Here is a 57671-nt window from a genome sequence, read left to right on the forward strand (position 1 = left end):
AAAAATCGAATGGTGATGGTTCGTATCAGGAGGTAAAACTAATCGCGTTTGATTCGCTTTAGAATAACTCATTGGATAGGTCGTTTTCATAATCTTCCACCTTTCTTGTCTACACTCCATGTTACTATTTTTGAGCAATGATATACTAGTATAAAAATTAGTAATTTCGCTTCATTGTAATCAACTTTAAGTCCGTCATTTCTTCCACCGCATATTTAATCCCCTCTTTGCCATAACCGCTCATTTTCACACCACCATAGGGCATATTATCCGTTCGGAATGTTGGGATGTCATTAATAATAACCGCACCTGCTTGCAGTTCATCTGCTGCCTTTAATGCATCCATCAAATGATTTGTATAAATTCCGGCATTGAGTGCCAGATCGGTATTATTGACAAATGCGATGGCCTCATCAAGTGTGTCATACGGAACAATCGAGACAATCGGTGCAAATGTTTCCTCACAAACAATTTTCATATCTGGCTTTACATTCACCATCACAGTCGGTGTACAGGTACGTTCTGTAAATTCACCCCCTGTTGCTACTTGTGCCCCTTGTGCCTTTGCTTCATCAATCCAACGTTTAATACGTGCTACCTCATTAGGGTGAATCATCGCACTAATATCAGTGTTGGCATTAAACGGGTCACCTAACACTAATTTTTTCGTCTCTGTTACGAATTTCTGAGTAAACGTCTCATAAATCGCGCGGTGTACATAAATACGTTGAAGGGAAATACAAACTTGGCCAGCAAAGCCAAACGCACCTCCAACACAGCGTTTCATCATTTGATCGAGTTCGGTTGACGGCTCAACAATGACCGCTGCATTCGAGCCAAGCTCTAAAGTGATTTTACGTAAGCCGACTTTTTCCTTTATTTTTAATCCGACTGCACCACTGCCTGTAAACGTCACCTTCTTTACAAGTGGATGCGTTACTAATGTATCGCTTAATTGGCCACCACTGCCCGTAACGATTTGTAGTGCACCATCGGGTAAGCCAGCTTCTTTAAAAATTTCTGCCATTACGAGTGCACTTAATGGCGTTTGTGATGCCGGTTTTAATACGACGGTATTCCCAACCGCAAATGCTGGACCTAATTTATGTGCCACTAAATTAAATGGGAAGTTAAACGGTGTAATCGCGGATATCACGCCTAATGGCACACGTTTCGTAAAGCCGATATAATCTGCCGCGCCTGGAGCTGCATCCATCGGCACCGTTTCACCCGTTAAGTTTTTTGCGGCCTCTGCAGCAAATTGATAGGTCGCAATAGTACGATCTAATTCTCCCAGCCCTGCTGACAATGGCTTGGCCGCTTCCTTTGCTAAAATTTCTGCTAGCTCTTGTTTTCGCTCACGCATAATGGCTACTACTCTATATAAAATTTCTGCGCGCTCATAAGCAGATACCTTTTGGAAGGTTTGAAACGCTTGATGTGCGCCTTCAATGGCACGTTCTACATCTGAAATCGTCGCCTTTGCTATCTGTGCAATGACCTCTCCTGTATAAGGTGCCACAAGTTCTGTCGTTTCCGCTGTTTGTTCCCATATACCATTAATCCATAATTTTGTTTGTTGCATCATTTACACTCCTTTTAAATGAATAAATCAAAAATATCAAATGCGATTGTAAAGCCTGCATCATATAAGAAATCACTCATATTTAAAGCCTGTAAAAATAATAAGCTGTCGTTGAATTGTTGAAGCTGATTGTTGTCAATCAATTGCTGTAGCACAAATTGTGTGGCTGTCATTAAAGCGAGCGAGGGCTCTAACGTAAACATGTTCAATTGCTTCAGTTCATTATTCATTTCCACAATATCACCAAGCACCGCCTTATCCGAGCGTGCCAGTGCAAGCATCGCAATAAATGGATAAAAATTACGTCGCACCTTTATGTTTTCCCTTTTTAAATGTGCTCGAATCGCAACAACATAATCCAGTAGTAATGGCTCAAAATGGACATCATACAATGATAGTAGCTGTGTCATCGCCTGTAGCGCATCCCCGCGCTTAAAGTCATGTTGGACAAGTGCGTCATAATAGCGACGCATCGTCTGACCTTGTAACTGGACATCTGCTTGCTCTCTCGTTAATAAAACCGCATACGGAATATCATCTTTACCTGTCAAAAATTGATGCTGCTTTTTCATCTCATGATACAAAAGCTTGGCACGCTTAGCATGTGCTTCATCAAGTAAAAATAGCGCGGCAATGGATTGATAGCTGCTCCTTGCAAAATCGGCTGCTTCCAAATAACGCTCGTTTTGCGCTACACGCTGGATTTCTTGCTCGGGCTGCTCATGTAAAATCAGATGTGCCGCTACTTTATAGCTGAGAACCGATTTAGTTGATACTGTAGAAAAATACTCTACTAATGTTTGTTTAACAGCCTTTCGTTGCAAGCTTTTCATTTGTGCTTCAAATTGCGTACCGTGAAACGTTTCACGTGAAAACGAATATTGTACGGCTAGTGGCACTTTTATGGCAGCTGTCATGTCTGCACTAAAAAATAGTGATATACTTTCATAGTTTTGCTGAAGTCTGGTAATAAATTGGGTCTTATCCATAGCTTTACACCCCCTAACATTCATTATACGCCTATTTTTTTGCCATGAAAAAAGACTATGCAAAATCGCATAGTCTTTTCATAATTTACAATGAAAGTTGCTCTAGCTCTCCTTTAGTAAATGCCCGAGACCTCGATAAAAAACGCTTTCCTTCCACACCTTCAAGTGAAAACATCCCACCCCGTCCATCTACAACATCAATAATAATTTGGGTATGCTTCCAATATTCATATTGATTTTTGTGCATGTAAAAAGGGCTGCCACCAAGATAACCTAATAAAATATCTTGATTGCCAACAATTAAATCTCCATCAGGATAACACATCGGTGACGAGCCATCACAGCAGCCACCTGATTGATGGAACATAACGGGACCATGACGCGCCTTTAACTTGTCAATTAGCTGCAATGCTTCTTCGGTTGCGACAACACGTTCAACCAAATGGAGCACCTCCTCTTTCTTAGAAGAAGCCTAAGCGGTTTTCATCATAACTTACTAATAGGTTTTTCGTTTGTTGATAATGACCTAACATCATTTTATGTGTTTCACGACCAATACCACTCATTTTGTAGCCGCCAAACGCTGCGTGTGCTGGGTAGGCATGGTAGCAGTTTGTCCATACACGCCCCGCTTCAATACCACGTCCGAAGCGATACGCTGTATTCATATCACGCGTCCAAACACCCGAGCCTAAGCCATATAATGTATCGTTGGCAATTTCAAGTGCTTCTTCTTTTGTTTTAAATGTTGTAACCGCGACAACTGGACCAAAAATCTCTTCTTGGAAAATGCGCATTTTGTTATGACCTTTAAATACTGTTGGCTTAATATAATAGCCTTCTGCTAAATCGCCGCCAAGCTCATTTTTCTCGCCACCAATTAAGCATTCTGCGCCCTCTTCTTTACCAATTTGTAAATAGGATAGGATTTTTTCCATTTGCTCCGATGAAGCTTGTGCACCCATCATTGTATTTGGATCAAGTGGATTTCCTACTTGAATCGCCTCTACACGCTTTAAGACGCGCTCCATAAATTTATCGTAAATGGATTCTTGAATAAGCGCACGCGATGGGCATGTACATACTTCACCTTGGTTCAGAGCAAATAAGACAAAACCTTCTACTGCCTTATCTAAAAAGGCATCGTCTGCATCCATAATATCCTCAAAGAATATATTAGGCGATTTTCCACCAAGCTCTAATGTTACAGGAATTAAATTTTGGGATGCGTATTGCATAATTAAGCGACCTGTTGTCGTTTCACCTGTAAAGGCAATTTTACCGATACGTGGGCTCGATGCTAATGGCTTTCCTGCTTCTAAGCCGAAACCGTTTACAATATTTAAGACACCCGGAGGTAATAAATCACCAATTAACTCAGCTAATACTAAAATGGACGCGGGTGTTTGCTCAGCCGGTTTAAGAACAACACAGTTTCCAGCAGCAAGAGCAGGGGCTAGTTTCCATACCGCCATTAAGAGCGGGAAATTCCAAGGAATAATTTGTCCAACTACGCCAATTGGTTCGTGGAAGTGATAGGCAACTGTATTTTCATCCACTTGGCTTAATGAACCTTCTTGTGCTCTTAATGCACCCGCAAAATAACGGAAATGATCAATCGCAAGTGGCAAATCGGCATTTAATGTTTCACGGATGGCTTTACCATTGTCCCAAGTTTCTGCAACAGCTAACAGTTCTAAATTTTGTTCAATACGGTCTGCAATTTTTAGCAAGATATTACTTCGGACGGTTACCGATGTTGTTCCCCAAGCATCCTTCGCCGCATGAGCCGCATCTAAAGCTAATTCAATATCTGCTTCTGTAGAACGAGCAACCTGTGTAAATACTTTACCTGTTACAGGTGTAATATTATCGAAGTACTCACCATTTACCGGTGCAACCCATTCGCCACCAATAAAATTGTCATAGCGTTCCTTAAAATGTACAAGCGCACCCTCCGTATTTGGATTAGCATAAACTCCTGTTAATACATTAACCTCTGCCATTGAAAATTCTCCCCTTTGCTTTAATAATGTTGATCATACCTACTTACTCTAATTGCCCCTTTACTCATGCTGAAATGAATTCTATTAAAGTAGATATCTTCAACTCTTATATTGTCAGAAAAGTTATATAATTTCAAATATTAAATTGCAATTTACTGAATTTTAAAATTGTTTACAAGTACTCTTCCAAAAATCTAGACACAATTACGGCAAAACATAATGGATATCACTCATATCAATTAACCTCCGAGATGAATTATTGTATACTGAAGATATTCTATTAGTAGGTGGAAAAAATTATGCGTATCAATAAATTTTTAGCAGAAACAGGAATCATCTCTCGTCGTGGTGCAGATAAATGGGTAGAAGACGGGCGCGTAACGATCAACGGTGAGCTCGCAACAAATGGTAGCCAAGTAGAGACAGGTGATAGCGTTTGTGTAGATGGCAAACCCGTGCAACGTGAAGACCAGCTTGTTTACATCGTACTCAATAAACCTGTAGGCATTACAAGTACAACAGAACAACATATTAAAGGAAATGTCGTGGATTTTGTCAATCACCCATTACGTATTTTCCATATCGGGCGTTTAGACAAAGATTCAGAGGGGTTATTATTATTAACGAATGATGGGGACATCGTAAATGAAATTTTACGTGCCGAAAACCATCACGAAAAAGAATATGTCGTACAGGTCGATAAACCGATTACCGATAAGTTTTTACAGGGGATGCGTAGCGGGGTAGAAATATTAGATACTAAAACCCTACCATGTCGTGTTGAAAAAATATCCTCAAATGTATTTAAAATTATTTTAGAACAAGGCCTAAACCGCCAAATTCGTCGTATGTGCTCGGCCCTTGGCTATTCCGTAAAGCGTCTACAGCGCATTCGTATTATGAATATCCGAATCGGCAATTTAAAAGTCGGGCAATGGCGTGATTTAACAGACAAAGAACGAAATGAACTCTTTACACTACTCAACTATACACCCAAGCAATAAGTAAGGCCTCCTAACTGTAGCTTACTTATTGCTATTAGGAGGACAGACCATGCTTACAATACAGCCAACAGAAAACCTAACAGGACTTACAGTAAGTGGGGACTATTGGGATTTAGACGATATCGTCCAAGCCATCCAGGAAATTGTAGGCGAAAAACATCATTATTTTCAATATGAGGGCGCGCGCAAACGACTATTAAAAGTGGGTGCTAAAATACGTGAAGCCTCAAAAGGGGAACATGAAATTCAAGCGGTCGCAAACGGGATTAGTCGAAACGCCATGAAAAAAACACAGACCATTATTCCTGAGCGGAGTGTCTATTATGCGGTCAATCTCCTGTTACCGGAGATGATCTTTGCCGCACTTGCATTTAATGACTTTATCGCACTTTACAAGGAAACCGTGGATGATTCTGAATGGAGCACAGTCACAACATCCATTCGAAAATTCCAAGCACTTATTTCAGAGGCGATTATGCCCTTTATGTCAGAGGAGCATTATCTATTATTTTTAACAACACTTCATACGAAAGCGCCATTGTTCCATCAGTATGCTACACAGTATGTGGATCTGTTAAATCTAGAATATTTGGCACTCACAAAAGAGGTTCGTAGTGAGCAATTAACATCGTTTGCGTTACGTCTATTAGCAGAAGATGAAGCTTATAAAATACTAATGACTCAGTTATTAGGGGTTACCAGTGTATCGAAACAATCGCTCTATGAAGTCGAGCTTACATTAAAATACCCGAATGATGAGGTCATTATTTGGTGATAACGCGAATAAAAGCGAGCCGAACATAAAAGTTCGACTCGCTTTTTAAAGTTGTTCAATCGGTTGTATAATCCGTTAAACCTATAGACCTCCCAGATAAGCTGCCTTTACTTCGTCACTTTCCTGTAGCTCTTTTGCATCCCCTGACAATACAATTTTGCCTGTCTCCAATACGTATGCGCGATGTGCTACTGATAGCGCCATATTGGCATTTTGCTCAACTAGTAAAACGGTTACGCCTTCCTTATTGACCATTTGGATAATATTAAAAATATTTTTTACCATTAAAGGCGCAAGTCCCATTGACGGCTCATCCAAAATAATGAGCTTTGGTTTGGCCATTAAGGCGCGTCCCATAGCTAGCATTTGCTGCTCGCCGCCCGATAGTGTTCCCGATAGCTGCTTGCGACGCTCTAGTAAGCGAGGAAATAGCTCATACACATGCTCTAAATCCTTTTTAATGCCGTCCTTATCTTTACGTAAATACGCACCAAGCTCTAGATTTTCTTCTACCGTCATATTCGAAAAGACGCGACGCCCTTCCGGAACATGTGAAATACCCGCCTTTACAATCGACTGTGCCGCCTTACCATCAATCGCTGAACCTAAATATTCAATCGAACCACGCTTTGGCTTGAGTAAACCCGAAATCGTTTTTAGCAGCGTACTTTTACCAGCACCATTCGCTCCAATTAGCGTTACAATTTCACCTTCATTTACTTCAAGTGAGATTCCTTTTAAGGCTTGAATATTGCCATAGTATACATCGATGTCATTAATTTTTAGCATATTATTCTGTAACCTCCTCACCTAAATAGGCTTCAATCACTTTTGGATTCGAACGAATTTCCTCAGGTGTACCATCCGCAATTAATTGCCCGTGGTCTAGCACATAAATACGCTCACAAATCCCCATTACTAGGTGCATATCATGCTCGATTAAAAGAATGGTTAAATCAAATTCCTTACGAATAAATGCGATTAACTCCATAAGCTCCCGTGTTTCCTGCGGGTTCATGCCAGCAGCGGGCTCATCTAGTAAAAGTAACTTCGGCTTTGCTGCAAGTGCACGCGCAATTTCTAAGCGACGCTGCATTCCATACGGTAAGTTTTTGGCTAACTCATCACGGTAAACGTCTAAACCAAAGATTTTTAAAAAGGCCAGAGACTCCTCTTCCATTTTCATTTCACCTTTAAAGTGACTTGGCAAACGGAAAATGCTCGACATTAAATTATGCTTTGCTAAGCCATGGTTCGCTACCTTTACATTGTCTAACACCGATAGCTCTTTAAACAGACGGATATTTTGGAATGTACGACTAATCCCTTGACGTGTTACTTTATACGGATCAAGTCCGCCAATTGATTTACCGTCAAATGTAATCGTTCCTTCTGTGGGCGCATAAACACCCGTCAACATATTGAATGTTGTTGTTTTCCCAGCACCATTGGGCCCGATCAGTCCGATTAGCTCGCCGTGATTCATGTGAAGGTCTACATTTTGTACAGCCTTTAATCCACCAAATTGAATGCCTAATTGATCTACTTTAAGAAGTGGACTGCTCATACACGAGTACCTCCTTTTTTACCGAACTTGAAGAATTCTGTAATCTCCTTCGTACCAAGCAACCCCGTTGGACGATACAGCATCACTAAAATTAACACTAACGAGTAAATAATCATACGTGTCTCTGGGAAGCCCTGTAAGTAAGTGGACACGATTGTTAATAAAATGGCAGCGATGACAGAGCCAGAAAGACTTCCTAAACCACCTAATACAACAAAGATTAAAATATCAAATGATTTTAAAAATCCAAATGCAGTAGGCTGAATTAAATAATAATTATGCGCATAAATCGCACCAGCAACCCCTGCAAAGAACGAACCAATCGCAAACGCCACTACCTTGTAATACGTTGTGTTAATCCCCATTGCATCGGCTGCGATCTCGTCTTCACGAATTGAAATACAAGCGCGCCCATGACGTGATTTCGTAAAATTCGCAATCACTAAAATCGTTATGAACGTCCCGAAGAACGCATAAGTCCATGTCGATTGGTGTGTAACCGACATCCCCGCTGCACCACCAACATAATCAATGTTTAAAAATACAATACGAATAATTTCAGCAAATCCTAGTGTTGCAATGGCTAAATAGTCACCCTTCAAACGCAGGGACGGTATTCCGACTAAAAGACCCGCAAGTGCTGCAACAACCGCACCGATTAAAATAGCTGTAATAAACGGTAATCCTAATTTCATCGTACAAATGGCGGAAATGTATGCTCCTACCGCTAAGAAACCAGCATGACCAATCGAAAACTGGCCGGTAATCCCAATAATTACATGTAAACTTACAGCAAGCATAATATTAATACACATCGCGATTAGCATGTTTTGATAATAGAACGCGACGAACCCGTTGTTAATTAATAATTGAACAACGACATAAATAACAAGTGCTAGGACGGCATAACCCCAAAAGATTTTTGATTTTTTCATGCTGCTCACCTACACTTTCTCGCGCGTATTTTTCCCGAAAATACCCGCTGGACGAATAATTAAAATTAAAATTAAGATGACAAATGCCGCTGCATCGCGCCATAACGAATAACCAAGTGCTGAAACGATTGTTTCGACAACACCTAATAATAATCCACCAACCATCGCGCCCGGAATAATACCAATACCACCTAATACAGCTGCGATGAATGCTTTAATTCCCGGAAGCATCCCCATTAATGGATCGATACGTGTGTAGTAAATACCAAAAATAACGCCTGCTGCACCCGCTAACGCTGAACCAATTGCAAAAGTTGCAGAAATTGTATTATCTACATTAATGCCCATTAATTTTGCCGCGTCTGCATCATGAGATACCGCACGCATCGCTTTCCCTATTTTTGTTTTATGCACGATGAATTGCAAGACAATCATCAAGAAAATAGAAATTGATAAAATAAAAATCGATAATGTACTAATTTGTACGCCGAAAATTTCGAAATTTGTTTTTGTAAATACATTCGGATAGGCCTCTGGTGATGCACCACGGAAGAAAATCACTGTATATTCAATTAATAATGACACCCCAATGGCTGTAATCAGTGCTGCGATACGTGTAGCATTTCGCAAACGCTTATACGCAACACGCTCAATAATAACGCCGATGACTGCACAGAGAATCATTGCTAAAATAAGTGCTAAAAATACATTCATTTCCCAACGTGCAATTGCATAAAAGCCAATGAAAGCGCCCAGCATGAACACATCACCATGGGCAAAGTTGATTAGTTTAATAATCCCATATACCATCGTGTACCCTAATGCAATAAGCGCATAGATACTGCCTAGCGATATCCCGTTCACGAGCTGTTGAATCCATTCCATACATTTCACTCCTTTTTTTGATTATTGAAGTTCCACCATAAAAAAAGGGAGGCTAGCTCCGCCCCCCTTACTTGTAAATAATTAAGGATTTACTTTAGAGTTGAACTGTTGCTTGCCGTCTACAAATTCTAGAACTGTTGCTGATTTTACTGGGTTGTGGTTTTCGTCAACTGTGAATGTACCTGTAACTAGGCTTAAATCTTTTGTTGCAGCTAATTGCTTTTGGATGGCCTCCCCTGTAATATCCCCTTCAACACGTTTGATTGCATCTACAATAAAGTAAACTGAATCATAGCCTAAAGCGTGGAAGGCATTTGGTGCTTGACCATACTCATCTTTAAACGCTGTAACGAAATCTTGAATTTTTGCATCTGGATCCTCAGATGAATAGTGGTTTGTGATGAATGTATTGTTTAATGCATCCCCACCTGCTAATTCCACTAATTTTGGTGAGTCCCAACCATCAGCCCCCATTAATGGCGCTGTAATACCTGCTTCACGTGCTTGCTTCACGATGATACCTACCTCTTCGTAATAGCCCGGAATGAAAATGAAATCAGGATTTTTTCCTTTAATATTTGTTAATTGTGATTTGAAATCGACATCTTTTGCCACATACGCTTCTTCCGCAACAACTGTCCCACCATTTGCTTCAATCGTTTCTTTGAAGGATGCCGCTAAACCTTTTGCATAATCTGAAGCATTATCCGCAAAGATCGCTACATTTTTCGCTTGTAGCTCTGTTGTAGCGAAGTTAGCTGCCACCGTCCCTTGGAATGGATCGATGAAGCATGTACGGAACGCATAATCATTTACAGAGCCATCGTCATTTACTGTAACGTTAGGTGCTGTTCCAGAGCCTGTTACCATAGGAACTTTATGCTGATTGGCAATTTGCACCGTTGCCACCGAGTTACCAGAAGTTGCTGGTGCGATCATTGCCACTACCTTTTCTTGCTCTGCTAAACGAATCGCTGCAGAAGTTGCTTCCGCTGTTTCTGATTTATTGTCAACTGGAATATACTCAATTTGTTTGCCATCAATGCCACCTGCAGCGTTAATCTCCTCGATTGCTAATTTAGCACCGTCATTAATAGACGAACCGTAAGATGCTACACCGCCTGATAATTCTAAGTTAGCACCGATTTTAATAACGTCCCCTGATGCTGAATTACCCCCACCGCCTGATGAACTAGAACTAGTAGAATCGCCAGAATCATCTGTTCCACATCCTGCTAAAGCTCCCGTTAGCATGGCTGTTGCAATGAATAAAGAACCATATTTTTTCATTTTTTTGTGCTTTGTCATCGTGAAATCCCCCTAGTAAACTTTATAAATGTTTGATATTTCAGATAATTATAATCAATTCTCACATTAATCACAATCTATTTTTAAAATATTCTGAATTAAAACACTATAAGAATCGATTTGTATATTCCAACTTCTGTATTGTAAAACATTTGTAATTTTTAGTCTACTATGATTTTTCTGTAAATTATGTATATTTTGAGTTATTGGAATTTGCAGTCTATTAATCGCTAATAATCTGCAAATTTCCAAACTCCATTTTACTGAATGCGAAAAACGACGAAGCGTTCATTTTCATTGGCTTCATGACGTAATCTAATATTCAAATAAGCATCTAGTGCTAAATCGCGTTGTAAGTACTCCAAGTAATCTGGAGATGGATAATACAAAACAATATCGATTGTACGGCTATATTGCTCATAAGAAGTTAAAACATTGCGCATAAACTCACGAAATACATGAACCGAGAAGGGGTTGAAGAAGAAAAATACTTGATCTTGCTTTGTAATGTCATAGCATTCGGCAATCCCGTTAATGAACTGAATTGGCACATGCTTCTTTCTACTTTTTTTCAAATATTGGGCTTTATTATGCTCTGCCTCCACAAAAAACTTGGCGTCCATTTCAATGCCCTTTACTGGAATACCAAAACGATGGTGAATATAAATCGGCACACGCCCTTTTCCGCATCCAATATCTAAAAAGTGCCCATCTGTTGGCATATCATAGTGCTCAAATAATTGCTCTAATCCACTATACGGAGTGGGTTCGTAGCGATAATATTTCGCCAATTTCGGAAAGCCATATTGGAATCCGATTGTTTCGATATTCAAAAACTTATCAAATTGCTGTTCATTCACCTTATCAAACTCCTCAAAAAACTGTTATAAACTAACTGAAAACTCAACTTTTCTAAGCCGAAAAAGTTGAGTTCTCACAAGCTATTTATTTAGATAAGCCATTTTCTCATGTTCCAATAACCATTGTTTGCGCCAAACTCCACCTGCATAGCCCGTTAGCTTACCGTTTGCCCCAATTACTCGATGACACGGAACGATAATACTAATTTGATTTTTACTATTGGTCATTCCTACCGCTCGCACAGCCTTTTCATTGCCAATTTGCTGGGCAATTTCTTTATAGGAGGCCGTTTTACCAAATGGTACGGTTGTTAACGCTTGCCACACATTGTTTTGAAAACTTGTCCCCTCAAAAAAGTAGGGCACAGTAAATTGCTGACGCTTCCCGTTAAAGTATTCGTCTAATTGCTTGTAGCATATTTTTAATATTTCTGGTGTTTCTTCATTTTGCACAGGCTCTCTATGCTCCCGTTCGGCAAATAACACAGCAGTCACATGACTTTTGGTGCCCATTATTTCAATAATGCCAATGGGGGAATCATAATCTACCTGATAATGCATACATTCAACCTCCTGACGATCCATTTCATTATCGTCTTATTATATTCCACCAAAAAAGAACCTTCAATCTCCGGAGAAATTAAAGGTTCTTATCTACTTATTTATTTAAACCTAATGCTTCAGAAGTTGATTCTTTAACTTCTTTAAGAAGTGCTGTATTTTCAACTAGGTTTTGACCGTAAGCTGGAATCATTTCTTTAATTTTTGGTTCCCAATTTTTCATTTCATTTGGGAAACATTGCTTAATTACTTTTAGCATAACCGATACTGCTGTCGAAGCACCTGGAGATGCACCAAGTAATGCCGCAATCGAGCCGTCTTGAGAGTTAATAACTTCTGTACCGAATTGCAATGTACCTTTACCAGCGTCTGTGTCTTTAATAACTTGTACACGTTGACCCGCTACAGTAATTTCCCAATCCTCGCTCTTCGCTGTTGGTATGAATTGACGTAATTCTTCAATACGTTTTTCTTTAGAAGCTACTACTTCTTTTACTAAGTAAGCTGTTAAATCCATATTTTTAGCACCACAAGCAAGTAGTGTGAATAAGTTATGTGGCTTAACTGAGGCAAATAAATCCATATAAGAACCTGTTTTTAAGAACTTCGGAGAGAAGCCTGCGAAAGGTCCAAATAATAATGATTTTTTGCCATCAATATAGCGTGTATCTAAGTGAGGTACTGACATTGGTGGCGCACCAACTGCCGCTTTACCATACACTTTTGCATGATGTTGATTGATAACTTCTTCATTGTTACATACTAAGAACACACCTGAAATCGGGAATCCACCAACATGCTTACTTTCAGGAATACCTGATTTTTGTAGTAACTCAAGGCTACCACCACCAGCACCTAAGAATACGAATTTTGCGCTATGGTACTCTACTTTGCCGCTTTGCTTATCGTGCACTTTAACTTCCCATAAACCGTCTTTTGTACGTTTTACATCAAGAACGCTATGGTTGTAGTTAACTGCTACATCTTGTTTTTGTAAGTTAGCAATTAAATTACGTGTTAAAGCACCGAAGTTTACGTCTGTACCGGAATCAATTTTCGTTGCAGCGATTGGCTCTTTTGATTTACGCTCATTCATAATTAACGGAATCCATTGTTTTAATGTTTCTGGATCGTCAGAGTATTCCATACCTTCAAACAATGGGTTAGCTGTCATTGCTGCATGACGCTTTTTAAGATAGGCCACATTGTTTGCACCTTGTACCATACTCATATGTGGTAGAGGCATGATGAAATCTTGCGGGTTTTCAATTTGACCCGTTTTTACAAGGTGAGACCAGAATTGTAAAGAATCTTGGAATTGTGTATTTACATTAATTGCTTTTGTGATATCGATTGTTCCATCTTTTTTCTCACTTGTATAGTTTAATTCACATAAAGCTGCATGCCCTGTTCCGGCATTGTTCATTTCGTGAGAGCTTTCCTCACCTGCTTTTGCTAACTGTTCGAATACAGTGATGTTCCACTCTGGTGCTAATTCTTTAAGCATTGTACCTAAAGTCGCACTCATAATTCCGGCACCAATTAAGATAACGTCTGATTTGATATGCTTGTTACTCATTTTTACCTTCCCTTATATATATTAAGATTTTTAGAATTTTGAAAGCGCTCCCGTAAATTATCGACAATATAATAATGGCAGAAGCCTATTCATCCTATATCACTTATTACCTTATTGTAGTGTAACACAATTGTTAAAAGATTAAAATATATACAGATTGCTTAGCTATAAGGTATTGAAAAGCACATCATTTACGAGAAATCTACGGACAATTGTGAGCATTTTTTGTCTTGTAAGAATTTAATTATTATTATTTTCTGTATTTTCCAATTATTACATTTTACCCTTCCGTAGCATTTCAATAGATATGTGGCTCTGCTACCGAATGACCTTACCTGTGTATTTTTCAAAGTCTTTATACGCGTTATTTTTATGTCCACGCTTGACAAGCCATGCAAATAGTGTGCGCTGTAACCAAAATGGTATACCGAGAATTAATGTATTTTGCATGGTTAAAATTAGTGCTGTATGGGTCATATTTTTAGGGTTGCCTTTTGCATCGACTAACCCGTCATCAATCAAACCATAATGAATGCGTACGGACTGTTCGAATTGGCTTGGTGGTGTTAAGCGCACACGAAATACAACGGATTCATCATGATTATTTGTAAATGTATGAGCCATGTTTAATGTTACTAAGCGCTTGTCTCCAGGCTGCAAAATATGCTGCTCTTTTCCAAGTGTCACAGTTAATTGACCTGAAATCACTTCAAATTCCTCTTCGAATTCATCATGCATATGTAATGGTGGTCCATCACCCTGTGGTGGTAATGCCACTTCGATATAAAGATATTTGCCTTCCGTTTCTTCAGCTGTTTCTAAAAATGTAATTTGCTCCCCTGAAATTTGGTGCTTTACAGTACGCTTCATATAATGGCTTTTCTCCTCCAGCGTTGCTTTTTTCAATCTTAACATATTTCTGATTTTTCTTTGATATATATAAATAGAAGTTATTCTTTTCAGTTTACGGGAATTAAATCAAACATCATGACAAATGTAAATAGTTTTACATGAGCATTCGCATTACTATTAAGTGAGTTGAGGGGGATGATGATGATGAAAATTTTTACGGATAGTAGTTCAGACTTACCAAAATCATATTATGAAAAGGAAGATGTGCATCTTTTTCCACTACGTGTATTAATAAAAGGTGTCGAATATGATGATGTTATGGGTATATCAACAGATCAAGTATATGCAGCGATTGCAGAAGGCGAAGTTCCAAAAACATCACAAGTTTCATTAGAAATCTTTTTAAGCACCTTTGAACAATTAGCACAATTAGGCGAAGAAGGGATTTATATTGCCTTTTCCTCTCATTTATCAGGTACTTGCCAAAGTGCTATTTTAGCAAAAAATCAATTACTTGAAACTTACCCAAATTTAAAATTAGCGATTATCGATACAAAATGTGCCTCTTATGGCCAAGGCTTAATTGTAAAAGAAGCCGTTCGTTTAAAAAAATTCGGGATGGCTTTTGACGACGTTGTTGCACAATTAACAGAGATGGCTAATTCAATGGAACACCTATTTACAGTAGGTGATTTAAACCACTTAGCAAAAGGTGGGCGTATCTCAAGGTCAAGCGCCTTTATGGGAGGCTTACTAAACATTAAGCCAATTTTAAATATGGAGGATGGTAAACTTGTCCCGCTCGAAAAAACGCGTGGCTTTAAAAAAGCAACACAGCGTATGTTAGCCATAATGAAGGAACGTGGTGGGGATTTCACAAACAAAACGGTCGGCATTTCTCATAGTAATGATGAGGAATTAATGCATGAAGTAAAAGTAGCCATTGAAGAAGCACTTCATCCAAAAGCCATTGAAACAACCACAATTGGTTCAGCTATTGGCGCCCATGTTGGTCGTGGTACAATCGCCATTTTTTTCACCAATAAATAATGAAGGGAGTGTCCGAGAAATACTTCTGGGACACTCCCTTTGCCGCTTCTTCTTACTTAAATAAAAATCGAAGCGAGTACGATGCCTGTAATCGCTCCTAATGCGATTCCATAGCCAAATCCAGGTGCTGCACCAAAGCCCCAAAAGCCAATACCGTAACCTGTACGATCTGGCATTAACCAAACATTTCGATTATCTACATTTGTAATGCGCCCTACATGTACATTTCCACGATTATCCGTTATTCTGACACGCTTGCCATGGTATTTACAGCATAAATCATAAGCTGCTTGTGGATTCATTCTATTCCCTCCTTTCTTTTCCTACTATATGTATAAGCAAATCGCACACACGAGCCTATCGTCCAAATCATATAGTAGAACGAAGGAGGGATTTTTTTGTTAATCATTGATACGCAAAGCTTATTTCAAGAGTTATCCGACCGTGTCCAATACACCTCTTTACTTGTACAATCCATCTTCCCCAACATTCCAACGAAAGCCATCCAATACGAGCTTCTCCAGCAAGGTTTATTAGAAACAGGCGCACTTCCCTTACAGCTTGATGTTTGGGACATTGTTAAACGTCAGCTAGATGATTTGAAGAATCTGTGGAATGGTCCTAACACGCAGGTTGCGATTTTGCCAATGCGAAAGGGCTTTATGAAAAATGGAGTTGCCTATAAGCATGGTATTTGTTTATTCATTTCAAATCATGTTTCGATAAAAGAGCTTCACGCCCTCATTACCCATGAATACCATCATATTTGCCGACAACAATATCAGTCAGAATTACCGACTTTACTAGATTCCGTGTTGATGGAAGGCCTAGCTGAGCATGCCGTAGAAAGTTTACTTGGAGAACATGCCATTAGCTCCTGGACGCGGCGCTATAGCTTAGATGAGGTTAAACATTATTGGCTTACTCATTTTATCGAGGCGTTACCATTGCGCGGCTTACATAATCATCAAAGCTATTTATTTGGTGATGCATCCGAGCAACTTCCAGCACATATTGGCTATTGTGTCGGTTACCGTATTGTCGAAGCCTTCTTAGAAAAAAATGGCCCGCTTACGACGCAGCAATTATTACAATTGCCCTCCGAACAAATCGCATTACTCGCTGGTTTCCCACTCACTGAATGAGAAAAAAACCATTAAAACTCGTCTACTGCTCTACGAATTTTAATGGTTTTTATAATTATTTTTCTGTTACGGGTGCTGGATAATCAAAACCTTTTGTATCGACTTCAACTTTTTTCATTTTTTGATCCTCTAATGGTTTATCATTACCGTCACGCTCTGCGGCAACAATTTCGTCGACAACATCCATTCCTTCAGTTACTTTACCAAATGCCGCATATTGACCATCTAAATGGGATGCGGCTTCGGTCATAATGAAAAACTGCGAACCTGCTGAATCTGGGTGCTGTGAACGAGCCATTGATAATACACCGCGCTCATGCGTTAATGTGTTTTCAAAGCCATTTGATGAAAATTCACCTTTAATTGCATAATCCGGGCCACCCATACCTGTGCCGTTTGGGTCACCACCTTGAACCATAAATCCAGGGATAACACGGTGGAAAATTAACCCGTCATAAAAGCCATCCTCTACTAACGAAATAAAGTTTGCTACAGTATTTGGCGCAGTTTTCGGCTCTAATTCAATCACGATTTTCTTATCATTTTCCATTGTAATCGTCACAATCGGATTTTCTTTTACATCGTTTGCGTAATCACCCGTTGCTGCCTGTTTGTCATTATCTACAGTTTTGTCATCACCACATGCAGCAACTATAAGCATCGCAATCGCCGTTACCATTAAAAGCATATATTTTTTCATAAAATTCCCACTCCTCTTCCTACGTAATTCAATCATATTTCGGAAGGTTTAATCAAGTATTGACTCAAAAAACCCCATCTGTATTGACCATTTTCTCTGGAATCACTTGTCCAACATCCCACATCTCGACAATTTTCCCAGCTTCCATACGCACAATATGCACAACTGCTACCCCAATCGCTTCTGGTTGCTGCTTTAAATGGGAGTACATCATTACTTTATCGCCATCTTCTAGTACAAGCTTTACTGTAAATTGCTTCTTCGTTGTCATCTTTGCACTTTCCTCCATACCGCGCATTAAAGCCTCTCTCCCCGCTGCAAAATACGCATTATGATGGACAAAACCTTCCCCTATATAAAGCTCATAGGCCTCTTTCACTTGCCCTTCTGCTACTAATTGCAAAAAGTCTTGAGCAATTTCTTTGTTTGATTTGTTTTCCATTTATTCTTCCTCTTCCACTTTCGTTTGAATAGTCCCTTGCTCACTTGGCGCATGCAAAAATGGACTTGGTTCTCCCACACTATAAAGCGTTAGCTGATGCATCGCTCTTGTACAGGCTGTATAAAGCAGGCGACGTACACGCTCCTGTCCGTAACGGTACTTGGATGCATCATAAATAATAACCCCGTCAAATTCGATTCCCTTTGCTAAATATGCCGGAATAACAATCACACCCGGTTCATATTCGGCAGAACTGGACTTCATTAGCTTTAATGAATCGATAGAGCCCGCTAATCCCTCATAGGCTTCCTTACTCTCTTGCATAGACTGACAAATTATCGCGATTGTTGCCATCCCTTGAAGCTGCATAGCTTCCACACGCTGCGTAATCTTTTCATGTAACTGCTGTTTATTTGGAAGTATTGTGAATGTTGGCAGAGCACCTGTTCTATTAAACGGAATAATGGCATGCCCCTCTGGAATAAGCTGACGTGTAAATTCAATAATGGGCTTTGTCGAACGATAGCTACGATGCATGGTCAAAAGTGTGGTCTCTTCCTCTCCAAACAGCTCGATTAAGTGCTCAAAATTTTCGAGCTGATGCGCATGTGTAAAAATTCCTTGGTTAAAGTCCCCTAAAACCGTAAATTTGGCAGCAGGGAATAAACGCTTCAACACCTCAAATTGAAATGGTGCATAATCCTGTGCCTCATCAATAAAAATGTATTTAATTTGACGATTTACTTGCATCCCTAAAAGCCATTCTTTTAACAACACATAGGGCGTTGCATCCTCGTACGACAATGTTCCAGCCGCTAGCTGTTGCTTAGTCACATGGCAAATTTCCGCCCAATGCTCCACTTCGCATTTAGGGGATTGCTCGTCAAACAGTCCTTCATAAATAGCCGGGATATCAATAAACTGCAATGTTTGAATGGCATCACGCAATGGCTTGAAGCGGCGAGCGACAAGTAGTTGAGCAAGCTGATTTTCTGTTATGTCGAATTGTTCTACTTCCTCACGCTCAAGTCCTTTTTTTCTTGCAAAATAGCGACGTGCCTCCTCATAAGCTGCATCACTTAGTAATTCCATTTCCTCTTGTACCCAATCCTTTGTCCGTTCATACTTCGCGCGTTCTTTTAATGTATTCATCAGCCCTTGCTGAATCTTTTCTAAGCGGGCTGCAAATGGTAATTGCCCGTAAATCATATAAAACTGCTGTGCTATTTTACTTGCGGGTATAATTTCTTCACCACGGAAAACAATCGGTTTAAATTGCATGCCCTTTTCTGTTAACGCAATAAAGTACTGCTCGATATGAGTAAAAAATGCTGTCGATGCTTTATAGTGAATGGCAGTACGTCGGCTACCCATCAAATCTGTATGAGAGTTCGTCAATAAGGTTTCTAATTGTTCATACGCATTTTCAAGCGTGAAATCTGTATCAATTCGCTGCTGTAAATATTCTTGGAACGTTGTCTGCTGCATGTTTTCTTCTCCTAGCTCTGGTAACACATTAGCTACATAGCTGTTAAACATCGCATTAGGAGAAAATAATAGCACTTGATCGGCCTTTAATGTGGCACGATGCTTATATAATAAATAGGCTACTCTTTGCAAGGCCGCTGATGTTTTCCCACTGCCAGCCGCACCATGCACGATTAACATTCTTCCCTGTTCATGACGAATCAATTTATTTTGCTCGCGCTGAATCGTCGAAACGATACTTTGCATTTGCTTATTCGCACCTTGTCCAAGCACTTCCTGTAATAGTTCGTCTCCTATTGTTAAGCTTGTATCAAACATTGAAAGAAGCTTGCCATTACGAATTAAATATTGCCATTTCTTTTCAAGCTCTCCTTCTATCGTGCCCCCTGGTGTTTGATAACGTACATGGCCTGGCTCATTATCGTAATACACACTTAATACCGGTGCACGCCAATCATAAACAATAAAATCCTCGCCGCTTTCATCCATTAATGATGAAATGCCAATATAGATCGGTTCAGCTTGCTTCATACCTTGTTCCTTCAAATCAATTCGTGCAAAGTAAGGAGCGTTTTGCATTTTTTCTAGCGTAATGAGACGTTTTTTGGCATGGTCATAAGTCGTTTCACCCACTGCTAAAGCTTGCGTTTCCTGACGCATATTAATAATGGTTTCTAAAAAATCATCAAATGTATCGGTATTAACCTTGACCTCATCCCAGAATTGACGTCGAATGGAAACAACGTCTTGCTGACGCTTTGATGTTTCTGCCTTTAACTTTTGTGTTTGCTGATCCACCACTGCCAAAACATCCTGCAAATGTTGCTGCTCTTGCTGAAATAATGTACTCATCACATTCACTCCTTAAAAATTGATACAAAATGTTTGACGCACACATATTTTTGTTGTATTATTAATATAGGGATAATATAAGCAAATAAAATATTTATGTGCATATCTTTAATAAGATAGCACACTTTTTTGCGTTTCGCAATGATTGTATACATAAAATTAGTAGCATTTTTTTAATCGACTACCACAATAAATACCTATAATTTTTTAGCCTTTATTATTAAAAATGGAGGGCTACGCAGTGTTTTTTCGAAATTAGGCACTTGTTGCAAAATTTCCTCTGATGGAATCGGTTCAACCATTTTTTCAATGGATAGATCATTACTTAATAATGTATTAACTATTGTACCAATAGTTCGGTGATACATAATCACGCCGTCTACCAACCAATCTTCTCTTCTCATACCCTCTTCTTGATAACGGTCCATTGCAAAATGCTGAATACTTCCTCTTTCATCTGTTATCCAATTATCTCGTCCCATATTCGCTGTATAAATAGGATGCTGAATTGAAAATAATAAAATACCATTTCTACTTAAGGCCTTACTAATTTTTTGAATGACAGCATTCAAATCCGCCATATAATGAAGCGCCAAGGAACTACTAATAAAATGAAAAGAACCTTGTTGTAAAATTACATCTTCAAAAGCAATATTGAGAAATTTTAAACACTCTTGCTGATGACGCTCTTTAGCAGTAGCAATCATATTAGCAGATATATCAATTCCTAAGACTTCTTTCGCTCCTTTTTGTATACAAGTGGCAGCAAAATCTCCAGCGCCACAACCAATATCTAATGCAACTTGCCCTTGAAGATTAGGTACTAACTGCAAAAAATGAGGCTGTTCAATTTGCTTATTATAATTAAATTCTCTCGCTCTAATTTCCTGATACTGTTCAAAAAAATCAAGATTATCATAAATGTTTTGTTTAATATCCATCAACCATTCACATAACGTTATGATGTATTTGCGCAAATTGATTATCTCATCCTATGCAAACTAATAATAGACTTATAATTCTGAATTTGTTAACATGTAGATAGAGGCATGTCATCTTTCGGAAATTTCACCTTTTTCTCAACTTCAAGACAGTCTGACAAGTAGCATCTGAAAAAACACTTACATACAACAAACTGAATAGACCGATTTGAGACGTTAAGACACCTCAAATCGGTCTTTTTTTTTATTTTACCGCTTCATCGATACTGCATAGTTCGTGGCTTCCTTTAATGCCTTTTCTTCTACTGGAATTCGAACAGCTAGCATGATGAAATTTAAAATTGTAAACACAATCGCAGTAACATAGGCTTGGAATAATAGTGGCAGCACTAATAGCTCAAGACAAACAACCAAATAATTAGGATGGCGAATAAACGAATACGGGCCTCGTACAACGACATCTGCCCCAGGTAAAATAATAATTTTTGTATTCCAATACATGCCGAGTGACACTAAACACCATACTCGAAATAGCTGTAAAACCACAAAAACCACGAGCAGACTATAAAACGGATCAACCATCGATTTAAAATAAAGTACTTCTACTAAAAGACTGAGGAAAAAACCGGCATGTAACAAAATCATAAACGGATAATGCGATGCCCCAACTTCATAAGCTCCTTTTGCGCGCATCCGTTTTTCATTTCTTTTGGCAATGAAAAGTTCTACCAGTCTTTGAATGATAACGAAAACAAGAATGAGGTAAAAGATCAACTTATTCCCTCCATTCTAATAATACCGCTTCGCCACTAAAGCCTGGACCGAGTGCAACGAGCAAGCCTAACGCATTGGATTGATTTTCCTGAAGCATAAATTGCTCTAAAACGTAAAGCACTGTTGGAGAAGACATATTTCCATGCCTCTTTAGTATTTCACGTGAAACACTTGTATGTGCTCTTGTTAAATTCAGTGCTTCCTCATAAGCAGTTAATACCTTTTTTCCACCAGGATGCGCGACAAAATTGACGATTTGATCTGATAATACATTGTAGGTGCTTAAAAATTCATGTATAAAGGGGCTTAGCCAGCTTGAAATGATTGCTGGAATGCTCTTAGAAAATACAACGTGCAAGCCCCCATTTTTTACATCCCATCCCATAACAGTTTCTGAATCGGGCATCCACTTAGATTGGCAGCCGAGGATGTGTGGGACGGCTCTATCTTGTTCTATTTTCACATCATCACCGCAAATAAGTACACAGGCCGCGCCATCTGCAAATAAAGAAGTGCCCACTAAATTACTTTTTGAATAATCCTCCTTCTGAAAGGTAAGGCTACAAAGCTCTACACATACGACAAGCACTTTCGCGTTTGGGTGTGCTTTGCAATAGTCATAAGCCCTACTAACACCCGCAGCCCCTCCCGCACAGCCAAGTCCCCAAATCGGGATGCGAACAACAGAGTCCGAAAAAGATAATACATTCATAACACGTGCATCAATACTAGGCGTTGAAATGCCTGTACTACTGACGAAAATGATCGCGTCAATATCGGTAGTAGCCATATCGGTTTGTAAAAAGGCACGATTGGTTACACAACGTTGAATGACTTCCACACTATATTCTGTAGCTAACTGAATATACAGGGCGTTGCGCTCTTCAAACGTATGGGCCTCGCGATACCAATTGGGCGGCACACAAAAATTGCGTGTTTCAATTTCCCCATTTTCAAAAACCTTTAAGAGCCTTTCTAATCTAGAAATTTTGTGCTGAAAAAGCTCTTTCGTTAGCTGCTCAATATTAGACTGGGCCAATGAGTAAGGTGGTGTATATGTACCAACCGAAATAATTTTAGGAATAGTCATTGCTCCTTATAATCAATTATGCCTCGGCATAATTGCGACCAGATTTTTTTGAGTTTGCTCGAAAAACTCCTCTAAAAATCTGTGACATCCGCCGGGGGCTTTAACTTGATTCAGCCGAAATCAGAACCTCCACTTATAGAAATGGAGGAATTCTGTACCGGTCGCTTTGCTTACGGTTCAAAATAATTTGCTGAAGCAAGTTAAGTACTTTCTTTCAATGTATTGATTAAGTAAAAGAAATATACAAAGGCTTTTGAAAATTCCTTCCTATGAATTTAAAGTGGATGCAACCAAAGCAAAAAAGCACCACCTCAAATAGGCGATGCAAAATTACTGGGAGCTTATGGTATTGGCGCTCTGCCAGTTAGCTGCTTCACGATTAACTAGCAAACGTCAAGTAGCTTTCTAGTTATTCAGCTTTAATAACGATGCTTCTTCAACAAAAGTAGCAGTATTAAAAATATATAAAACATCCTCTAATCCATTGTCAGCCATATACTCGGCAATACTCCCATTATAATAGCGAATGTCGATCACATGGATTTCTGGTATGTGATTAGTCAGGAAGGGAATGACATTATGTGCATAGGAATCTTTAATAATAAGCAGCTTATCCTGTTCGATCTGCCCTACATCAAGATCGGTAGTAAGCGTCATTAACGCATGAACGCCTCCTAGAAAATAAGCATATTGATCCTTCTTTTTCAGAAAGCTTTCATCATACATCGTTGTTAGTGTTTCATTTGAATCTGCAATGAATATTTCAGTTGCTGCCTGCTTTTGAGGTCGATACATATCAATCGTATCTGGCGTCAATCCGTGAAACTGACTTCTTGTATGATAGCTTCCTAAAAACGTATGACTCACTTGTTGAATGTAAAAATCATGTTGGGAAAGAGGCATCCAACCCTTTTCCTCTGCATACGCCACATAGGCCACATACGCTCCATAGGTCGTCCAATGATGATCCGTACGATAATATATAGATTCTGATGCATGCGGACGTAGAAAGTCAAAGCCATCTAAATAGGTTACCCTTTGCGCCAAATGATTACCGACAAAGTCATTCACTTTTTCCTGTGGATACGACGGTGCAAGCCACGGCAAACGCTCTGGGTAAAGCCCTACGGATGTCGGTGCTAGCATTAAGGTCATGTCCATGCTTGGGTGATTTTTTGCAAATAAATTGACGGCTTCAATATAGCCCTGAAGTCTTTCATAATCTGGCTGTATAAATTTTTCGAATAAGTACTCATCCTGTCCTTTATAGATGCCATTATTCTCTTGCTGTAAACGAGCTTGCTCCCCCACTGACTTTACGGAAAGCCATATGTTTCTAAACGGAAAATGATCCGTTACATAGCTCTCTGCTTGTTCCGTAAAATTTGAGGTCAATACATTGTCTAAAGTCAGCTTTGGCAGGCGTTGTAAATAGCGATTTTCTAACTCAGAAAATGGCTGATGGGGCAAAAGAAAAAATAATGATGAAAAAAGAAACAGTGTACCAACAAATAAAATGACGAATAGTTTCTCAGTATTCCTCTTCAAATTTTCACCCCTTAGAAACGGAAATATAAAAATGGATTAAAGGTTGCGTCTACTAAATAGGCGATTGAAAGAAGGAAAAGAAAGCCATACCAAACAACTTGAAGCAGCGACATACCATTCGCTCTAGCCTCCTGCTTTTTCGGCAAAGCAACGATTACTAATACGACCAATAAAATGGCGTTCGTATAGAGCAAGTATCCGGTTTCACTGTTCCAAATCGGTTGATTATTCAAGCCTGCCATGGCACTTAAATAACCCACGATTAAAGAAGGTGTTTCAAAAGCAAACAATACCCATCCTATGAGAATTAAAACAATCGCATAAACATGTCTTGCCCAGCGTGGTAAGGTCGACAATAGCTTTAACCCCCACCATTTTTCAATCATGAGAATAACGCCAAAATACAGTCCCCATAAAATGAAATTCCAACTAGCACCATGCCATAATCCTGTAAGCAACCACACAATCAAAATATTTCGCGCTTGTTTGAGTAATCCATGTCGATTGCCCCCAAGTGGAATATAGACATACTCCCTAAACCAACTACCAAGTGAAATATGCCATCTTCTCCAAAAGTCGGTTATGCTTTCGGCCGTATAGGGCTTATTGAAGTTTTCATTAAACCGAAACCCGAACATCAGTCCAAGTCCAATCGCCATATCCGAATAACCGCTAAAGTCAAAGTATATTTGGAATGCAAACGCAATAATACCTAACCAAGCCATGAACATAGGCAATGTCCCTGGCTGGGAACTCGAAATGCTATCCCATAGTAAGCCAATATTATTTGCAAGTAGCACCTTTTTCGCCAATCCGATAGTAAACCTTCGAATACCCTCTGCGAATAGCTCAATACTTTCTGAACGATGATGGAGCTGTTGCGCAATGGTGCTATATTTCACGATTGGACCTGCAACTAGCTGGGGAAACAACGCGACATATGCCCCAAAGTCAATCCAATTTCGCTGTGCTTTTGCTGTTCCTCTATATACATCGATAATGTATGACATCGATTGGAATGTATAAAAGGAGATTCCAATTGGCAGCGGGAGTTCTGTTAACGGTATGTCCGTGTCAAACAGTGCATTTAGATTCTGAATAAGAAAATCCGCATATTTAAAGTAAGAGAGCAATGTCAGACTGATGACAATCGATAAAATAACAATGCCCTTTCGTTTCAACGCACTTAAACTCGGTTTATCTAATAGCAACCCAAAAAAGTAATCTGCTAATGTCGACACAAGCATGATGACAATATAAACCGGTTCTCCCCATGCGTAGAAAATTAGACTCGTTATAAATAACAGTAAATTTCGGATGCGACGGGGAGAACAATAGTACAGGATTAAAACAGCCGGCAAAAACAAAAATAGAAAGAGAAGACTGCTAAAAACCATCGCTTATTGCTGTGTAAAGAAACGATCGTATACTTTTATCAGCTTATCTGCATCTTCTGAAATGACAAACAGTACATAGTTGCCCTTTGTAATGAGCTGATAGTTTTTTGCATTTTCATATTGGTCTGGAAGATAGGTTTCAAACGTTTTTTTCACATTTTCCGCTCTTTGCTTAACTGCTTCTTCCACTTCTGGAATATCTGCTGTATCTTTTACTTTCAAAATAGCAATTTCATTTGTCTTAATATTCATCATTGGTATTCTAATCGCGTAATCTTCCAATTTTTCTGGATCAATATTATAAATCGCTAGCACTTGATCTGCAGGTAATTCCATCAGCATAGGCTGCTCCACTTCTGCTAGCATTTCCTCTATCATTTCGTTTGCCGTTACTTTTGGTTCTACTAGCTCTGGTTCGGATGTGCCCTTTGAACATCCTGCCAGTAGCAATCCCCCTAAAATCGTTGCCATTAAAAACAGTTGTAGCTTTTTCATTATTGTATAAACTCCTTTTCGAACTAGATTCAAACAAGTTAGACGTGAGTAATTTAATTTTGTTACAATAATTTTTTTAGAAATTAACAAAAGTAAAATTAAAAAACGCTCAAAACATGGTTATACCAATATTTTGAGCATTTTATTATGTTCCTAAACTTACATTTAGGGTAATTTTTTTAAGACGAATACATCCATTACATTGCGTTTTTAATAATATCCATTACTTCTTGTAATTTTGGTTTACGTGGGTTTGTTGCCGCTGTTGCATCTTTCATTGCATTTGTAGCTAAAGTTTCGATGTCCTCTTCTTTAGCACCTAGCTCTGCGAAACCACTTGGAATGCCTAAATCTTTAGCCATTTGTTCGATTTTCGCGATTCCTTTTTCAGCCGCTTCACGTGTGCTTAAGCCATCTACATTTTCCCCTAGAGCTACTGCGATGTCTGCAAAACGTTCTTCACGTGAAATTAAGTTGAACTTACAAACATGTGGTAATAAGATAGCGTTACATACACCATGTGGATAGTTATAAAATCCGCCAAATTGGTGTGCAATCGCATGTACATAGCCTAATGAAGCGTTGTTAAATGCCATACCCGCTAATGATTGGGCAAATACCATTTGTTCACGTGCTTCGATATCTTGACCGTTTGCTACTGCTTTTGGTAAATATTTTGGAATGATTTTAATTGCTTGAATTGCAAGTGCATCTGTAATTGGTGTTGCTGCTGTTGAAACATATGCTTCAATTGCATGTGTTAATGCATCTAAACCAGTTGCTGCTGTTAATGCTGGTGGCATACCTACCATTAAATCTGGGTCATTGATAGATAATGCTGGTGTTACATGCTTATCAACAATCGCCATTTTTACTTTACGTGCAGTATCTGTAATAATCGTGAATTTTGTTACTTCACTACCAGTACCCGCTGTTGTGTTGATAGCAATTAAAGGAACCATTGGATTCTTCGATACATCTACACCTTCGTAATCATGAATGCGTCCACCATTTGCAGCAACAATCCCGATTCCTTTACCAGCATCATGAGAACTACCGCCACCAAGTGTAACGATGCTATCACAGTTCTCAGCATTATAAGCTGCAAGACCTTCTTCAACGTTTTTGTCTGTTGGGTTTGGCTCTGCTTTAGGGAAGATTGAAACTTCTACGCCTACGTCACGAATAATTTTAGCAATTTGATCTGCAATTCCTAAACCGTGTAAACCTGCATCTGTTACTAATAACGTTTTCTTAGCACCAAGACCAGCTAAACGAGTTCCTACTTCATTTACTGACCCTTGTCCAAATAAATTTACTGAAGGCATATAAAATGCACTTTGTTTGTTTGTCATAATATAACACTCCATTCAATTTGTGATGAAAGAGAATTAGCTATAAAAGAGAGGTTGGTTTTAAAGTGTAACCCCCCTTTTTGTAAGCGCTTTCTCTTTCTGAAGCTTTCATATCTCGATTTTATTTAGATTCAAAGAGTTTTGATTTCGAGATAATTATTTTCTTTCATTCATACCTTCGAAACGTGCCAATAAAAGCGTGTTACGACCCATCTCACTAGAAGAAATTTACGTATTTTTGAGATTATATCATGTTAATAAACTCGCAAATGGATCTACTTTATGAGAAATATGCCTCTTCAGATTTACCATAATGGAAAAAATGTTGAACTCCTATTTTTCCACTTACAAAATTACCTCCTCATACGATGACACAAATTGTTAGCCAGACGTTACAAAGAATCCCTTCATTCACAAAATGCTAACTGTCTTAATATAAAGTGCCCACTTTTATTAAGATGTATGCACTTTTTAGTATGAAGCTAAAAAAACTTTAGGCCACTTAACCCCTAATGCAAAGTAGGAATTAAATAGCCTAAAAATTTAACTATTACACTAAATGGATTCTTGCAAACCTGCTTCAATCACTTCAATAATCTTTGGTAGCTGTTGCATTGTTTCTATAGTAAAGTGTGCACCGTAAGATTCAAATTTTACACGTGTTTTTTCAATAAGCTGTTGTTGTTGCTCGACTGTGAGCTGTTGGAATTCCTCTTCGCTCACACCCATTTCTGAGCTCCCAATTAGAACACCGACTGCCCATACACCTGCATGTAGCGCCTCATTTATATCTGAAGCGGTATCGCCCACTTTGACAACCTGCTTCACATGACTTAGTTGAAGTTGACGCATATTTTCAAAAATCATATACGGGTATGGGCGACCGAAATCTCCTAAATCTGTCGGTGTCACAAGATGGTCTGGTGCATAGCCCTTTTTCTTCGCCTCTGGTACGACAACGGCCATCATTTCTTTTGTGTAACCCGTAGTGGAGCCAATTTTAATATTATTGGCACGCAGCCACTTTACCGTTTCGATCACGCCATGAATAGGTGTTGTATATTGTGCAAGTGAAATCATTAACTGGTGCTCGAACTGCTCGTATAAACGATTAACATCCTCTTCGTTGAATGCTTTCCCATGTACTTCTTGCCATTTCGTATGAATTCGCGGCATTTGTAGCATTGCACGAATATGATCTATTTTTAACATACCCATTGGCTCGCGTGCTTCGTCTAATGTTACTTCTACACCTTCATTCTTGAAAATGGATAAAAATACATTTACCGGCGCAAAGCAGCCAAAATCGACAGCAGTTCCAGCCCAGTCAAAAATAACACCTTCAATTTTTGTTGTCATGATACCTCTACCCCCATATATTCTTTGATTGCGATGACTAATTGCTGAATATCTGCTAGATGGATATCCCCAATATTGCCAATGCGGAATGTATCGGCATCTGTTAATTTCCCAGGATATAAAACAAAGCCCTTTTGTTTAATTGCTTCATAAAAGGCTGTAAATTCAAAGCCTTCATTCGGATAAAAATAAGATGTAATGATTGGTGATTGATGAGCTTCATCAATATACGGCTCAAAGCCCATTGCCTGCATTTCTTTACGTAAATACGAGTTACTTGCGGCATAACGTTTATAGCGCGCTGCTACTCCACCTTCTTGCTGTAATTCAATTAATGCCTGAGCAAATGCAGCGACTACATGTGTAGGAGATGTAAAGCGCCATTTTCCATCTACTTTCATTGCTTGCCACTGATCATATAAATCGAGTGATACACTGCGAGCTACCCCTTTGCATGCCGCTAGACGCTCGGTATTGGCAATGACAAAGCCGAATCCAGGTACGCCTTGAATGCACTTATTGGCACTACTTACTAAATAATCAATTTGCAATGCGGACACATCAATTGGGACACCACCAAAGCTACTCATTGCATCAATAATGACTTGTTTATTTTGTTGTTTTGCAACGGCGATTACTGCTTCAATTGGATTTAAAATGCCTGTTGTCGTTTCACAATGCACCATTGCGACGTGTGTGATAGCAGAATCCTGTTGTAAGATGGCTGCAATATCGGCTGCATCCACCGCTTCTCCGTATGGTGTTTCATATTGTGTGTGCGAAAGGCCGATTGTCGTCGCCATTTGCACCATGCGCTCTCCGTATGCACCATTTGTAATAAACAACACCTTATCGCTTGGACGAACGGCTGTTGTTAGTACGGATTCTACAACAAAGCTCCCGCTGCCCTGCATTAAGACAGCTGTATATTTTTCTTCACTTACACCGGCAATTTGCAATAATTGCTTGCGAATTATTTGTGTGATTTCTTTATATTCATCATCCCATGTACAGCGGTCTTCGTTCATTACATTGCGTACAGTACTTGTTGTAGTTAACGGTCCTGGTGTTAATAATTTATATCGGTTCATGAGATCCTCCTATTGTTTCGCTGCTTCAAAAATCGCTTGATGTTGTTGTAATAGCTCTACTGTTAATGTTGTTGCCCATTTCTTTAAGTAAGCAGGCTCGTCGCTTACCGATTCCCCTTCATATAAAGCTACTGGGTATTGTGTTAGTAATTGTACACGTGCTTCATTGGCAATTGTTAAGGCGATTTCTTGGGCTTTCTGTTCTTTTTCATCGTCTTCCTTATCAATTACTGCCACAGACTCTACTAACGAATAATTGCCCTCAATCGGATCAATCGTATCAATTGGTAGGCCCTCTTCCTTTGCATCAATTGCTTGTGCTCGAAGACCAAATCCAATTGGCACCTCACCTGTTTTTACTTTTTTAATGGGACCAGAGCCTGAGCTTTCTAAATGTGGCCCGACATTTTGAATTAAATCGGCTAAAATTTGCTGCCCTTCCTGTTCGCCGTACTCAGCAATGACTGCTTGTACAAGTAGCCAGCCGGTAGACGAATCCATAATATTGGGAATCGAAATTAAATTTTTATATTGGGGATTCGTTAAATCCTTGATAGATGTTGGTGTATCTAGCCCTTTTTGCGCTAGCATCTCGGTATTAATGAAAATCGAGCCGACGTTCCCTAAAATCGGTAATTGGACATTCGACATCTCATCGATTAAGGCTTGTGAGGACGTTAAATCAAGAAACATCTCATGCTGTGCGTCCGCGCTATCGATATAATAAGAAGCCATCGTTACGACATCTGCTTCGATAGATTTTCCTTCAGCTAATAATTTCCCACCAAGCTCTGAAGTCCCCACAGATTGAATAATGTACTCTCCTTCAAAGCCCTTCTCATTTAGCGTATTTTGCATCACTTCAATCGCTTCATCATCTGCATTGGAATAAATGATAACTTGATCATTTGAATTTGCACTACTACTGCCACATGCAGCTAATACAATTGCAGAACTTGCTACTGTTAAAAATCCCATTGCTTTTTTATTCATTTCTTTAACCCCTTTTCGATTGTCGGTTTATATAGAACTCACAAACTACTTTTACCAAAATATTTGTTACTAAAATAAATAAAGAGAGAATAAAAATTTCATTGAACTTTGAAAAATGCTGCAACTCCTTAATCTTTGTTGATACTAATACCGTGTGGGTTGTAACTAAGAAAATCACACCACTTACCGTTACCATTGCGTTAATGAAGTAATAGCTAAAGACTTCAATTAAAGTTTTTTTGACATTTGGCAAGATAATGCGGTAAATCGTTTTTAGCCAACTATCACGCAGTAAAGCACCTGTTACTTCCCAAGATGGATCCATTTTTTGTAGCGCATTTTTTACCATTAAAAACGGCGTAGTAAAGAAGTGGATAATTGTATACGCAATAATGATGAAAAATGTGCCCTTTAAACTGCTATTATTAAAGAAAAACAAATAGCCTAAGCCTAAAACCATACCTGGTACTGCATTTGTTATCATCGCCATTACATCAAAGGCTTGGCGACTTTTTAATTTCGTACGCGCACTAAGCAGCCCGGCAACAAATGCAAGGACGACCCCAACAAGCGCTGTACCTATCGCAACAAGCAATGAATTTCTATAGACATTCATCAGCTCTGGCATTTGAATAACGGCTTGGAAATGTGCCAGTGTAAAGTCAAAATCAAATGGATACGCGGTCGTAAACGGTACTATAATAAGTGGTGTAAATACCGCTATTAAAGCCAGCACTACGATTACACTACCTGAACCAAACAGCACTGTTTTCGTTGTTGAAGCAAATGCCACTTGCTGTGATAAGGATTTATAGGAGACATTGCCTCTTTCTAAAATTCCCATCATGATCATCCCTAGAACGGCCGGCGCTAGCATAGCCATTGAAATAACTGCCCCTTGCGAGAAGCTCGGAATGGAACCAAGCATTGTTTGATACAGTGTCGTAGCAATTACGTCATATGTGCCCCCCACGGAAGCCGGTATCCCATAATCGGTGAAGCTTAGGATAAAAGCCAATATAAAGGCGCCACCAATCGGGCTCAGCATAGGACGTAAAATCGTATGATAAAATCGACGCCATTTACCATCTCCCATTAAATGCGACACAATAATAAATCGGTGATCCATATACTGCATTGCATTATGCATCAGTAAAAATGCAGCTGGTAATGTGTAAAGTACATAGCCGATAACTAAGCCGTTAAAGCCGTAAATCGTAAATAGCGGCTGACCAAATAGACGGCTGAAAATCCCTTGATTACCAAATGCATAAATTAACACAAAGCCATACGTAATTGTCGGAAGCAGCATCGGCAAGGTCACACCAAGCCGAATGAATTTCTTAATTGGCTTTGCAACATTTGTAAAGTGAACCGTATAGGCTAATAAAAATGCAAGAACGGTTGTAATGACCGCTGCAATTGTTGATACCCATACACTATTGAAAAAAGCCTCTTTGAACTTCCCGCTTGTTAAAGCTTGTTCATAATTATGTAATGTCCAGCCATCCACTCCTTCAAATGATTTCACAACAACTGCCCCTAATGGTAATGCTAAAAAGAATATAAAAATGACTAGCCATATTATTGATAGGCCACGCATTAACATCGTTGGTTTAAGCATGCTGTTCACCAAATAAACGATATATATTTTGACGCTTAACGCGGAGTTGTTGCAGGATGAAGTTTTCAATAAATTCATTTGCCGGTTCATTAACAATTTCTACGGGACTCCCACATTGTGCGATATGTCCATCGTTTAATATGACCACTTGATCGGATAAGGTTAACGCCTCTTCTGGATCATGCGTGACGATAATTGTCGTTAAATTAAATTCCCTTGAAATCGACTGAATGCGCTCTTTTATCGTTTCTTTAATGACACCGTCTAAGGCACTTAATGGCTCGTCCATTAATAAAATATCGGGCTGCATAACGAGTGTTCGTGCAATGGAAACACGCTGCTTTTGACCACCTGATAGCTCATGTACCTTCTTTTTTAAATGAGGGCTAAGCTCTAAAAATTCAATATATTCTTGGACACTATTTTCATCGATATCCTTCTTTTGATTGCGCAAGCCGTAAATAATATTGTCGTATGCATTTAAATGAGGAAACAAGGCAAAATCTTGAAAGACAATATTGAAGCCACGATCTTGCATCGGCTTTTGGCTAATATCCACGCCATCCCAAATAATTTTTCCGCTCGATTGCTGCTCTAGCCCTAAAATAATATTTAGTAGGGTTGTTTTCCCACAGCCACTCGGTCCTAGAAGCGACATGATCTGTCCTTTTGGTAATGTTAAATGAATGTCCTTTAAAACATCCTTCGTTCCAAAGCTTTTTTTAATTTGTTGAAGTTCAAGCACTTACGTCACCCCTTCTTGATTACCCTCAGTATAAAAGTGAATTGTAAATTTACATGCAAGTATTTCGTAAACATGCGTAAATGCTGCGTAAATTTTCATTAACTTCTGACAAACTGTTGACCACCTTTGATATAGTAAAAAAAGAGGAGTGATGTAGATGTATCCGGTAGAACGTCAACAAAAAATTATGGAAATCGTTCGAGCAAAGCAAGTTGTCAAACATATTGAGCTAACAGAAGCGCTTCAAATTTCAATGGAAACATTACGTCGAGATATCCAAATACTGGTACAACAAGGGCTCGTTGAAAAGTTTTACGGGGGCATTAGGGAAGCTGAGCAATCATTAACCGAAACATTAATTGAGCAACGTATGATCAGTCAGTTAGACGAAAAAATAGCAATTGCTCATGAATGTGCGGCTTTAATTGAAGAAGGCGATTGTATTTTTTTAGATAGTGGTTCCACAACTTTTCAAATTGCAAAATTCATTCGTACGATGAAAAATATCACCGTCATTACCAACTCGTTGCCCATTGCAATTGAATTATTACAAACTTCTGTTGAGATTATTTTAATGGGAGGAAAGATTCGTCATTCCGAAAAATCGATCATTGCCTATGACTTTTTGCTTCAATATGACCAACTCAATATTTCGAAGGCCTTTATTTGTACAAGTGGAATTTCTTTAAAAAGTGGCTTATCTGATTTTAGCTTTGAAGAGGTTTTAACGAGACGCAACATTGTTCGGATTGCACAAACAACCTATGTTGTAGCCGATCATACGAAATTCGAGCGAGATGTTGCTATTAAAATTTGTCCACTCACGGATGTTGACCACATAATTACGGATGCTAGATTAAATGATGCGATTTTTAAACAATATCAACAGGTAGGGATTCCTGTGCAGCGCGTCGCTTTAACTTAATAGAAGCCCCGAAATCGCTGATTAAACAGCATTTTCGGGGCTCCTTTTTACCAACCTCTACGTTTTGAACAATTACAGCCTCTTGGTCTAAATGGTGTTCCGCACATTGTATTTGTTTCAAAACATTCGTTAATTACAGACTCCGTATGTGGGAAATAATGCTGATTATTAATGCAATGTTGATTCACCGTTGTTAAATGTGAAGGGTGGATGTATGGTACGACTGTATTTATCACATTTCGCTGAACATATTGTTGTGTTGGTGATACGCGTTGTTGCTCAAATTGTGTAGGTCCCATCTGCGTTGGTAATTCCTGATAACCACCCGGTAGATTTTGCCCTGCATTACCGCCCCAAAAATCCTGCCTGTTTCGATTGACCAATATTATCTTCCTTTCTCCTTAGGATTGTGTCTTTATTAACATATGATAGATAACAAAAAGGAACTATTTTCTTGCCTATTATGGGAACTTATTATTTAAGATTTTGCTTGTTTGTGGTTTTCTAATCGCCCACCGAACATTAGCAATTGCCAAAATTCAATCGATTGAAGGAATTCCTTGAATAACAAAAAGCCCTCTATCTGATTAAGCTCCAGATAGGGGGCACATTATATAGCAAAACGAACTAAACATCTTATTATATTAGGCCTTTACATGCTCTTACTTAAAGCTATCTTTTCTATTCTGAAAAGCCTTTTCTTCTTTAATTTGCTTTTCCATTTGATTAATTGCCGTTCTGCGACGCGCATTTTTGTCCTTTAAATTTTCTCGCTCCTCAGGAAAGGCAAATTCCATACCCATTTCAGCGTCGTCTATATTTTCCTTTGTATTTTCAATCATCTTTCCGAGACTTAACGCATTTTTTGATTTATTTTTCGATCCTTGTCGCTTTGAATTTTCCATATGTTACCTCCACCTTCAATATTAGATTGCCTTATTAGTTTGTTTTTCTTGGTTTTAATTATTCAGCAAAATAATTTTCAAATGAAGGAAATCCATATTCAATTTAAATTTTTTTCACATGAAACGCACTTTCTTTATTTATGATTTCTTAGACGAACCATCATTTAAATAAACCTGACCATCTTTATAAATCATTTGTTCTGGGTAACGAAGATTAATTACCGCGTCTTGCAGCTCTTGTGCAGGGGCACGCGTTAAGAGGGACACAATGATATTCGTTGCAAAGGCAGCCGTCGCACCGAAAATACCTGCGCCTGTATCAATAATTCCTAGTATCGTAAAGCCAGCATATTTGGCACTGAAAATATAAAGGAGCGTTACAGATAAACCGACTACCAAACCAGCAATTGTTCCTTTTGCATTCGCCCGCTTCCACCAAACACCTAGTACAAGTGCCGGGAAGAAGGTGCCACTAGCAAGTGCAAATGCCCACGCAACAATTTGGGTAATGGCTCCAGGTGGGTTGAGTGCAATAATTCCAGCTAGAAGTGTTGCGAAAATAATCGAAACACGCCCTACAAATAAGCGTCTACGTTCAGTTGCCTGTGGATTGATGATACGGTAATAAATATCATGTGCAAATGAAGAAGAAATCGAAATCATTAAGCCGCCTGCTGTTGATAATGCAGCCGCCATCGCACCCGCTGCAACGAGCCCAATAACAAATACGCCTAGATTGGCAATTTCAGGTGTCGCCATTACAACAATGTCATTGGCAATCTTAAGTTCAGCCCATTGAAGGACGCCATCACCATTCGTATCGGCGATCATTAATTTTCCAGTATCAATCCATGATTGAGTCCAAGCAGGCAAATTGGCAATTTTACTACCTGCTACTTCTGTCATTAAAATAAAACGCGCAAAGGCTGCATATGCGGGAGCACTAAAATACAAAAGACCGATAAAAATTAACGCCCATGCACCTGACCAACGAGCGGCTTTCATTGTGCCTACTGTATAGAAGCGCACAATAACATGCGGAAGTCCGGCTGTACCACACATTAATGTAAACATAAGCGCTAAAAACTGCCATTTCGTTCCGTTTGTAAAAGGCGCAAAGTATTCTGAAATACCGAGCTCTCGGTCCAGTTCGCCCATTTTCGATACAATTTCACCATAAGAAATCCACGGTAACGGATTACTCGTTAAATGTAAGGACATAAAGATTACCGGCACTAAATACGCAATAATTAAAATGATATATTGGGCCACCTGTGTCCACGTAATTCCCTTCATCCCACCAAATGCAGCATAAAAGGCAATTAGCACAACACCAATCATTGTCCCAATTTTGGCATCGATTTCAAAAAGTCGACCGATAACAACACCAGAGCCTGAAAGCTGTCCAATTGAATAGGTGAAACTAATAATAATGGTACAAATGGCAGCTATGATAAGCGCAGTCTTACTATTAAAACGGTCCCCAATAAATTCAGGTACAGTAAATCGGCCAAACTTTCGAAGCTGAGGTGCGAGTAATATCGTTAAAAATAGATAACCGCCTGTCCATCCCATAATATAGGCTAACCCATCATAGCCGAGTAGCATGATGGTACCCGCCATTCCAATAAAGGACGCGGCGCTCATCCAGTCTGCCCCGATGGCCATCCCGTTAAAAATAGGAGGGACACCACGACCCGCAACATAGAAATCAGACGTTTGCTTTGCCGTATTAAAAACAGCAATCCCAATGTATAAGGCAAATGTACATAATATAATGACCAGTGATACTAAAAATTGACTATCCATATACAACCTCCCTCCATTAGTGCTCTACCATACTCTTTGAACCGATTTCTTGATTTCGTGCATCATCAATCCCATATTTTTTATCAATTGCATCCCCGACGATGGCATTTACAAACAGTAAAACAATAAAGCTCAATAACGCGCCGATTGCCCCCATAAAATAGTGGAATGGGAACCCTAAAAACTGTACATGTGTTAATGAATCCGCAAACGCTACCACCCCATAAGAAACAAGAAACCATATTGCGAAATAAATGATCATATACGTATTTTTCTCACGGAAATAAGCATCAGCCACTTTTTTGTCAATCTTTTTCATACAGACCTCCTTTCTTCAAAAATCTACCTCAAATTAAAAATAAATTGCAGCGTTTCCTTTAAAGGAAGCGGGACTAATACGATCTTAACAAGCATTAACATCATGAGCGCCATCACAGGAAAGGTGAGAATAATGAAACGTTTTTTGATAAGTGCAACAGCCAAACAACCAATAGCGAATACGATAAAAAATAGCAGCAACGAACCACCACCTATAGGGTTAATTTTTTTAATGTATGTTGAAAGTGCACAAGATAAAACGACTATTTAATAAAAAAATTGTTAATATAACGAGATTAAAAGAAATCCAAATGGCTAATTATCAAAAAAAAAAACAGCATCCTCCATATAATCTGGAGAATACTGTCTGTAATTTCTATTGTGCCTAATTCAGCAATGATTTTCTAAAGCATGAAGGACAACGCGATTCTTCTCGAAAAAGAGGCCTTTTAGTATCGAAATGTCACACGTACAGAAGCTTGAATAGCCATTGTCCCCTGTGCAATAGGTGTCATCATTTCTCGATTACTCAGTTGAGCACTATAGGGAATAGGTGCATTATGCTGGCTCTCCTCAATCATTTCGATTGGTATCGGGTCTAAAGCTATACGCATTGTTTCTGCCATCGTTTTGGCCTTCTCTATTGCATTAATCAGTGCCATTTGAAGAGCCCTTTGATAGTAGGCATCTGAATCTTCTATTTTAAACTGGATAGACGAAACATGATTTGCCCCATTTTGTATCGCAGTATCAATCACCGTACCAGCTCGACTAATATCGGCGATTTGAACCGTAATTGCATTTTGTACCTCAAAGCCTCTGAACACCTGTCTGCCCTCAATATAATCGTAGTTTGGCGAAATCGTATAAACTGTTGTTTGAATGGCCTCTCTTGGAATATTTAACGCCACAAGTGAACCAATAACGCGATTCATGATGATAGCATTTTCTTGCTGCGCTTGACTGACATCCTTTCCTTCTGTACGCACTTCAATCAGAACTTGAGCGTAATCGGGCTGAGCATCTATTGCTCCATTCCCGGTCACAATGATTTCACGTGAAACAGAGGATGGTTGAATCCAATTTTGCGGATGGTACAATGCACTCCGCCTTTCCTAGTATTGTTATTCCATATACTATGCGACTGAACGAAATGGTTGTTCCGAACTGGCTTTACTTTTTACCGAGATTAAAAAGAAAAGGTAGCGCTTATCTATTGCTAGCATCTTTTCTTCAATCACAATTGAATGATGTGCCCTTTGTATATGTAAAGTGTTGAACATTATACTTGCCTTTGTAAATATTGTTCTTTAATTATTTTTTTATCCTCATACATACGCACATCGCAAGTATGATAGAGCTGCTCATAATCTACGCCATCTTCCTCAACAAAGGCAATGCCGAGGCTTGGTACAATTTCAATTTCGATATCATCCTGCTTATACAAGTTAACTTGGAATGTATGACGTACCTCGTTTATTTGCTGTAAAAACTGTTCCTTCGATTCAAATTCCTCAAAAAACATGACAAATTCATCGCCACCTAAGCGTGCTAAAATATGTGGTCTTGGCAAATTTTCGCGGAAGCAATTGGCTGTAAAAACTAACACATTATCCCCTGTTTGATGACCATATGTATCATTGATTGCTTTAAAAAAGTTTAAATCACATATGATGAGTGCACTATCTTTTTTTACGTCCTGCGCCAACTTTCTTTTTACTTCCTCTTCAAAATAGGTACGATTATATATACCTGTTAGCACATCATGATAAGCCAAATGTTCATTTAAGCTTCTTCTCTGAAACTCTAATGTTACCTCATGTATCATACAATAATAATATGTTTCTTCTACCATCTTCACCTTAGAGGCATCCATCAAAACAATGTTCTCTATTCCATTTTCATCTAAATAAGTAATTCGATAACCTTTAATATATGATTCCGCATCTAAAAGAGTAAACAATTGATCTAAGACAGCTGGCTCATTCGTATAGTTGAAATAATTTCGGAAATCCGTATGAAGCTTCATTTGGTAAACCTGTTTCCCTATCTCATTGACCTCTAGCACTCGCTTGTTTTTATCGAGGATAACAATCGGTGTTGCTGAACTTTCCAAGAGGGCAGAATAACGCTTCACAGTACTCGGAATAATATTGGTCTTTACAAGTAAATAAGAAATGAGCGTACTTGATAATGCTGTCAAAAATAACCCTGGCGTTGCTGGCAGCACATCCGTTAAATGACTCCAATCTAACTTCCAAAATGCGAGTCCTGTAAATGCAATTGCTATAAACGATAAGCATGCTTTAAAGAAGAACCGATATTCTTTTATTTTTGTATATTTATAGCCTGTATATAAAAGAAATAGTGTAACTGCCAACATTGCGATATATACAATAGCAAAGATTATTGCTTGACTTTCTAAAAAACCAACACCCAAAATCAACACTGGAAAACCATATAAAATATAGGGGATTAACGGCATTTTAAAAGGCTTTATAGTTTTTACAATGTCATATATTACGTGTATAGTAAGCGCAAAACTTAAATTGACGGCAAATAACACAATATAAAGCTGTAAAAAATGGCTAAATTCTATTGGCAAAAGTACGCGAATAAAATCAGCTGTATAGCCAATGGCACTACAAAAAATACTCGCTGCTACTAATTTGGCCCTTTTATAAGAATAGGATCTGACCAATATATATGTACCTAAAATATATAAATAAATACTAGGTAAAATATACACCAGTACATAATGCATCACGATTTCTGTACTCATGCTACACCTCGTTTAACTAAATATGTAAAATAATCCTATTATAACAAGGTTTTAGTCAAAACGAAAGATATGTTATTTGCTAGTATATTGGCATTAAAGCATAAGCAAGATTTTTATATAAAGAAAAGCTTATCCAGTACCTATTTGTCTTGGATAAGCTTTGATTAGAGAAAACGCACTTATTTATGGTACGGTTCACCGTAATATGGCTAAGTGCGGTTTAAATTTGACTTTCCATTTCATTAATTAAATACTTAGCAAAATTTTCGTTTAATCGAACTTTATCTGATCCAAATTGTAAACTTCCTAAAGTATCGCCACCCTTATAAGTAAGTATTTTTTCTGGGTAGTTTAATTGCAAATTTGACAAAGTTAAGTTAAATTTGTTCCAATTTAAACTGTATTTAGGATATAAATTTTTCCCTTCCACTTGCCATTCCCATCTACTACCATCTTCTAAATTGATTACATCAGAAATAACCTCGAAATATCCTAATAGTTTCGTTGTTCCTACACCGTAGCAAATTAAAACATCACCAACGCTTACAGCAGCTGGTCTTTTAGCAAAATGTAATTTTTCAACAGATAGATTTAGTATTCTATTTTCAGCAAAAGGTTGTTCTGAATACCCAACTGGTTTAAGAAAATATCTTTTAGGGCTTGAAGAAGTTATTTTCATTAGCTGGTTTTTCTTTAAATGGTCACTGATTCTTAAATCAATTTTTTCCTTTGGAGTAATTTTCATTTGTTTTTTATAATCATCAATCTTTTTGATGATTTCGTTTAATGTTTGCTCATTTAATTCCATACTATTGCTCTCTAGTTTTTCAATAATCTCTCTAAAGGTGTCTTTATTCTCAATCATTACTCCCCATTCATTCTTATTCTTCAATCCAGATTCTGTGAAATTAGCCGAAGTAATAATCCCTTTACATGTTGTTTTAGATACCCCAATATAAATTTTCCCATGAAGTTTATTATCAATGCGAATAGTACATTTTATTTTTGCTTTATAACATTCCAAACGTAACCAATATAAAGCATTAGATTTTTTCAATAAATCTGGAGAATAATCATCTAAAGTTGTTATCAAAATTATTTCTTTGATATTATTTATACTTATTTTTTTAAAAAATACATCGTAGAAGTATGGTGACTCTGACATAAAGGGACTTACTAGATACAAAATCTCCGAGTCTTTTATAATATCGTCAATTGCATTTAAATGGTTGCCAGAAAAATTATTTATTATTTCCAAAGTACCACCCCACTGAATTTAATTATTCTGATTAACTATTGCATAAAGTAATAAATGTCAGTGCTGTCTTATATAAATTTTATTATTACTTCTAAAAAAGCCGACACTTTATGTTATATTATACCAAATAGAGTGGAGGGATTTTATGACTATTAGTGAGTTAGGTAAAGAGCTTAAGAAAATGTATGAAACTGCTCCTGAAAAAGAGCAAGTTATATTTATTCATCTTTTTGGAATTAAATATGGCGCAAATATCATTAAAAATAATTATAGTGCAAGTGAAATTATTAAAGCTTCTGGACTTAAAGATTCCTATAAGACCGAAGTCCGAAAAGGAATTAATTTATCTAAATATGTTTCCTATACTAAATAATAATGTAAATTAAATAAGGAGCAGATAGGTCATCTGCTAATGACCTATCTGCTCCATGTTCTGTTAATTAATCTAATACTGTATTATTAAATTGAATTTTAATACTATCAACCTCGCGCTTTTCATTCAGTGTTATATCTTTAATGATTAACGCAACCAAGTGTTTCTGCTGTTCTTGTGTCATTGCCTTTTTGAAGACTTTATGAAAGTTTACCATGACCTCTTGTATGGTTGCTTCATTGATTGTATGAACCTTTAGTGATTGCAGTTGTAGCTTAATTGGCTGAAGTCGTAGCTCCAGTTGCTCTATCTGTTCGTTTACCTTGATGAGCCTTTGCTGCAAATCCAATTGGGTTATAATGTTTTCCTCATACCGCTCCATCGCTTTACCCTTGTTGCGTTGAGCTTGCTTCAGTTCTAATAACATACTTAATTATATAGTTGGCTAAATATTATCTACTCAGTTACTTCTTCAAAATCTATATCTATGATATCTGGATGCTCTTTTTTCAATTCATTGTAACTATTCAGAATGTCTTCTTCCGTTAAATTAAGATTATTAGCAAGTGCATATTGAAGTTTGTTACCCATTTTAGACATCGAAGCATAGGTTATTCCTCCTGAAACTATTCCCCCTAATAACGGAATAGCTTTAGAAACACTTTTAGCAAAAGTATCTTTTGTTACTTTCACACCAATAAACCCTAATGTTTTCTTGATAATAGGGTAATAGATCGTTTTAGTTAGTGCCTTTTGAGGAATCTTTTTAAGCGCCTGTTGAGATAATTTTGAGGAAAGTAATTTAATAGCAGCTGTACTTCCCCCTACCCCAAACATTACACCTAAAAACAGAACTAAATCACCATTAATTTTTTCAAGATTAATGTCGTCACCATCCCAGAAATCCTCATATCCATACAAATATCCTAATTCTTGAGCCATTCTAAGGGCTATTCCAAAAAACTGTACAGTATCAGCTGGAATTGTAGCCGCCATCGCTAGCCCACCTGGAACTCCTGCTGCAAAAGATGCACCTGTACTCGTTAATGTTCTAGCATTAACTAAACCTTTGGCAACTTTATCTACTACTGCTTTATTAACATTTGCTTCAATTGGACCAAGTTCCATTATTGAGACAAGTTGGCTTGAAGAAACCTTACTCGAAAAATGTTTAGCTAAAAATTCTTCTCGATTTACTTTGATACCTGGAAGCTTTAATGCATTTGCTAATAATAACTCAAAAGTACCTGATTCACTTTTTGACATCTAAACACTCACTTCCGTAATTATAAAGTCTTACATTATTATTCATTATAAGGTTATTCATGTAAATTAAATAGCTATTAAAATAGAAAAAGGAGCAGGTGGACCATCTAATGATGATTCACCTACTCCTAATTGTAATTCCTCAAGAACTTCTGTATTAAGCTTTAATTGGATGAAATCAGTTTTTCGATCTTTCTTCTAATTTGGCTCAGTGCGGTTTTTTATATCGTAATTTATATCTTAGTGAAATTAGAATTCAAGAAACTTGTAAGTGCTGAAATTTTATCCTCTACACTTTTTTGATAATCACTAATTCCACTTTGAGTCAACGGTACTTTCTCTTTGATTAGCTCCTTTTCTCTTTTCTTTCGTAAATCCCTTTTATTTACTCTTTCAAGTAGTCTAAATTTTAATTTTACACTTGAATCCATGATTGTCTCTTCAGTAAATCCAAAGTATCCTGGATTTTTATTTAACTCATACAAATGTGATGCACATCGTACTAATATAAAAATTGATTCACCTATATAAAGAACCCTAGTTTCACCATTTTTATTTACACTAATCTCATAAATTCCAGCACCTATCGCTGGGATTAAATCTCTTTGAAAAAATTGAATAATAATATTCATATTTGTTTCTTTCAATTGCTTCTCCCCTTTTTAATAGCTGTTTTTAGTAATATAGCTAAGTGCAGTTTTAGTGATTTTACTCTAGGGAGTCCAGTACAACCTGATGTATTTGATCGACCATCTCATCTAAAGTCTGTTTACTTGTTTTAAAGGCATATTTATCAACAATATAAGGGTTATATTGTCTAACTTCATCCACAGAAACATCATGCCAGATGGGAAGGATAATCACTCTTTTTTCATTGATTTCTCTATTTAAAAAGCTTTTGAATTCATATTGTGACCAACCGCTTTCAATAAAGTTTTTGGATAGGAAAATTACCACAAACCTCGAATTTAATATTCCCATATTCATCATATCTGTTTGACTCTGTCCTATTTTAAATACCTTGACATCTTCAAAAACTTTCAATCCTTTATTACTAAGCTTTTCCGATAACTCTGAAACAAAAACGTCTTTATCGAGGCTCGAATGTGATAGAAATACATCAAACTCTATTATTTCTTTATCTTTAACTGAATGCTTAATATCAAATGAAAGTTCATTTAATTTTTTCGACATCTCAGAATAACTGTTTAAATACTCTACGTTTGTACTTGTTTGTGATTCCATTGATTTTAGCATAGTTTTAAATTGCTTTTCCTGTTCCTTTGCTAGGCGACCTTTATACCTGTTCATATCTTCTGTATTTTTGCGTATCTGTTCAACAAGCGATGTAATTTCTTTATCTTGTTTTAGTAATTCTTTATTATATTGACCTGTTTTTTGAATGTCCATTTTCGTTATATTTTTCTTACCTGAAAGTTTCAGTAATTTATCGGCTTTTAAATCCCTTCTCTTTCTTGCATCTGTCAATTTCTTTTGAAGTTGAATATCTTTTGTTGTTAGTCTTTTTAAGTTAGTTTCATTTATCCCCATAAATACACCCTCTTAATATATTATAAAACGAAAAACAAACACCCGTTCTCATTTTACAATATAAAAAGATTTTTTTCAATTTTCTATAATTAATTCAACCTTTTTAAGCATCATCTGGCAATGTACTAGTTCCAACTACCTTTCCTATAATAAAAAGAGAATAAGCTCTCCACTCAGTCATGTGACTAGGTGAGGGGTTTTATACTTGAATTAAAAAAGCTATGGCAACAAGAAATAACCTTGCTGTCATAGCTATTATTATACAGAATTATTGATAGCTGCAATTTAACAATTATTGAATACTAGCTATCATTGCTAAATCCTAAGATACGAACATTTTATTTACCCACATAGGTATCTGAATACTTATAATAAACTTGCCTTGAATTTTCATAAATCTTACCTGAATAAGAATCTACTCGATAAAGATCTATTCTGCTTCCATCTGGGGAAAATTCAATAGTTTGGACATCCCATTGCTTTTTATCACTATACGTATTAATATCTGAAATTTCAATAGTATCGAAATTAGTTATTTTATAATCTCTTACCAACCCATTAATTGTACCATTGAAGGAATCGGTAACAAATTTATTCTCAGTAAAATAGACCAAATCAGAATAATCCCCATTCATCATATCTTCTTCGCTTACCCAAGAGCCTACAATCATTTCTTTTACTTCCTCAGTTGTAAACAGGGGTGTTGTATCTAATGTACTGTAACCAATGAAGTCAACGGGACTGCTAAAATTACTACTTGTAAAATACACGCTATTTGTTTTATTTTCGTTTATTACTGTATCATAAACCAATTCAAAGAATTCCCCACTCTCTGCAATTCCCTCTTTTGTTGGTTTACCAAGCTTTTCTCTAACATTATCTAGCGTATCACCAATCTTAATTCCATTAAACAAATAATCACTACTGCTTATCTCTAGGCTTTCTAACCTTTGAGAGCTATTTAAAGAAACAGACAAGCCATCATAGCTTAAACTCTGACCATCTTCCCATTCATATAAATCCTGAGGTTGACCAAGTAACGCTATAATTCCTTCTTTGTCCAATGAAATTACTTCAAATAAATCTAACTGGTTATTTTTTGGGGGTTCCTCATTTTTAGGTGTAGCTTCTTCAATTGCTACTTCATTTTTATTTTCGTGAAATACTTCATTGGCAACTTCTCCATTCACATCATTGGCTTCTTCATTATTAGCATTGCTACAGCCAGAAATAATGAAAGCAAAAGTAATCGATAATAACATTTTTCTAAAAAACTTCAAGTAAATCCATCCCTTCATGTACGGTTTATAAATTCAATCATCTTAGAGTTTTTAATGATCGTATTAAATTAAAAAGCTGTGATATCAAAGCCTGACCTTGATATCACAGCTTTATATAAATTCGTAATCTACTTAGAACATTTTTTACATATCTGTCCCTTGAAACATGTATTGCAGGAGAAATGATCACATGCTGGGCAGGTTTTTAACTCAGAAACAAATTTCTTTTTTAGACAGCATCTGCATTTAGCATGTCCGCTTTCATTGAGCTGAAAAGAATTGACCATCGTTCTTCCTCCTGCAATTAATATCCACGTTGTTTTAACACCATTCTTGCAGCTGTTCTTCTGTTTTTAGCAGTTGTTGAATTGCCCGCAGATGTATCAGTAGCAATCCTTTTCAGCTCTTCATCAGAATAAAATTCTAACCGCTCCATCTCAGCTTTCACACCATCCTGTGTATCCCTAAGATTATTAAGACCTTTGTTCATCATATCTCCGAAAAATGACATATAATTTCCCCCAATTTTATTTTTTTACTGCATAACCCACTAAAAAACATTATCTTATTGTGGTGTCTTTATATGAGTTTCTTTTTACTATTTTCATAACCCAGCTATAAGAATAGTCATATTTCCTTGCTAATTCTTTAGCGTTTGTTCCATCAAATTCTTTAATGATTTGCTCATGTAAAAATTCTTCTGATAACAACCGCTTAGGAAAGGTAACATATTGCCCAGCGAAATAGTTATACACGCATAACGTATTTTTATAGCCGATTAGTTCTACAAAATCTTTATACGCTCCATTAAAACACGAACTATCCAATGTACTCTTGTCTATCGCTTTCCCCTCCCTATTTTTATTTTCAATATGCCAGTTCTTCATTCGATAATCACTTTGATTATCGAATGGATTATCCTAACTAAAATCCATTTACAGCGGTGTCAAATAGCTACTAAAACAGAAAAAGGAGCTGAAGAAATGTCCTCAGACACCTCTCCAACTCCTAATTTCAATTCTTGCAGCACATCGTTATTCAACATAATTTGGATACTTTCAATCTTGCGTGTTTCTCCAATGGTAATCTGGTGAATCAACAAATGTAATAGCCGTTTACGTTGCTCTCTCGTAAGAGAATTCTTGAATGCCTTATCAAAATTCTCAAATATAGCTTTCACATGTTCAGACGTTATTTTTGTAATCGTTGCCCCTTTTAGTTGCTCCTTCAATGGCTCCATAGCACTTTTCGCATCATTCACCTGTTGTTCAATCGTTTGCGATTTCTCGATATATTCATCTTTCGTAATCAATTCATCAATATACGCTTCCCACGTTTTTTCTAACTTCCGTTTCAGCAATACTAATTCATTTTCATAACGGTCATGCTCTTTTTGAATAGGCTCATACATGGATGATTGTTTATCGTTAATGCCTATCACTAATTCGTTAATTAATTGCTCATTGTGGAGTAACTCCGCAATTTTATTAAGAACATAGGGATCGGCATAATCTGTTCGTACCCCGTTGGAACGACAAACATTTGTCCCTTTATTTTTCCATGCACCACATACATAGTATTCTAGCACTCTTTTTTCACCCGACTTTGTACGGTTTGTTGTACGACCTACAACCATTCCTGCGCCACATTGCGGACACCGCATAATGCCTGTTAACGGAAGCTCACCATCATGAATTCGATTAGGCTTACATGTACGTTCCTTATAAACCTTTTGAGCAATTTGCCATGTTTCTTCAGAAATAATTGCTTCATGACAACCTTGTACAATGACGGGGTCAGGATTAATATTATTTCGTCTTTTTTCATTCCAATCTCTGCGCACATTATATCGAATATAACCAGCATAGACAGGGTTCGTTACAATTGTCTTTATTGCATTAAGAGAAAATGTTTTTTTCTTCTTTGTACGATAGCCAGCTCGGTTAATAGAATTGGCGATGGCTTTATATCCCTGCCCCGTTGTGTACATGTGAAAAATGGTACGAATAATATGTGCTTCACGCTCATTAATCACAAGAGCTGTGTTTTTGCGCTTTTTATTTTCCCCATCTACTTCAAGAACATCATAACCAAGAATGTGACCACCATTCCACTTTCCTTCTTTTGCACGAGCAATCATACCCATTTTTACATTTTCAGCGATATTATTTCGCTCATATTCTGCAATGGCAGCCATCATTTGAAATTGAAGCTTACCTGTTGGTGTTTCAGTTTCATACTTTTCAGTGTACGAACGAAATGCAATGTTTTTACTATTGAATTTCTCCACCATATTCATTAAGTCCACACTTTTGCGAGCTAGTCGATTCATTTTCCAAACGAAAACGACATCAAATTTTTTCTCATCTGCATCTGCTAATAAACGTTGAACAGCTGGACGAGCAGTGATATTTTTTCCACTAATACCTCGGTCGATATATTCATCATATATAGTATAGCCTTCTCGCTCACAATATTCCCGTAACACTCGGATTTGTTCGTCTATACTATAACCTTCTTCTGCCTGTTCGGTTGTAGATACACGAGCGTAAATTGCCACCCGTTTACTTGTCATCTCCCTGCTCCTCCTTTCCCTGTAGAATGTATTGCTCACACATTTCAGCAAGTATGAGAATGAGCTCTTTGGATTCCTGTTCCATAATATCCCTCCATCTAATATCATTCACGGTTATAATATCTATTTATAGTCGTATTCGTTAGCGGTTAAAGGATAGTAAGGGCTAAATTTGCCCCTACTACCTTTTGAATATTCCTTCTCGTTAACATTTTTTTAAGCCGATGACTTCAATTTCATTTTTATTACCAAAGCATAATGCATTAAATTCAGGTGAGAAATTGAGCACTTCATTTGGAAATCCTGAGATACGTTCGGCTGGATCATCTAATAAAAAGCCCTCTTGCAACACAAACGAGAAAAATGGCGATTCATTTTGCTCTAAAAAAGAAACAAACTCAAGAATTAATTGTACATATTGCTTCTGGCTTGTGACTACTTGATAGTCATTGGCATACCAAACCACTTCCCAACCATAACCATTATCAACAAATAAGTGATGTGGTTGCACAGTTAATTGGGATAAGTGATTCAATACATACTCCAGCTCTCTGGATGCTTCTGGTAAATATAAATGTGTATTGAATGTAACGTAAGCCGCTAAACGATATAAGGAATGTTCGCCATCATAATGGTCTTCTCGTTTATCAGCATCATATGTTAAGTGTAGTGCCATATCTGTATGGTCAGTTGTAGTTGTAAAATTCATCATTTATTCTCCTTTTGTGTGTATCAGCTAGATTTGCTGCGATTGATTTTCCCGTAAACCCGTAAATTGAGGGGGCAATTTCTTTTTGGTTTACCTGCCAAAACAACGGGTTTACGGGTTTTATATCTTAAATATTTGCTTAAAGTATCGTGCTTAAAGGTACTTTGAAGCTGTAAACAATTGTTCGATTACCGTCCATATCAAACATACGCTTATGGTTTCGATCGCCTTCTCGCAAATAGAATTCTGCATTTTTAAGACTTTCTTCAACCACTTTGAGATTCGTTGCGAATGGTTGAATCAGCTTTTCGAATGCTTGAGGATAATACGATACTTCGTAATAATCTTTACACTTGCGAATTTTCCCTTTGCATTCCCCAGAAGGATAGTGATTGTCGTAGATAAAACTATTAAGCGTAACAGGTACATCTTTCAGCACTGCTTTATAAATCGTATCAGCTATACTGCGTTCTACATTCAACTTCGCTTCGATTTTTGCAATTAACTCTACGATTCCTGTAAGGTTAAACTCTAGCTTTAGCGGTTTTTGAGCTAACTCTAATCCAGCCAATATCGCTGCATAACGCTGAATAACACGCTCACTGTAATCCGATTTAGGGATTATCTGCACAAGCTCATCCGTCCATTTTTCATAAACAGTGGGAATAACAGTCCATTCCTTTGCTAATTCACGAGCAAAGAGCAGACCTGCTTTGCCATAATGCTCTGATATAACAGATTTGATTGCATCTGCTTGCTCTGCGGATTCAGTCCATTGAATGTCCGCAAATTCTTGTAACCGAACATATAACCCTGCATTTTTATTCGTATTTTCTAATACGCTACTTTCACCTGTTGTAATAAGTGTAGTTGCCCATTCACCTTTTTCAGCAAGTTGTCCTGTTCTAGTCGAACGCTCCTTGTCACGACCTTCAGCCATACGATAAATAATAGATGTAAAATCTTTAACTTCTGACATGGATGTCTCGTCTAAAAGTAAAGCAACCCCGTTATTTTTACTTAATTTTTTTATCATAGCGTTTGAGGTTGCATTCCAACTTTGAAATAACCCTCTTTCTCTCTTGGTAGGACAACCCCAAACAGAAATAGCCAATCCTCCTGCTGTCGTTTTACCTGTAGTAGAACGACCAACTAAATGGAAAATAGCAGTATCAACAGGTTTACCCACCCGATGCAAGTAACCAATAATAATGGACGAGAAGCCCATTCCTAAAGCAAGCGATAAATAAAGAGAGTTGATTACTTGCTCCATAACCATTTTCCTCCACACCTTGATATCGCCTTCAGCAGAAACGTCAAAGTCACAGCTTTGTTGATCCCATTTCAACGCTTGTCTTTCTGTGGAGACAGGAATGCTCAGGCCAAATACAATCTGTTCCATATCCATCACGCTAGAGGGCGGTAAAAAACCAACGTGAGAATAGATTCTTTTAGAAGCTAATGTTTGATACTGTTCTACTAGATATTCATTTAGTAAATTTTTATGAAGTGGCTGAACTAAGAAGCCAAAGTGACTTAATAATTTAACTTTCTTCTCCTCAAATTCCTCCGTTGTAAAGGTATGACGTTGCAAGGTATCATTTATAGCAAAGGCTAAGACAATAAAACCTCTACTATCCTTTACTTCTTGAAGGCGCTCATCTACATACATTACATCTGACAATTTTTCATGGTCATAGTTAAACACACCTTGTTTCGTTACATAAGCATAGGTATATTCAAATTTTTGACCTGCCTTTAATTTTTCCCACATAATCGCTCAACCTTCTCTCTGATAAACCAATGATAGAGTTCTACAATCAAGCAATTATATGTCATCGTCTTCTTCATCATCCAACTCTTCGTCATCGTCCAATTCTTCATCAATATCATCAATATCAAAATCGATACCATCTTCATCGTCTTCTAAATGGATTTCCTCTTCGTCCTCTTGATGATTTGTTTTGGTTTCAGTTTTCGCTCCAATATTTTGTTTTTTTGCTCCTCGTTGTGACTTCTGCTCCTTAGCTATTAAATTTTCTAATATTTCCTGTTCATCATCACTAAGTGGCTCCACATGGATAATGTTCACAAATGTTCTCCCCATATGACGATTGAATTCTAGTGTGGCTAATATTCCACCGTCAATTAAATCCTTAAGCCCATATGTTTCTACATCTGGTGGCAAAATGGCATCAACAATTTGAATATCGATATATTCAGGCGCAACATCTTCGACTACTATCGAAGTAAAAATTTCTTGTGACTTAAGATGTTGTAATTCAAAATGTAACTTACCTTTGCCTTGTGAAGTGTTTTTCCCTGGCGTACAGTTCAAAACACGCAATGGTAATGGCTTACCTTCTACAATTTGAGTAGCCTGTTTACGAGTACGTAATTGATTTTCTTGTGGTGCACGTGATTGTCTTGCTCGGTTTCTGTGTGAATTGTTCATGATTCTTTGCCCCCTATTTTTTATTTAGGATTTTTATAGTTGATGGTTTCAATATGCTGATTACTTGTTTCATCCACTCCTAATAAACGACAAAACTGCTCACCTCCACATATAATTAAATTTCTAACTACTATTCATTAGTAGTAATTAAGAATGATTAGGATTGCAGGTATAAGCACACGAACTACAAGAAACGAGATCCAAAAATGACAGTTTAGGAAACAAAAAAAAGCCCAAACATAACAACAGCTAAATTGACCTAATAAAAGGCAATAGCTATTTGTTATGCTTAGGCTTTCTGATACAATCGCTTAACTTGACTGTAGGGCAGAGAAGAATCAACTTTGCGCATGACATAATGTCGACAAAGCTTCCTGTACATATCATTTTATCTAGTTAGTATTCGTTAATAAAGTAGCTTATTCTCACTACAATTCATCATCTGTTCCAACATTAGTTGGTAGCTATAATATATAATAGCAATAATGATTTTTCAATATAAAAGTATAAAAACCTTTTATTCTAAGTAATCATTGAACTATACAAGATAAAATAAATTATATTGAAATATCTTTGTTTTTTATTCGTTCGGCTAAAGCCCAGCACGTCCTGTCGGTAAAGAAGATTGCTATTTTTCCAATCGTCTATTTACTATACAATTAAAAGTGAATATTGTGTCTAAAATGTGAACATTGATTGTTTATTCCCTCTTGCGATTCCCACCTAAATCGGAGGAAAAATATTGCTTTCTACTGTAAATTACGGGTTTACGGGTTTTAGCTCACTTAAATGATTAAACGAACCTCATCTCTACACAAAAAGTAACTAGCAGCAAATGAACCTACTGCTAGTTACTTAATCATTTATTCTCGTTGATAATCTCTCTTGCTACCTCAGTTGCAACAGCTACTACAACTGCTCCGATTACTTTTTCCCACATTTCATAACACCTCCTCCACTACTGATATATCGTCTTGCTTACTAAACCTCCAACTCAACTGGTTCATAGTGAATAAACCACTTTACATATTTGGCATATGCCAACTCTTCATTATCAACGCTTTTTATATTGAATCCCCCTGTTCAGATTGCTTTACTACTTCATCATTTTTTAGCAATACTTCATAATTTTCTATGTTCCCCGTCTCAATAACAATTAACGTATAGTAATCACCCTTCTCATCCGTATAGTTTGCACTTTCACAAATCACTGGGTCTGCTAAATGTGTAATAACGTGTATTGGCACTAGTTGCTCGTCTATTTCCTCAGGCATCAACCAAACTGTTTCATAACCGATTTCATGAAGCTCAATTACCTTTCCTAATTTCTCCTCCAGTATCTCGATTAATCGTTTAACTGCAATCATCCGTAACAACCTCCTATTCCTTTGAAAATAAAAAGCCCTAACACCCCTTTCAGATGTTAGAGCCTATAAGCCACTTATATTCATTTTAAAAATATCCTTTCTCCTTTAATGATACATAACGGTCATCACCCAAAATAATATGGTCTATTAACTCAATTCCAACAATTCGCCCTGCTTCTGCTAATCGCTCAGTTACTTCTATATCTTCTGGACTTGGGGTTGGATCGCCTGATGGATGCGGATGACAACAGATGATGGAAGCAGCATTGCTTAGAATGGCTGTTTTCATGACCTCCCTCGGATGAACGATACTAGCGTTGATACTGCCAATGTGAACTGTACTAATGTTTGTTGGTTGATTTTTTGTATCCAAGCACGCAACGATGAAATGCTCTCGATCAACTTCCCCTAGATATTCTCGGAACAACTGTGCACTATCTTGTGGGCTACGAATGCGTCGGTTTCTGTACAACATGCTTGATTCCTTAACTAATTTTACTGATACTATATTTACTCGTTTTGATGGTTGCATATAATTACCTCCTAGAATGTATTCAAGGAAATAATATATGTTCATATTTTTAGTTGAAACGTCTTTGCAACTAATCAGCTTACTCTACAGTTGGCTTATCGTAAGGAACTAGCTTCCATTCATTTTTCACTGCTGGATAAAGTGGATGGAAGCCTCTTCTTCCTTTAGGACATTCAATTTGAAGAATATTTGCCTTCTTATCAAGGAAGATAGCCATAACCATATGCAGTCGTTTTAGTGCTTCTTTATTTGTTTCAATACCTGTACCTACTGCAATGATTACATCATCTACCTTTGTAACTTCTTCTTGCACAACTTTTAAGTTTTCGGTAGCCGACCCATTTGTATCTTTGCCTTCAAGTGACGGAAACAAATTCATAATAACAACTGAACCATAGCCTAGCTTTGCGAGATTATTCATGACATACATTGTCGTCTGATCCTGTACAATTTCATCTGTTAAGCCAGCACTTTTCATCAGAATGAGTGCCCTTCTTTTGCTCTTGTCCCATTCCTTTTTGACAACGTATTTATTTTTTATTTCGTCATCATAAGTGACTTCTGTTTTTATAATACTCTTTAGCATTTTCATTAATTCTTGTGCTCCTTTCAAATTCCTGCATAGTAATACATACTAAGATTTATTCAAGGAAATAATATATGTTCATATAACACTTCAAAACGATTACTATTTAGAAATATCTGTGAGTTCACTAGACGAATGAAACTATTTGGGTAAATTTCCAGTATAATAAAGGAGATAAGCACTACAGGAGGTTTTAAAGATGGGTTATCAATCTGAAGCACAACTTGAAAAAAATTTACATACACAACTTGTTAATCAAGGCTATCAACCTATAAAGATTGCAGATTATGATGCACTCCTTACAAACTTTAAGCAGCAGCTTAATGAATTTAATAAGCATAAGTTAGGTGGTCAACCGTTAACTGATATCGAATTCAAACGGATTTTAACACTCATTGAAGGCAAAAGCATCTATGATTCAGCAAAAATATTGCGTGATAAGCTACTCATTGAGCGTGAAGATGGTTCACAGTTATATGTAGAACTTATGAATACGAAAGACTGGTGCAAAAACTTATTCCAAGTTACAACGCAAACAACTGTAAAAGGTACATATACAAATCGTTATGATGTGACCATTCTTATCAATGGTTTGCCTCTTGTACAAATTGAATTGAAACGACGAGGGCTAGACTTTAAAGAAGCCTTCAATCAGATTCAACGTTATCGTCGTCATACGTTTAATGGATTGTACAGATTCTTACAAATTTTTGTTGTAAGTAATGGTGTCGATACGAAGTACTTCTCAAACTCTGACTATGACATTCAATATGGTTTTACGTTCTTCTGGACGGATGAAAACAACGAACTCATTACGAACTTACAAAATTTCTCTAGTGCTTTTCTAAAGCCATGCCATCTAGCAAAAATGATTAGTCGTTATATGGTTATTAATGATACAGACAAAGCCTTAATGGTTATGCGTCCCTATCAAGTCTATGCAGTTGAAGCACTTGTTCAACGTGCAACGGAAACAAATAACAATGGATTTATTTGGCATACAACTGGTTCTGGTAAAACCTTAACATCTTTTAAAGCTGGGCAAATCTTAGCAGATGAGGAAAGCATTAAAAAGGTGTTCTTCCTTGTTGATCGTCGAGATTTAGACAGTCAAACGATTCAGGAATTTAATAAATTTGAAAAAGGTTCAGTCGACCGTACAGAAAAAACAGATGTACTAATTAGCCAAATTCAAGACCCTATGCGCAGTTTTATAGTTACAACAATAGATAAGATGAATAATGCAGTTAAAAATCCTAAATATACAAAAATCATGGAGCCATACAAACAAGAACGTGTTGTATTTATCATTGACGAATGCCACCGTAGTCAATTTGGTGATATGCGAAAAGAAATCGATCGACATTTTCAAAATGCACAGTACTTCGGATTTACAGGTACGCCACGCTTTATCGAGAACAAGAGCCAAGATGGACGTACAACAGCCGATTTATTCGAGAAGTGCCTACATCATTACCTCATTAAAGATGCAATTCGCGACGGGAACGTTTTAGGTTTTTCAGTGGAGTACATTCGTACATTTAACGCCCATATTGATGAAGCCGATAACACAAAAGTACAGGCAATTGATACAGATGAAGTATGGCATGATGAACGACGTTTAAATCTAGTAGCTGATCATATTATTGATAATCATCAGCGACGTGCTAAGAGTAAAGGTTATTGTGCCATGTTCGCAGTAGACTCCATTCCAACATTAATAAAGTATTACGATATTTTCAAATCGAAAAATCACGATTTAAAAATTGCTGGTATTTTTTCATATGGGCAAAATGAAGAAAGTGATGGAACAGGTGAACATTCCCGTGAAGCATTAGACCGTATGATTGCAGATTATAACAAAATATACGATACTGACTTTTCAACTGAAACATGGGATCGCTATTTTTCTGATGTATCGAAAAAAGTAAAAAATGCACAAGTAGATATCCTACTTGTCGTAAAAATGTTCCTAACTGGATTTGATAGTAAGCCACTTAATACGTTGTATGTAGATAAAAATATGGTGTACCATGACCTACTTCAAGCCTATAGCCGTACAAATCGTGTAGAGAAATCGACCAAGCCATATGGTAATATCGTTTGTTATAGAAATTTAAAAGAGAAAACCGATGATGCAATTAAACTATTCTCTAGAACAGATAATGTTGATACCGTTTTAATGGGTAGCTACGCTGAATACTTAAAAGCATTTAAAGAAGCTGTGAAGAATTTACGTGAGATTGCAGTCATTCCAGAGGAAGTAGATGAACTCGAGCGCGAAGAAGAAAAGCGCCAATTTATTGTTGCATTTAAAAATGTGACTAAATTACTTCAACGTCTACAGTCATTTTCTGATTTTGAATTTGATGAAACAGAACTAACGATTTCACAGCAAACGTATGAAGACTTTAAGAGTAAATACTTTAAGGTATATGAAGATTTTAAACGTAGCGAAGTACCAAAAGAATCAATTTTACATGACATAGATTTTGAGTTAGAGCTGATGCATACAGATAAAATAAATGTCAGCTACATTTTGAATTTGATTGCAAACCTGAACACAGAAAATGAAAAAGAACGTGACAAAGAGATTCGTTTCATCAAACAAGAATTAGATCACGCCTCTGATCCGAAGTTACGTTTGAAAATTGAACTAATTAAAGGTTTCTTAGATAAGGTAGCTCCAACATTAGCACCTAATGAATCAGTTATGGATGCTTATAATCGTTATGAAGAAACAATGAGTGAACAAGAACTCTCATCATTTGCAAAAGAAGTAGACATTGAAGATAATGTGTTGCGTGAACAAGTATCAACATATGAGTATTCCAGCATAATTGAAAAAAATGCAATTATGGATTCTTTATCGGGATCATTCTTAAAGAAAAACAAAACAATTAAAGCTATTACATCATTTATCCGTGACTTTACTGAAAAGTACGGTTCCTAAAACAACAAGATTAAAGAGCGCAACCACGCGCT

At 37.5% G+C, this 57671-nt stretch carries 57 protein-coding genes and 1 pseudogene (1 of these 58 running past the window's edge); 7 read left to right on the forward strand and 51 right to left on the reverse strand.

Annotated features, from left to right (window positions below; all coding sequences use genetic code 11):
- From MKX47_RS19550 to adh, 5 genes are all read right to left on the reverse strand, one after another.
- Nucleotides 1-90, reverse strand: the beginning of a protein-coding gene (locus MKX47_RS19550) for an acyl-CoA thioesterase (protein ID WP_340777470.1). Its footprint begins 399 nt before the window's first position; 90 of the gene's 489 nt are visible here — the first part of the coding sequence; the start codon lies at nt 88-90; its stop codon lies beyond the left edge, outside the window.
- A 67-nt stretch (nt 91-157) separates the two neighbouring features.
- Nucleotides 158-1585 (reverse strand): aldehyde dehydrogenase family protein, encoded by a 1428-nt coding sequence (locus MKX47_RS19555; RefSeq protein WP_340777471.1) that lies wholly within the window; start codon nt 1583-1585, stop codon nt 158-160.
- Between the two features lie 14 nt (nt 1586-1599).
- Nucleotides 1600-2574, reverse strand: coding sequence for a DUF4003 family protein (locus MKX47_RS19560; RefSeq protein ID WP_340777474.1), 975 nt, complete (start codon nt 2572-2574; stop codon nt 1600-1602).
- 85 nt (nt 2575-2659) lie between these two features.
- Nucleotides 2660-3016 carry a DUF779 domain-containing protein gene (locus MKX47_RS19565; protein WP_340777476.1) on the reverse strand — a complete coding sequence of 119 codons (357 nt, stop codon included), beginning with the start codon at nt 3014-3016 and terminating at the stop codon, nt 2660-2662.
- A 19-nt stretch (nt 3017-3035) separates the two neighbouring features.
- Nucleotides 3036-4580 carry an aldehyde dehydrogenase gene (adh, locus tag MKX47_RS19570; RefSeq protein ID WP_340777478.1) on the reverse strand — a complete coding sequence of 515 codons (1545 nt, stop codon included), beginning with the start codon at nt 4578-4580 and terminating at the stop codon, nt 3036-3038.
- Between the two features lie 299 nt (nt 4581-4879).
- Between adh and rluF the strand changes: the two genes are divergently transcribed.
- Both rluF and MKX47_RS19580 read left to right on the forward strand, forming a co-directional pair.
- Entirely contained in the window at nt 4880-5584 is a 705-nt protein-coding gene (gene rluF, locus MKX47_RS19575) for a 23S rRNA pseudouridine(2604) synthase RluF (protein WP_340777480.1), read from the forward strand.
- A gap of 49 nt (nt 5585-5633) precedes the next feature.
- Entirely contained in the window at nt 5634-6359 is a 726-nt protein-coding gene (locus tag MKX47_RS19580; protein ID WP_340777482.1) for a DUF6904 family protein, read from the forward strand.
- A gap of 81 nt (nt 6360-6440) precedes the next feature.
- Here the strand turns inward: MKX47_RS19580 and MKX47_RS19585 are convergent, their stop codons facing one another.
- From MKX47_RS19585 to MKX47_RS19625, 9 genes are all read right to left on the reverse strand, one after another.
- Entirely contained in the window at nt 6441-7148 is a 708-nt protein-coding gene (locus MKX47_RS19585) for an ABC transporter ATP-binding protein (protein WP_340777484.1), read from the reverse strand.
- A 1-nt stretch (nt 7149) separates the two neighbouring features.
- A complete protein-coding gene (locus MKX47_RS19590) occupies nt 7150-7926 on the reverse strand; it encodes an ABC transporter ATP-binding protein (protein ID WP_340777486.1) in 777 nt (258 codons plus the stop codon).
- On the reverse strand, nt 7923-8861 hold the full coding sequence (locus MKX47_RS19595) for a branched-chain amino acid ABC transporter permease (protein WP_340777488.1): 939 nt from the start codon (nt 8859-8861) through the stop codon (nt 7923-7925). Before MKX47_RS19595 ends, MKX47_RS19590 begins: the two co-directional genes overlap by 4 nt.
- A gap of 9 nt (nt 8862-8870) precedes the next feature.
- Nucleotides 8871-9746, reverse strand: a complete 876-nt coding sequence (locus MKX47_RS19600; protein WP_340777491.1) for a branched-chain amino acid ABC transporter permease — start codon at nt 9744-9746, stop codon at nt 8871-8873.
- 81 nt (nt 9747-9827) lie between these two features.
- Nucleotides 9828-11054, reverse strand: coding sequence for an ABC transporter substrate-binding protein (locus MKX47_RS19605; RefSeq protein WP_340777493.1), 1227 nt, complete (start codon nt 11052-11054; stop codon nt 9828-9830).
- 260 nt (nt 11055-11314) lie between these two features.
- The gene (locus tag MKX47_RS19610; protein WP_340777494.1) at nt 11315-11914 is read right to left on the reverse strand and encodes a class I SAM-dependent methyltransferase; all 600 of its coding nucleotides are present in this window, start codon (nt 11912-11914) and stop codon (nt 11315-11317) included.
- 81 nt (nt 11915-11995) lie between these two features.
- Nucleotides 11996-12475 carry a methylated-DNA--[protein]-cysteine S-methyltransferase gene (locus MKX47_RS19615; RefSeq protein WP_340777496.1) on the reverse strand — a complete coding sequence of 160 codons (480 nt, stop codon included), beginning with the start codon at nt 12473-12475 and terminating at the stop codon, nt 11996-11998.
- Nucleotides 12476-12572: 97 nt separating this feature from the next.
- Nucleotides 12573-14054 (reverse strand): malate:quinone oxidoreductase, encoded by a 1482-nt coding sequence (locus MKX47_RS19620; RefSeq protein WP_340777499.1) that lies wholly within the window; start codon nt 14052-14054, stop codon nt 12573-12575.
- 318 nt (nt 14055-14372) lie between these two features.
- Complete coding sequence (locus tag MKX47_RS19625; protein ID WP_340777501.1) at nt 14373-14924, reverse strand: cupin domain-containing protein; 552 nt, start codon at nt 14922-14924, stop codon at nt 14373-14375.
- Between the two features lie 186 nt (nt 14925-15110).
- Here MKX47_RS19625 and MKX47_RS19630 point away from each other — a divergent pair, with 186 nt between their 5' ends.
- A complete protein-coding gene (locus tag MKX47_RS19630) occupies nt 15111-15956 on the forward strand; it encodes a DegV family protein (RefSeq protein ID WP_340777903.1) in 846 nt (281 codons plus the stop codon).
- Between the two features lie 56 nt (nt 15957-16012).
- Here MKX47_RS19630 and MKX47_RS19635 read toward each other — a convergent pair whose 3' ends face one another.
- A complete protein-coding gene (locus MKX47_RS19635; RefSeq protein WP_340777504.1) occupies nt 16013-16258 on the reverse strand; it encodes a hypothetical protein in 246 nt (81 codons plus the stop codon).
- Nucleotides 16259-16354: 96 nt separating this feature from the next.
- On the opposite strand from MKX47_RS19635, the gene MKX47_RS19640 reads away from it, so the two are divergent.
- A complete protein-coding gene (locus MKX47_RS19640; protein ID WP_340777506.1) occupies nt 16355-17101 on the forward strand; it encodes a DUF2268 domain-containing protein in 747 nt (248 codons plus the stop codon).
- A 55-nt stretch (nt 17102-17156) separates the two neighbouring features.
- Here MKX47_RS19640 and MKX47_RS19645 read toward each other — a convergent pair whose 3' ends face one another.
- From MKX47_RS19645 to MKX47_RS19715, 15 genes are all read right to left on the reverse strand, one after another.
- Complete coding sequence (locus tag MKX47_RS19645) at nt 17157-17801, reverse strand: peptidylprolyl isomerase (RefSeq protein ID WP_340777508.1); 645 nt, start codon at nt 17799-17801, stop codon at nt 17157-17159.
- A gap of 64 nt (nt 17802-17865) precedes the next feature.
- Nucleotides 17866-18243 (reverse strand): nuclear transport factor 2 family protein, encoded by a 378-nt coding sequence (locus MKX47_RS19650; RefSeq protein WP_340777511.1) that lies wholly within the window; start codon nt 18241-18243, stop codon nt 17866-17868.
- A complete protein-coding gene (gene helD / locus MKX47_RS19655) occupies nt 18244-20583 on the reverse strand; it encodes an RNA polymerase recycling motor HelD (protein ID WP_340777513.1) in 2340 nt (779 codons plus the stop codon). It abuts the gene before it with no gap.
- 197 nt (nt 20584-20780) lie between these two features.
- A complete protein-coding gene (locus MKX47_RS19660) occupies nt 20781-21524 on the reverse strand; it encodes a class I SAM-dependent methyltransferase (protein ID WP_340777515.1) in 744 nt (247 codons plus the stop codon).
- 249 nt (nt 21525-21773) lie between these two features.
- A complete protein-coding gene (locus MKX47_RS19665; RefSeq protein ID WP_340777517.1) occupies nt 21774-22298 on the reverse strand; it encodes an isoprenylcysteine carboxyl methyltransferase family protein in 525 nt (174 codons plus the stop codon).
- A gap of 1 nt (nt 22299) precedes the next feature.
- Nucleotides 22300-23382, reverse strand: a complete 1083-nt coding sequence (locus MKX47_RS19670; RefSeq protein WP_340777905.1) for a type III polyketide synthase — start codon at nt 23380-23382, stop codon at nt 22300-22302.
- 411 nt (nt 23383-23793) lie between these two features.
- Nucleotides 23794-24936 carry a DHHW family protein gene (locus MKX47_RS19675; RefSeq protein WP_340777519.1) on the reverse strand — a complete coding sequence of 381 codons (1143 nt, stop codon included), beginning with the start codon at nt 24934-24936 and terminating at the stop codon, nt 23794-23796.
- Between the two features lie 11 nt (nt 24937-24947).
- Nucleotides 24948-26333 (reverse strand): MBOAT family O-acyltransferase, encoded by a 1386-nt coding sequence (locus tag MKX47_RS19680; protein ID WP_340777521.1) that lies wholly within the window; start codon nt 26331-26333, stop codon nt 24948-24950.
- A gap of 3 nt (nt 26334-26336) precedes the next feature.
- Nucleotides 26337-26828, reverse strand: a complete 492-nt coding sequence (locus MKX47_RS19685) for a DUF4358 domain-containing protein (RefSeq protein ID WP_340777523.1) — start codon at nt 26826-26828, stop codon at nt 26337-26339.
- A 197-nt stretch (nt 26829-27025) separates the two neighbouring features.
- Nucleotides 27026-28183, reverse strand: coding sequence for an iron-containing alcohol dehydrogenase (locus MKX47_RS19690; RefSeq protein WP_340777525.1), 1158 nt, complete (start codon nt 28181-28183; stop codon nt 27026-27028).
- 555 nt (nt 28184-28738) lie between these two features.
- Complete coding sequence (gene phnX, locus MKX47_RS19695) at nt 28739-29542, reverse strand: phosphonoacetaldehyde hydrolase (RefSeq protein WP_340777527.1); 804 nt, start codon at nt 29540-29542, stop codon at nt 28739-28741.
- The gene (phnW, locus tag MKX47_RS19700) at nt 29539-30633 is read right to left on the reverse strand and encodes a 2-aminoethylphosphonate--pyruvate transaminase (RefSeq protein ID WP_340777530.1); all 1095 of its coding nucleotides are present in this window, start codon (nt 30631-30633) and stop codon (nt 29539-29541) included. The genes phnX and phnW overlap by 4 nt, the downstream gene beginning before the upstream one ends.
- A 9-nt stretch (nt 30634-30642) precedes the next feature.
- Nucleotides 30643-31626 carry an extracellular solute-binding protein gene (locus MKX47_RS19705; protein WP_340777532.1) on the reverse strand — a complete coding sequence of 328 codons (984 nt, stop codon included), beginning with the start codon at nt 31624-31626 and terminating at the stop codon, nt 30643-30645.
- A gap of 4 nt (nt 31627-31630) precedes the next feature.
- Complete coding sequence (locus tag MKX47_RS19710; RefSeq protein WP_340777534.1) at nt 31631-33250, reverse strand: ABC transporter permease subunit; 1620 nt, start codon at nt 33248-33250, stop codon at nt 31631-31633.
- On the reverse strand, nt 33243-33995 hold the full coding sequence (locus MKX47_RS19715; protein ID WP_340777535.1) for an ABC transporter ATP-binding protein: 753 nt from the start codon (nt 33993-33995) through the stop codon (nt 33243-33245). The genes MKX47_RS19710 and MKX47_RS19715 overlap by 8 nt, the downstream gene beginning before the upstream one ends.
- A 157-nt stretch (nt 33996-34152) precedes the next feature.
- Between MKX47_RS19715 and MKX47_RS19720 the strand changes: the two genes are divergently transcribed.
- Nucleotides 34153-34920, forward strand: coding sequence for a DeoR/GlpR family DNA-binding transcription regulator (locus MKX47_RS19720; protein WP_340777537.1), 768 nt, complete (start codon nt 34153-34155; stop codon nt 34918-34920).
- 47 nt (nt 34921-34967) lie between these two features.
- Here MKX47_RS19720 and MKX47_RS19725 read toward each other — a convergent pair whose 3' ends face one another.
- The 7 genes from MKX47_RS19725 to MKX47_RS19755 form a co-directional block, all read right to left on the reverse strand.
- Nucleotides 34968-35303 (reverse strand): CotD family spore coat protein, encoded by a 336-nt coding sequence (locus MKX47_RS19725; protein ID WP_445683600.1) that lies wholly within the window; start codon nt 35301-35303, stop codon nt 34968-34970.
- Between the two features lie 279 nt (nt 35304-35582).
- Nucleotides 35583-35825: a spore protein Tlp gene (locus tag MKX47_RS19730; RefSeq protein ID WP_340777538.1), complete on the reverse strand. Its 243-nt coding sequence runs from the start codon at nt 35823-35825 to the stop codon at nt 35583-35585.
- Nucleotides 35826-35963: 138 nt separating this feature from the next.
- Entirely contained in the window at nt 35964-37634 is a 1671-nt protein-coding gene (locus MKX47_RS19735) for a sodium:solute symporter family protein (protein ID WP_340777540.1), read from the reverse strand.
- A 16-nt stretch (nt 37635-37650) separates the two neighbouring features.
- Nucleotides 37651-37953 (reverse strand): DUF4212 domain-containing protein, encoded by a 303-nt coding sequence (locus MKX47_RS19740; RefSeq protein WP_340777541.1) that lies wholly within the window; start codon nt 37951-37953, stop codon nt 37651-37653.
- Nucleotides 37954-38401: 448 nt separating this feature from the next.
- Nucleotides 38402-39052, reverse strand: a complete 651-nt coding sequence (locus tag MKX47_RS19745) for an SIMPL domain-containing protein (protein WP_340777543.1) — start codon at nt 39050-39052, stop codon at nt 38402-38404.
- A 182-nt stretch (nt 39053-39234) separates the two neighbouring features.
- The gene (locus tag MKX47_RS19750; protein ID WP_340777545.1) at nt 39235-40734 is read right to left on the reverse strand and encodes a sensor domain-containing diguanylate cyclase; all 1500 of its coding nucleotides are present in this window, start codon (nt 40732-40734) and stop codon (nt 39235-39237) included.
- A 220-nt stretch (nt 40735-40954) separates the two neighbouring features.
- Nucleotides 40955-41992, reverse strand: coding sequence for a restriction endonuclease PLD domain-containing protein (locus MKX47_RS19755; protein ID WP_340777547.1), 1038 nt, complete (start codon nt 41990-41992; stop codon nt 40955-40957).
- Nucleotides 41993-42137: 145 nt separating this feature from the next.
- On the opposite strand from MKX47_RS19755, the gene MKX47_RS19760 reads away from it, so the two are divergent.
- Nucleotides 42138-42365 (forward strand): HTH-like domain-containing protein, encoded by a 228-nt coding sequence (locus MKX47_RS19760; protein WP_340777549.1) that lies wholly within the window; start codon nt 42138-42140, stop codon nt 42363-42365.
- Nucleotides 42366-42432: 67 nt separating this feature from the next.
- On the opposite strand, the gene MKX47_RS19765 is transcribed toward MKX47_RS19760, so the two are convergent.
- From MKX47_RS19765 to MKX47_RS19830, 14 genes are all read right to left on the reverse strand, one after another.
- Entirely contained in the window at nt 42433-42747 is a 315-nt protein-coding gene (locus MKX47_RS19765) for a hypothetical protein (protein ID WP_340777552.1), read from the reverse strand.
- Nucleotides 42748-42821: 74 nt separating this feature from the next.
- Nucleotides 42822-43631 carry a bacteriochlorophyll 4-vinyl reductase gene (locus MKX47_RS19770; protein WP_340777553.1) on the reverse strand — a complete coding sequence of 270 codons (810 nt, stop codon included), beginning with the start codon at nt 43629-43631 and terminating at the stop codon, nt 42822-42824.
- A 233-nt stretch (nt 43632-43864) separates the two neighbouring features.
- Nucleotides 43865-44278 (reverse strand): hypothetical protein, encoded by a 414-nt coding sequence (locus tag MKX47_RS19775; RefSeq protein ID WP_340777555.1) that lies wholly within the window; start codon nt 44276-44278, stop codon nt 43865-43867.
- Nucleotides 44279-44339: 61 nt separating this feature from the next.
- Entirely contained in the window at nt 44340-45182 is an 843-nt protein-coding gene (locus tag MKX47_RS19780) for a toll/interleukin-1 receptor domain-containing protein (protein WP_340777557.1), read from the reverse strand.
- 338 nt (nt 45183-45520) lie between these two features.
- The gene (locus tag MKX47_RS19785; RefSeq protein WP_340777559.1) at nt 45521-46462 is read right to left on the reverse strand and encodes a hypothetical protein; all 942 of its coding nucleotides are present in this window, start codon (nt 46460-46462) and stop codon (nt 45521-45523) included.
- 304 nt (nt 46463-46766) lie between these two features.
- A complete protein-coding gene (locus tag MKX47_RS19790; protein WP_340777561.1) occupies nt 46767-46973 on the reverse strand; it encodes a hypothetical protein in 207 nt (68 codons plus the stop codon).
- Nucleotides 46974-47022: 49 nt separating this feature from the next.
- The gene (locus tag MKX47_RS19795; RefSeq protein WP_340777563.1) at nt 47023-47349 is read right to left on the reverse strand and encodes a Mor transcription activator family protein; all 327 of its coding nucleotides are present in this window, start codon (nt 47347-47349) and stop codon (nt 47023-47025) included.
- A gap of 59 nt (nt 47350-47408) precedes the next feature.
- A complete protein-coding gene (locus tag MKX47_RS19800) occupies nt 47409-49037 on the reverse strand; it encodes a recombinase family protein (protein WP_340777564.1) in 1629 nt (542 codons plus the stop codon).
- A gap of 205 nt (nt 49038-49242) precedes the next feature.
- Nucleotides 49243-49746 (reverse strand): hypothetical protein, encoded by a 504-nt coding sequence (locus tag MKX47_RS19805; RefSeq protein WP_340777566.1) that lies wholly within the window; start codon nt 49744-49746, stop codon nt 49243-49245.
- Between the two features lie 139 nt (nt 49747-49885).
- Nucleotides 49886-51520: a DUF927 domain-containing protein gene (locus MKX47_RS19810; protein WP_340777568.1), complete on the reverse strand. Its 1635-nt coding sequence runs from the start codon at nt 51518-51520 to the stop codon at nt 49886-49888.
- A 54-nt stretch (nt 51521-51574) separates the two neighbouring features.
- Entirely contained in the window at nt 51575-52201 is a 627-nt protein-coding gene (locus tag MKX47_RS19815) for a hypothetical protein (protein WP_340777570.1), read from the reverse strand.
- Nucleotides 52202-53265: 1064 nt separating this feature from the next.
- Nucleotides 53266-53568 (reverse strand): hypothetical protein, encoded by a 303-nt coding sequence (locus tag MKX47_RS19820; protein ID WP_340777571.1) that lies wholly within the window; start codon nt 53566-53568, stop codon nt 53266-53268.
- 85 nt (nt 53569-53653) lie between these two features.
- Complete coding sequence (gene radC / locus MKX47_RS19825; protein WP_340777573.1) at nt 53654-54100, reverse strand: RadC family protein; 447 nt, start codon at nt 54098-54100, stop codon at nt 53654-53656.
- Between the two features lie 79 nt (nt 54101-54179).
- The gene (locus tag MKX47_RS19830; protein ID WP_340777575.1) at nt 54180-54692 is read right to left on the reverse strand and encodes a DUF1643 domain-containing protein; all 513 of its coding nucleotides are present in this window, start codon (nt 54690-54692) and stop codon (nt 54180-54182) included.
- Between the two features lie 190 nt (nt 54693-54882).
- Here MKX47_RS19830 and MKX47_RS19835 point away from each other — a divergent pair.
- Nucleotides 54883-57639 (forward strand): annotated as a pseudogene (locus tag MKX47_RS19835) (type I restriction endonuclease subunit R); the annotation flags it as partial.
- Nucleotides 57640-57671 lie beyond the last annotated feature (32 nt).

Origin of the sequence: Solibacillus sp. FSL R7-0668 (genome assembly GCF_038006205.1) — a bacterium.
In the GTDB taxonomy this organism is placed as follows: Bacteria; Bacillota; Bacilli; order Bacillales_A; family Planococcaceae; genus Solibacillus.

Bases quoted from the DNA above. Each gene is read 5' to 3' on its own strand.
- adh (WP_340777478.1), bottom strand. From the start codon at position 4,580: ATGGCAGAGGTTAATGTATTAACAGGAGTTTATGCTAATCCAAATACG.
- MKX47_RS19830 (WP_340777575.1), bottom strand. From the start codon at position 54,692: ATGAAAATGCTAAAGAGTATTATAAAAACAGAAGTCACTTATGATGAC.
- MKX47_RS19590 (WP_340777486.1), bottom strand. From the start codon at position 7,926: ATGAGCAGTCCACTTCTTAAAGTAGATCAATTAGGCATTCAATTTGGT.
- MKX47_RS19615 (WP_340777496.1), bottom strand. From the start codon at position 12,475: ATGCATTATCAGGTAGATTATGATTCCCCCATTGGCATTATTGAAATA.
- MKX47_RS19740 (WP_340777541.1), bottom strand. From the start codon at position 37,953: ATGAAAAAGATTGACAAAAAAGTGGCTGATGCTTATTTCCGTGAGAAA.
- MKX47_RS19585 (WP_340777484.1), bottom strand. From the start codon at position 7,148: ATGCTAAAAATTAATGACATCGATGTATACTATGGCAATATTCAAGCC.
- radC (WP_340777573.1), bottom strand. From the start codon at position 54,100: ATGCAACCATCAAAACGAGTAAATATAGTATCAGTAAAATTAGTTAAG.
- MKX47_RS19790 (WP_340777561.1), bottom strand. From the start codon at position 46,973: ATGTCATTTTTCGGAGATATGATGAACAAAGGTCTTAATAATCTTAGG.
- phnW (WP_340777530.1), bottom strand. From the start codon at position 30,633: ATGAACCGATATAAATTATTAACACCAGGACCGTTAACTACAACAAGT.
- rluF (WP_340777480.1), top strand. From the start codon at position 4,880: ATGCGTATCAATAAATTTTTAGCAGAAACAGGAATCATCTCTCGTCGT.
- MKX47_RS19555 (WP_340777471.1), bottom strand. From the start codon at position 1,585: ATGCAACAAACAAAATTATGGATTAATGGTATATGGGAACAAACAGCG.
- MKX47_RS19605 (WP_340777493.1), bottom strand. From the start codon at position 11,054: ATGACAAAGCACAAAAAAATGAAAAAATATGGTTCTTTATTCATTGCA.
- MKX47_RS19820 (WP_340777571.1), bottom strand. From the start codon at position 53,568: ATGATTGCAGTTAAACGATTAATCGAGATACTGGAGGAGAAATTAGGA.
- MKX47_RS19595 (WP_340777488.1), bottom strand. From the start codon at position 8,861: ATGAAAAAATCAAAAATCTTTTGGGGTTATGCCGTCCTAGCACTTGTT.
- MKX47_RS19735 (WP_340777540.1), bottom strand. From the start codon at position 37,634: ATGGATAGTCAATTTTTAGTATCACTGGTCATTATATTATGTACATTT.
- MKX47_RS19805 (WP_340777566.1), bottom strand. From the start codon at position 49,746: ATGAATTTTACAACTACAACTGACCATACAGATATGGCACTACACTTA.
- MKX47_RS19730 (WP_340777538.1), bottom strand. From the start codon at position 35,825: ATGGAAAATTCAAAGCGACAAGGATCGAAAAATAAATCAAAAAATGCG.
- MKX47_RS19780 (WP_340777557.1), bottom strand. From the start codon at position 45,182: ATGGGGATAAATGAAACTAACTTAAAAAGACTAACAACAAAAGATATT.
- MKX47_RS19680 (WP_340777521.1), bottom strand. From the start codon at position 26,333: ATGGTTTTTAGCAGTCTTCTCTTTCTATTTTTGTTTTTGCCGGCTGTT.
- MKX47_RS19750 (WP_340777545.1), bottom strand. From the start codon at position 40,734: ATGAGTACAGAAATCGTGATGCATTATGTACTGGTGTATATTTTACCT.
- MKX47_RS19815 (WP_340777570.1), bottom strand. From the start codon at position 52,201: ATGAACAATTCACACAGAAACCGAGCAAGACAATCACGTGCACCACAA.
- MKX47_RS19810 (WP_340777568.1), bottom strand. From the start codon at position 51,520: ATGTGGGAAAAATTAAAGGCAGGTCAAAAATTTGAATATACCTATGCT.
- MKX47_RS19600 (WP_340777491.1), bottom strand. From the start codon at position 9,746: ATGGAATGGATTCAACAGCTCGTGAACGGGATATCGCTAGGCAGTATC.
- MKX47_RS19795 (WP_340777563.1), bottom strand. From the start codon at position 47,349: ATGAAGAACTGGCATATTGAAAATAAAAATAGGGAGGGGAAAGCGATA.
- MKX47_RS19560 (WP_340777474.1), bottom strand. From the start codon at position 2,574: ATGGATAAGACCCAATTTATTACCAGACTTCAGCAAAACTATGAAAGT.
- MKX47_RS19710 (WP_340777534.1), bottom strand. From the start codon at position 33,250: ATGCTTAAACCAACGATGTTAATGCGTGGCCTATCAATAATATGGCTA.
- MKX47_RS19580 (WP_340777482.1), top strand. From the start codon at position 5,634: ATGCTTACAATACAGCCAACAGAAAACCTAACAGGACTTACAGTAAGT.
- MKX47_RS19770 (WP_340777553.1), bottom strand. From the start codon at position 43,631: ATGTCAAAAAGTGAATCAGGTACTTTTGAGTTATTATTAGCAAATGCA.
- MKX47_RS19765 (WP_340777552.1), bottom strand. From the start codon at position 42,747: ATGGAGCGGTATGAGGAAAACATTATAACCCAATTGGATTTGCAGCAA.
- MKX47_RS19660 (WP_340777515.1), bottom strand. From the start codon at position 21,524: ATGGATATTAAACAAAACATTTATGATAATCTTGATTTTTTTGAACAG.
- MKX47_RS19635 (WP_340777504.1), bottom strand. From the start codon at position 16,258: ATGAATCCACAAGCAGCTTATGATTTATGCTGTAAATACCATGGCAAG.
- MKX47_RS19690 (WP_340777525.1), bottom strand. From the start codon at position 28,183: ATGACAAACAAACAAAGTGCATTTTATATGCCTTCAGTAAATTTATTT.
- MKX47_RS19645 (WP_340777508.1), bottom strand. From the start codon at position 17,801: ATGAAAAAATATATGCTTTTAATGGTAACGGCGATTGCGATGCTTATA.
- MKX47_RS19685 (WP_340777523.1), bottom strand. From the start codon at position 26,828: ATGAAAAAGCTACAACTGTTTTTAATGGCAACGATTTTAGGGGGATTG.
- phnX (WP_340777527.1), bottom strand. From the start codon at position 29,542: ATGACAACAAAAATTGAAGGTGTTATTTTTGACTGGGCTGGAACTGCT.
- MKX47_RS19650 (WP_340777511.1), bottom strand. From the start codon at position 18,243: ATGGAAAACAAATCAAACAAAGAAATTGCTCAAGACTTTTTGCAATTA.
- MKX47_RS19630 (WP_340777903.1), top strand. From the start codon at position 15,111: ATGAAAATTTTTACGGATAGTAGTTCAGACTTACCAAAATCATATTAT.
- MKX47_RS19705 (WP_340777532.1), bottom strand. From the start codon at position 31,626: ATGAATAAAAAAGCAATGGGATTTTTAACAGTAGCAAGTTCTGCAATT.
- MKX47_RS19760 (WP_340777549.1), top strand. From the start codon at position 42,138: ATGACTATTAGTGAGTTAGGTAAAGAGCTTAAGAAAATGTATGAAACT.
- MKX47_RS19800 (WP_340777564.1), bottom strand. From the start codon at position 49,037: ATGACAAGTAAACGGGTGGCAATTTACGCTCGTGTATCTACAACCGAA.
- MKX47_RS19720 (WP_340777537.1), top strand. From the start codon at position 34,153: ATGTATCCGGTAGAACGTCAACAAAAAATTATGGAAATCGTTCGAGCA.
- MKX47_RS19625 (WP_340777501.1), bottom strand. From the start codon at position 14,924: ATGAAGCGTACTGTAAAGCACCAAATTTCAGGGGAGCAAATTACATTT.
- helD (WP_340777513.1), bottom strand. From the start codon at position 20,583: ATGAGTACATTATTTCAGCAAGAGCAGCAACATTTGCAGGATGTTTTG.
- MKX47_RS19620 (WP_340777499.1), bottom strand. From the start codon at position 14,054: ATGAGTAACAAGCATATCAAATCAGACGTTATCTTAATTGGTGCCGGA.